Annotated in this window: 64 protein-coding genes and 1 other annotated feature (1 of these 65 running past the window's edge); of the genes, 4 read left to right on the plus strand and 60 right to left on the minus strand. The window is 48.8% G+C overall.

Going from position 1 to position 57,455, the window contains the following annotated elements:
- Positions 1–21: 21 nt before the first annotated feature.
- The 32 genes from NSB25_RS10895 to srtB form a co-directional block, all read right to left on the minus strand.
- A complete protein-coding gene (locus tag NSB25_RS10895) occupies positions 22–519 on the minus strand; it encodes a hypothetical protein (protein ID WP_257479252.1) in 498 nt (165 codons plus the stop codon).
- A 22-nt stretch (positions 520–541) separates the two neighbouring features.
- Entirely contained in the window at positions 542–697 is a 156-nt protein-coding gene (locus tag NSB25_RS10900) for a SymE family type I addiction module toxin (RefSeq protein ID WP_242982405.1), read from the minus strand.
- A 46-nt stretch (positions 698–743) separates the two neighbouring features.
- Positions 744–1,175 carry a hypothetical protein gene (locus NSB25_RS10905; RefSeq protein ID WP_146040033.1) on the minus strand — a complete coding sequence of 144 codons (432 nt, stop codon included), beginning with the start codon at positions 1,173–1,175 and terminating at the stop codon, positions 744–746.
- The gene (locus NSB25_RS10910; RefSeq protein ID WP_103239697.1) at positions 1,144–1,383 is read right to left on the minus strand and encodes a hypothetical protein; all 240 of its coding nucleotides are present in this window, start codon (positions 1,381–1,383) and stop codon (positions 1,144–1,146) included. The genes NSB25_RS10905 and NSB25_RS10910 overlap by 32 nt, the downstream gene beginning before the upstream one ends.
- A 291-nt stretch (positions 1,384–1,674) precedes the next feature.
- Positions 1,675–2,121, minus strand: a complete 447-nt coding sequence (locus NSB25_RS10915; RefSeq protein WP_257479253.1) for a hypothetical protein — start codon at positions 2,119–2,121, stop codon at positions 1,675–1,677.
- A gap of 111 nt (positions 2,122–2,232) precedes the next feature.
- Positions 2,233–2,712 carry a 23S rRNA (pseudouridine(1915)-N(3))-methyltransferase RlmH gene (gene rlmH, locus NSB25_RS10920; RefSeq protein WP_103239698.1) on the minus strand — a complete coding sequence of 160 codons (480 nt, stop codon included), beginning with the start codon at positions 2,710–2,712 and terminating at the stop codon, positions 2,233–2,235.
- 20 nt (positions 2,713–2,732) lie between these two features.
- Positions 2,733–3,431 (minus strand): hypothetical protein, encoded by a 699-nt coding sequence (locus tag NSB25_RS10925; protein ID WP_146040034.1) that lies wholly within the window; start codon positions 3,429–3,431, stop codon positions 2,733–2,735.
- Between the two features lie 126 nt (positions 3,432–3,557).
- The gene (locus NSB25_RS10930) at positions 3,558–3,860 is read right to left on the minus strand and encodes a Dabb family protein (protein WP_103239700.1); all 303 of its coding nucleotides are present in this window, start codon (positions 3,858–3,860) and stop codon (positions 3,558–3,560) included.
- Between the two features lie 161 nt (positions 3,861–4,021).
- The gene (gene gltA / locus NSB25_RS10935; RefSeq protein ID WP_103239701.1) at positions 4,022–5,407 is read right to left on the minus strand and encodes an NADPH-dependent glutamate synthase; all 1,386 of its coding nucleotides are present in this window, start codon (positions 5,405–5,407) and stop codon (positions 4,022–4,024) included.
- Between the two features lie 44 nt (positions 5,408–5,451).
- Positions 5,452–6,330: a sulfide/dihydroorotate dehydrogenase-like FAD/NAD-binding protein gene (locus NSB25_RS10940; protein ID WP_103239702.1), complete on the minus strand. Its 879-nt coding sequence runs from the start codon at positions 6,328–6,330 to the stop codon at positions 5,452–5,454.
- A gap of 11 nt (positions 6,331–6,341) precedes the next feature.
- Complete coding sequence (locus NSB25_RS10945; RefSeq protein ID WP_172455079.1) at positions 6,342–7,814, minus strand: chitobiase/beta-hexosaminidase C-terminal domain-containing protein; 1,473 nt, start codon at positions 7,812–7,814, stop codon at positions 6,342–6,344.
- A 32-nt stretch (positions 7,815–7,846) separates the two neighbouring features.
- Positions 7,847–9,517: a formate--tetrahydrofolate ligase gene (locus NSB25_RS10950; RefSeq protein ID WP_103239863.1), complete on the minus strand. Its 1,671-nt coding sequence runs from the start codon at positions 9,515–9,517 to the stop codon at positions 7,847–7,849.
- A gap of 127 nt (positions 9,518–9,644) precedes the next feature.
- The gene (locus NSB25_RS10955; RefSeq protein ID WP_103239704.1) at positions 9,645–12,437 is read right to left on the minus strand and encodes a DNA translocase FtsK; all 2,793 of its coding nucleotides are present in this window, start codon (positions 12,435–12,437) and stop codon (positions 9,645–9,647) included.
- A gap of 165 nt (positions 12,438–12,602) precedes the next feature.
- On the minus strand, positions 12,603–13,295 hold the full coding sequence (locus NSB25_RS10960) for a ClpP family protease (protein WP_103239705.1): 693 nt from the start codon (positions 13,293–13,295) through the stop codon (positions 12,603–12,605).
- 168 nt (positions 13,296–13,463) lie between these two features.
- Positions 13,464–15,017 (minus strand): hypothetical protein, encoded by a 1,554-nt coding sequence (locus NSB25_RS10965; RefSeq protein ID WP_103239707.1) that lies wholly within the window; start codon positions 15,015–15,017, stop codon positions 13,464–13,466.
- Positions 15,018–15,045: 28 nt separating this feature from the next.
- A complete protein-coding gene (locus NSB25_RS10970) occupies positions 15,046–16,041 on the minus strand; it encodes a glycosyltransferase family 2 protein (RefSeq protein WP_103239708.1) in 996 nt (331 codons plus the stop codon).
- A 40-nt stretch (positions 16,042–16,081) separates the two neighbouring features.
- On the minus strand, positions 16,082–16,810 hold the full coding sequence (locus NSB25_RS10975; protein WP_103239709.1) for a YebC/PmpR family DNA-binding transcriptional regulator: 729 nt from the start codon (positions 16,808–16,810) through the stop codon (positions 16,082–16,084).
- A 57-nt stretch (positions 16,811–16,867) separates the two neighbouring features.
- Positions 16,868–18,229 (minus strand): hemolysin family protein, encoded by a 1,362-nt coding sequence (locus NSB25_RS10980; RefSeq protein ID WP_103239710.1) that lies wholly within the window; start codon positions 18,227–18,229, stop codon positions 16,868–16,870.
- A 127-nt stretch (positions 18,230–18,356) separates the two neighbouring features.
- A complete protein-coding gene (locus NSB25_RS10985) occupies positions 18,357–18,698 on the minus strand; it encodes a type II toxin-antitoxin system PemK/MazF family toxin (RefSeq protein ID WP_103239711.1) in 342 nt (113 codons plus the stop codon).
- A 177-nt stretch (positions 18,699–18,875) separates the two neighbouring features.
- On the minus strand, positions 18,876–20,351 hold the full coding sequence (locus NSB25_RS10990; RefSeq protein WP_103239712.1) for an NAD(P)H-hydrate dehydratase: 1,476 nt from the start codon (positions 20,349–20,351) through the stop codon (positions 18,876–18,878).
- A gap of 109 nt (positions 20,352–20,460) precedes the next feature.
- Positions 20,461–21,090 carry a hypothetical protein gene (locus NSB25_RS10995; protein WP_103239713.1) on the minus strand — a complete coding sequence of 210 codons (630 nt, stop codon included), beginning with the start codon at positions 21,088–21,090 and terminating at the stop codon, positions 20,461–20,463.
- Between the two features lie 48 nt (positions 21,091–21,138).
- Positions 21,139–21,780 carry a redox-sensing transcriptional repressor Rex gene (locus tag NSB25_RS11000; RefSeq protein ID WP_103239864.1) on the minus strand — a complete coding sequence of 214 codons (642 nt, stop codon included), beginning with the start codon at positions 21,778–21,780 and terminating at the stop codon, positions 21,139–21,141.
- 72 nt (positions 21,781–21,852) lie between these two features.
- The gene (locus NSB25_RS11005; protein ID WP_103239714.1) at positions 21,853–23,070 is read right to left on the minus strand and encodes an NADP-dependent isocitrate dehydrogenase; all 1,218 of its coding nucleotides are present in this window, start codon (positions 23,068–23,070) and stop codon (positions 21,853–21,855) included.
- A gap of 22 nt (positions 23,071–23,092) precedes the next feature.
- Positions 23,093–23,788, minus strand: coding sequence for a GntR family transcriptional regulator (locus tag NSB25_RS11010; protein WP_103239715.1), 696 nt, complete (start codon positions 23,786–23,788; stop codon positions 23,093–23,095).
- Between the two features lie 73 nt (positions 23,789–23,861).
- Entirely contained in the window at positions 23,862–25,274 is a 1,413-nt protein-coding gene (locus NSB25_RS11015) for a 2-isopropylmalate synthase (RefSeq protein ID WP_103239865.1), read from the minus strand.
- Positions 25,275–25,440: 166 nt separating this feature from the next.
- Positions 25,441–26,349, minus strand: a complete 909-nt coding sequence (locus tag NSB25_RS11020; protein ID WP_103239716.1) for a S8 family peptidase — start codon at positions 26,347–26,349, stop codon at positions 25,441–25,443.
- A gap of 86 nt (positions 26,350–26,435) precedes the next feature.
- Positions 26,436–27,332, minus strand: coding sequence for a sugar phosphate isomerase/epimerase family protein (locus NSB25_RS11025; RefSeq protein WP_103239717.1), 897 nt, complete (start codon positions 27,330–27,332; stop codon positions 26,436–26,438).
- Between the two features lie 49 nt (positions 27,333–27,381).
- A complete protein-coding gene (locus tag NSB25_RS11030) occupies positions 27,382–29,418 on the minus strand; it encodes a leucine-rich repeat domain-containing protein (protein ID WP_103239718.1) in 2,037 nt (678 codons plus the stop codon).
- Positions 29,419–29,492: 74 nt separating this feature from the next.
- Positions 29,493–34,454 carry a leucine-rich repeat protein gene (locus tag NSB25_RS11035; RefSeq protein WP_103239719.1) on the minus strand — a complete coding sequence of 1,654 codons (4,962 nt, stop codon included), beginning with the start codon at positions 34,452–34,454 and terminating at the stop codon, positions 29,493–29,495.
- A gap of 220 nt (positions 34,455–34,674) precedes the next feature.
- A complete protein-coding gene (locus tag NSB25_RS11040; RefSeq protein ID WP_103239720.1) occupies positions 34,675–34,893 on the minus strand; it encodes a hypothetical protein in 219 nt (72 codons plus the stop codon).
- Positions 34,890–35,840, minus strand: coding sequence for a PD-(D/E)XK nuclease domain-containing protein (locus NSB25_RS11045; protein WP_172455080.1), 951 nt, complete (start codon positions 35,838–35,840; stop codon positions 34,890–34,892). The genes NSB25_RS11040 and NSB25_RS11045 overlap by 4 nt, the downstream gene beginning before the upstream one ends.
- A gap of 36 nt (positions 35,841–35,876) precedes the next feature.
- Positions 35,877–37,145, minus strand: a complete 1,269-nt coding sequence (gene srtB, locus NSB25_RS11050) for a class B sortase (RefSeq protein ID WP_103239722.1) — start codon at positions 37,143–37,145, stop codon at positions 35,877–35,879.
- 268 nt (positions 37,146–37,413) lie between these two features.
- On the opposite strand from srtB, the gene NSB25_RS11055 reads away from it, so the two are divergent.
- The 3 genes from NSB25_RS11055 (at position 37,414) to NSB25_RS11065 (ending at position 38,761) form a co-directional block, all read left to right on the plus strand.
- Positions 37,414–37,731: a hypothetical protein gene (locus NSB25_RS11055; protein ID WP_103239723.1), complete on the plus strand. Its 318-nt coding sequence runs from the start codon at positions 37,414–37,416 to the stop codon at positions 37,729–37,731.
- A gap of 154 nt (positions 37,732–37,885) precedes the next feature.
- Complete coding sequence (locus NSB25_RS11060; RefSeq protein ID WP_103239724.1) at positions 37,886–38,374, plus strand: hypothetical protein; 489 nt, start codon at positions 37,886–37,888, stop codon at positions 38,372–38,374.
- A 72-nt stretch (positions 38,375–38,446) separates the two neighbouring features.
- A complete protein-coding gene (locus NSB25_RS11065; RefSeq protein ID WP_103239725.1) occupies positions 38,447–38,761 on the plus strand; it encodes a hypothetical protein in 315 nt (104 codons plus the stop codon).
- A gap of 171 nt (positions 38,762–38,932) precedes the next feature.
- On the opposite strand, the gene leuS is transcribed toward NSB25_RS11065, so the two are convergent.
- Both leuS and NSB25_RS11075 read right to left on the minus strand, forming a co-directional pair.
- Entirely contained in the window at positions 38,933–41,344 is a 2,412-nt protein-coding gene (gene leuS, locus NSB25_RS11070; RefSeq protein WP_103239726.1) for a leucine--tRNA ligase, read from the minus strand.
- A gap of 127 nt (positions 41,345–41,471) precedes the next feature.
- Positions 41,472–41,704 (minus strand) — a binding site (T-box leader).
- Positions 41,705–41,812: 108 nt separating this feature from the next.
- Entirely contained in the window at positions 41,813–43,906 is a 2,094-nt protein-coding gene (locus NSB25_RS11075; protein ID WP_103239727.1) for an elongation factor G, read from the minus strand.
- Between the two features lie 176 nt (positions 43,907–44,082).
- Here NSB25_RS11075 and NSB25_RS11080 point away from each other — a divergent pair, with 176 nt between their 5' ends.
- Positions 44,083–45,216 carry a prephenate dehydrogenase gene (locus NSB25_RS11080; RefSeq protein WP_242982406.1) on the plus strand — a complete coding sequence of 378 codons (1,134 nt, stop codon included), beginning with the start codon at positions 44,083–44,085 and terminating at the stop codon, positions 45,214–45,216.
- Here the strand turns inward: NSB25_RS11080 and NSB25_RS11085 are convergent.
- From NSB25_RS11085 to NSB25_RS11210, 26 genes are all read right to left on the minus strand, one after another.
- On the minus strand, positions 45,189–45,704 hold the full coding sequence (locus NSB25_RS11085) for a VanZ family protein (RefSeq protein WP_103239728.1): 516 nt from the start codon (positions 45,702–45,704) through the stop codon (positions 45,189–45,191). The two genes, NSB25_RS11080 and NSB25_RS11085, sit on opposite strands and share 28 nt — an antisense overlap.
- Entirely contained in the window at positions 45,694–46,026 is a 333-nt protein-coding gene (locus NSB25_RS11090) for a PilZ domain-containing protein (protein WP_103239729.1), read from the minus strand. Before NSB25_RS11090 ends, NSB25_RS11085 begins: the two co-directional genes overlap by 11 nt.
- 222 nt (positions 46,027–46,248) lie before the next feature.
- A complete protein-coding gene (locus NSB25_RS11095; RefSeq protein ID WP_172455081.1) occupies positions 46,249–46,410 on the minus strand; it encodes a hypothetical protein in 162 nt (53 codons plus the stop codon).
- On the minus strand, positions 46,407–46,673 hold the full coding sequence (locus NSB25_RS11100; protein WP_103239730.1) for a hypothetical protein: 267 nt from the start codon (positions 46,671–46,673) through the stop codon (positions 46,407–46,409). Before NSB25_RS11100 ends, NSB25_RS11095 begins: the two co-directional genes overlap by 4 nt.
- A gap of 2 nt (positions 46,674–46,675) precedes the next feature.
- Positions 46,676–47,413, minus strand: coding sequence for a hypothetical protein (locus tag NSB25_RS11105; protein ID WP_103239731.1), 738 nt, complete (start codon positions 47,411–47,413; stop codon positions 46,676–46,678).
- A 1-nt stretch (position 47,414) separates the two neighbouring features.
- Positions 47,415–47,639, minus strand: a complete 225-nt coding sequence (locus NSB25_RS11110; protein ID WP_103239732.1) for a hypothetical protein — start codon at positions 47,637–47,639, stop codon at positions 47,415–47,417.
- A 13-nt stretch (positions 47,640–47,652) separates the two neighbouring features.
- Entirely contained in the window at positions 47,653–47,847 is a 195-nt protein-coding gene (locus NSB25_RS11115) for a hypothetical protein (RefSeq protein ID WP_103239733.1), read from the minus strand.
- Positions 47,848–47,868: 21 nt separating this feature from the next.
- Positions 47,869–49,224: a phosphoadenosine phosphosulfate reductase domain-containing protein gene (locus tag NSB25_RS11120; protein ID WP_103239734.1), complete on the minus strand. Its 1,356-nt coding sequence runs from the start codon at positions 49,222–49,224 to the stop codon at positions 47,869–47,871.
- The gene (locus NSB25_RS11125) at positions 49,221–49,571 is read right to left on the minus strand and encodes a hypothetical protein (protein WP_103239735.1); all 351 of its coding nucleotides are present in this window, start codon (positions 49,569–49,571) and stop codon (positions 49,221–49,223) included. The genes NSB25_RS11120 and NSB25_RS11125 overlap by 4 nt, the downstream gene beginning before the upstream one ends.
- 62 nt (positions 49,572–49,633) lie before the next feature.
- On the minus strand, positions 49,634–50,116 hold the full coding sequence (locus NSB25_RS11130) for a hypothetical protein (protein ID WP_103239736.1): 483 nt from the start codon (positions 50,114–50,116) through the stop codon (positions 49,634–49,636).
- The gene (locus NSB25_RS11135; protein WP_103239737.1) at positions 50,113–50,382 is read right to left on the minus strand and encodes a hypothetical protein; all 270 of its coding nucleotides are present in this window, start codon (positions 50,380–50,382) and stop codon (positions 50,113–50,115) included. Before NSB25_RS11135 ends, NSB25_RS11130 begins: the two co-directional genes overlap by 4 nt.
- Positions 50,369–51,760 carry a ParB/RepB/Spo0J family partition protein gene (locus NSB25_RS11140; protein WP_103239738.1) on the minus strand — a complete coding sequence of 464 codons (1,392 nt, stop codon included), beginning with the start codon at positions 51,758–51,760 and terminating at the stop codon, positions 50,369–50,371. The genes NSB25_RS11135 and NSB25_RS11140 overlap by 14 nt, the downstream gene beginning before the upstream one ends.
- Positions 51,761–51,775: 15 nt before the next feature.
- Positions 51,776–52,204 (minus strand): single-stranded DNA-binding protein, encoded by a 429-nt coding sequence (locus NSB25_RS11145; protein ID WP_103239739.1) that lies wholly within the window; start codon positions 52,202–52,204, stop codon positions 51,776–51,778.
- Positions 52,205–52,448: 244 nt separating this feature from the next.
- On the minus strand, positions 52,449–53,069 hold the full coding sequence (locus tag NSB25_RS11150; protein ID WP_103239740.1) for a hypothetical protein: 621 nt from the start codon (positions 53,067–53,069) through the stop codon (positions 52,449–52,451).
- A gap of 13 nt (positions 53,070–53,082) precedes the next feature.
- Positions 53,083–53,295, minus strand: a complete 213-nt coding sequence (locus tag NSB25_RS11155) for a hypothetical protein (protein WP_103239741.1) — start codon at positions 53,293–53,295, stop codon at positions 53,083–53,085.
- A complete protein-coding gene (locus tag NSB25_RS11160) occupies positions 53,292–54,215 on the minus strand; it encodes a hypothetical protein (protein ID WP_103239742.1) in 924 nt (307 codons plus the stop codon). Before NSB25_RS11160 ends, NSB25_RS11155 begins: the two co-directional genes overlap by 4 nt.
- 24 nt (positions 54,216–54,239) lie before the next feature.
- A complete protein-coding gene (locus NSB25_RS11165) occupies positions 54,240–54,428 on the minus strand; it encodes a hypothetical protein (RefSeq protein ID WP_103239743.1) in 189 nt (62 codons plus the stop codon).
- Positions 54,421–54,729: a hypothetical protein gene (locus tag NSB25_RS11170; RefSeq protein WP_103239744.1), complete on the minus strand. Its 309-nt coding sequence runs from the start codon at positions 54,727–54,729 to the stop codon at positions 54,421–54,423. The genes NSB25_RS11165 and NSB25_RS11170 overlap by 8 nt, the downstream gene beginning before the upstream one ends.
- Positions 54,726–54,902 (minus strand): hypothetical protein, encoded by a 177-nt coding sequence (locus NSB25_RS11175; protein ID WP_172455082.1) that lies wholly within the window; start codon positions 54,900–54,902, stop codon positions 54,726–54,728. Before NSB25_RS11175 ends, NSB25_RS11170 begins: the two co-directional genes overlap by 4 nt.
- 150 nt (positions 54,903–55,052) lie before the next feature.
- The gene (locus NSB25_RS11180; protein WP_103239745.1) at positions 55,053–55,247 is read right to left on the minus strand and encodes a helix-turn-helix domain-containing protein; all 195 of its coding nucleotides are present in this window, start codon (positions 55,245–55,247) and stop codon (positions 55,053–55,055) included.
- Between the two features lie 11 nt (positions 55,248–55,258).
- Complete coding sequence (locus NSB25_RS11185) at positions 55,259–55,447, minus strand: hypothetical protein (RefSeq protein WP_103239746.1); 189 nt, start codon at positions 55,445–55,447, stop codon at positions 55,259–55,261.
- Positions 55,448–55,458: 11 nt separating this feature from the next.
- The gene (locus tag NSB25_RS11190) at positions 55,459–55,671 is read right to left on the minus strand and encodes a hypothetical protein (RefSeq protein WP_103239747.1); all 213 of its coding nucleotides are present in this window, start codon (positions 55,669–55,671) and stop codon (positions 55,459–55,461) included.
- A gap of 277 nt (positions 55,672–55,948) precedes the next feature.
- Entirely contained in the window at positions 55,949–56,266 is a 318-nt protein-coding gene (locus tag NSB25_RS11195; protein WP_103239748.1) for a hypothetical protein, read from the minus strand.
- On the minus strand, positions 56,263–56,649 hold the full coding sequence (locus NSB25_RS11200) for a defense against restriction DarA-related protein (RefSeq protein ID WP_207656157.1): 387 nt from the start codon (positions 56,647–56,649) through the stop codon (positions 56,263–56,265). The genes NSB25_RS11195 and NSB25_RS11200 overlap by 4 nt, the downstream gene beginning before the upstream one ends.
- A 10-nt stretch (positions 56,650–56,659) precedes the next feature.
- A complete protein-coding gene (locus tag NSB25_RS11205; RefSeq protein ID WP_103239749.1) occupies positions 56,660–56,881 on the minus strand; it encodes a hypothetical protein in 222 nt (73 codons plus the stop codon).
- 14 nt (positions 56,882–56,895) lie between these two features.
- Positions 56,896–57,455, minus strand: the 3' portion of a protein-coding gene (locus NSB25_RS11210; protein WP_242982407.1) for a Rha family transcriptional regulator. Its footprint extends 250 nt past the window's final position; only the last 560 of its 810 coding nucleotides appear in the window; the start codon falls outside the window, past its right edge — the gene reads right to left on this strand; the stop codon is at positions 56,896–56,898.

Below are 57,455 nucleotides of genomic sequence, written 5' to 3' on the forward strand. Positions count from 1 at the left end.
CAGGATATCATAGACCAGTTATTAAGAGGCTATTAAAAAGTTATTCCGATAAACTTGTTTGAAAGATCGTAAATACTGCTTACAGAACGAGTTTATCGGAATAATCCCAAAATCGGAATAATCCAGATTGATAATTAAACGAATCAATTCCCCGGATACAGGAGCGGTCGCAAGAAAGCGGATATCATAGGTGACTGACCCTTCCGTCAGAGAAGTATCTTCATTTCCGGCTCCCTGAATCATAGAAACACGATTGGATTCATCCGGGGCAACTGCCACTTCCCCCACCTGCGGCGTACCTTCAATATATTTTTCCGCAATCTCTTCCACATCACAGTCACGGTATTCTTCCAGGCAGTTCTTCATAATCCATGCCAGAATAATCTTTTCCGAAAGCAGCCGCTTGCAGGCCGCATCATAACTGGCTTTCTCGTCAGCCACACGGATGTTTTTCGCTATGGTGGTATCTGTATTCATGGCCTCACCCCCTGCTTTTACTGGTATTTTATCATATTTCATACGAACAGGCCACAGTATTTTTTCAGTCTTTTAAAATAACCAGTTTATTCTGATAGCACTCCACTGACACACTGCAGCCAATCTCAAAGCCCCACTGCTCCACCCAGTTCCCCTGCAGGATAATCTGCGGCACATTTTTTCCGCTCTTTGCCGTAAATGAATATGCTTTTATCCTCAAGATACTGCCAAACAGGAAGAATCTTCTGCATTATTTAATGATTTCATTATGTGATTTTCTGCAATAAATTGCTTATCCTTTCGGTACAATCCGAAATTCTGAGTTCTTTCCTCCGCCATGAATCAGCTAAAGGAAAATATACTCCATCCTTTACGCTTGTTCCTAAATCCCAGCTTCCACATTCATTTTTATTTGATATAAGCCAGTTTGCAACAAAGCTCAATTTTTCCCGAGCCTGCTGATAATCCGCTAAAGCTTCAACTGCAGCTAAGTAATGACTTGTCTCTTTGGATGCAAATGTTTCCGGTAGTTTACCAAGACATTTATAATAAACATAATAAATACCTTCTGCCCTTGAAATATAATAATCTAATAAAAGTTTTTCCGTTGCTGAGTTTAAAACTCCTTGTAATAACGCCACATGATAAAACATACCAAAGCCTGTTTCAAATCCGCTTTTTGGTTTTCTGCCTGCCACTGACACACAGACACATTCGTTCTAAAACGATTTGAATTGCTTCATCCTCCTTCGTAAACCCAAGAATTCTAAGTCTGCGAATCGCCTGTTCCGTTGTCAGTACTTTTTTATATGTTGGCTGGCTTAATGAATGAAAATTCCCCCACATTCCTTCATCATTTCTACTATCCAGTATTTGACTTGCCCATTTACCTCTTTTGTGATTCATCTCAGTATCATCCCTAATTTATATGTGTTCAAAAAACAACATAATAACTATCGCTGTTCTATCCTGTACAAAAACCTGTCCTTTCACCTTTACTTGTGATATGGTTCTCCATAATAACCTTAAGTGCATAAACTCCTGAGAAAACAGCCCAAATATTACCCCTGTTCTGCCTTCTACAACTGCATACAATTTCGCATTTACTTATGGCATGGTGCTCCATATCATACCCAAGTGCAAAAATCTCGTAATATTATTTCAGACAGAACACAAAAAATGCTCTGTCTGAAATATTTAACTTATTTCTTTCAAGTAAGTTTCTGCAGTTTCTTCTGTCAGACCAAATTTCTCTCGAATCTTACTCAAGATAATTTCATCCGCTATCTGTAACTCTTTTAATGTAGATACCATCGCTACTATCCCTTTCCGAATTCCTTTCTCCTCCACACCCTTACTTAAATTACACATAAGCGACACCTCACTTTCCAAGGCTAAAGTCATTTTGATATGAAAATCTTCCTCCAATATCTGGCACTTGTCCTGTGAACCTGTCTCCGTTGACAGAAGCACATTCAACAATTTCAATAAATCCGTATCTGAATCTCCCTCTTTCCCAAGACAGATCATAACAGCCGCCATCAAATCATAATCCGCTTTTCGTTCCTTTACACTGCCCACCAGATTCTCTTCCGCAATGTAATAACGGGTAATGCTGTTTTCACGGCTCTTTGGCGGATTCATGCAAATCCATATGCTGTATACTTTTTTGATATTCTCATAGTGGGAATTCCATGGGGTTAAAATATAACTCTTATTCTCTTTTATTTCCAAGAACGCATGTCCGTTTCGCCCTCACTTATGATATGGTTCTCCCTGTATAATCCGAAAAGCCCGGTAAATCTGTTCTACAAGAATTACCCGCATAAGCTGGTGGGGAAATGTCATATCCGAAAAACTCAGCGCCATGTCCGCACGTCTGCGCACAGACTCATGCAGGCCCAGGGAGCCGCCGATGACGAAGACGATATGACTGGTTCCCCTTACCGTCAGCCCCTCCATCCATCGGGCGAAGCCCTCCGATGTCAGGCGCTTCCCTTCTATCTCCAAGGTACAGACAAAGGCGTCCTCCCGGATTTTATCCAGAAGGCGCCTTGCCTCTTTTTCCTTTATCTGCTCCTCTAAAGCCGCACCGGCCCCATCGGGCGTTTTTTCATCCGACACTTCCAGGAATTCCAGTCTGCAGTATCTGCTCAACCGCTTTTCATATTCCAGGACAGCATCTCTGTAAAATTTTTCCTTTATCTTACCCACACATGCAATGGAAATCTTCAAATTGGTTCCTCACTTCCAACTTATGTCGTATCCTTATCCGCCCCGAAGACCATCTCATAAACAGTATCGTCAATCAGCTTTTCCAGAAAACCCTGGTCCAGATTCACAAACTGATGATTCAGCCTGGCTTTTATCGCTTCGAAACGTTTAAAATATAGAATTTCCTCTGCCTCGTTTTCACCTGAGCTGATCTGCTGGTCCAGCTCTTCTGCACGAAGATTCTGCCCGCACCATTCCAGCAGGGTAGATTTGACAGAATTTTCCGATTCTGCTCTTTTTTCAAATACCAGGGCGTTTTTCATGGATACGATGCCGGCCACCAGAAACAGAATAAATATGGCAGCCATTACACCGTAAAACAGATATGCATTACTGAAATGCAGAGGAATCACTCCTGTGATTCCAAGCATTAAGCCGACAATTCCCAGACCTCCAATGACCATCAAAACCCATGCGGAGGAACGATTTTCATTAGCCCGTTCAGCATTATCCCGATACAGAGAGCTGTATTGAGATAATCCATGGGGTTTTCCGGACATGATATCTTTTTCCGGCGGATTCTCCAACATGCCGGCCTGATCGTTTTCGTCTTCTCCGGCTTCAGATTCCTCTTCAATTCCGGTTCCAAACACAGTTTTATCCGTAACAGACTGTTCTGCTTCCAGACAGGCAAACTGTTCATCGTCCACCAGTTCACTGCCACAATCAGCACATATCAAAAATCCTTCTCTATACTCGCTTCTGCATTTCGGACACCACGGCATATCTGTCTACCTACTTTCCTCTTTAGAATGAACATAGACCAAAGCACATGACACTACTCGGTTGTAAAGCCGTCTGAACTGTTACATAAACTCATAGTCCATACAGGCCCTGTTACAGGTAACACTTCTCACATATTTTCCTGCCTCCACATGAGCCGGATGGTTTTGATAGGTTGTCAATGCATCCGGCGTTTCAAATGTGGAAATCAATGCAATATCACGGTTGCTGGAAAGAAACTCATTTCTGACAACCTGAATCTCCACCGCCCCAGGCACCAGTTCTTTAATAGGCTCCAAAAGTGCCTTCATTTTCTCTCCGGCCTCTTTCCGCTCACTTTCGGATAATCCTTCTGTAAAATTCCACAATACAATATGTTTTACCATAAGTTCTCCTTTTTTACTTCCCACTCAGGTATTCGTCTATCCCCTTTGCAGCTACTTTGCCGGCGCCCATGGCAACCCATGGGCGAATTACTTCCCGCTCAGGTATTCGTCTATTCCCTTTGCAGCTGCCTTGCCGGCGCCCATGGCAACCCATGGGCGAATTACTTCCCGCTCAGGTATTCGTCTATCCCCTTCGCAGCTGCTTTGCCGGCGCCCATGGCTAAGATTACTGTGGCGGCTCCGGTTACGGCATCTCCTCCGGCGTAAACGCCTTCCTTGCTGGTCTGTCCATTTGCCTCCTCAGCCACAATACATTTCCACTTATTGATTTCCAGTCCTTCTGTGGTAGAAGAAATCAACGGGTTCGGAGAGGTTCCCAGCGACATTATCACGGTATCCAGCTCCATGGTAAACTCGGAACCCGGGATTTCCACCGGGCGTCTGCGACCGGATGCATCCGGCTCACCCAGCTCCATTCTGATACATTTCATACCGGTTACCCAACCTTTTTCATCTGCAAGAATTTCCGTGGGATTGGTCAGCAGGTCGAAGATAATCCCTTCCTCTTTGGCATGATGAACCTCTTCCACTCTGGCCGGCAGCTCTTCCTCACTTCGGCGATAGACAATATGAACCTCCGCTCCCAGACGCAGCGCTGTTCTGGCCGCGTCCATTGCCACGTTGCCGCCGCCTACTACCGCCACCTTCCTGCTGTGCATAATGGGTGTGCCGGAATTCTCGTCAAAAGCTTTCATCAGATTGCTTCTGGTCAGATACTCATTGGCGGAAAATACACCGTTGGAATTCTCTCCCGGAATTCCCATGAATTTCGGCAGGCCGGCTCCCGAACCGATAAACACGGCTTCAAACCCTTCCTCCTGAATCAGCTCGTCAATCGTTACCGATTTCCCCACCACTACATTGGTCTCTATCTTCACCCCAAGAGCTTTCACATTTTCGATTTCTTTTGCCACCACGTCCTGCTTCGGAAGACGGAATTCCGGAATTCCATAAACCAGCACGCCTCCCGGCTCATGCAGTGCTTCAAAGACAGTCACTTCATATCCCATCTTAGCCAGATCTCCGGCACAGGTTAATCCTGCAGGGCCGGAACCGATAACAGCTACTTTTTTCCCTTTCTTCTCTTTGGGACCATTGGGCTTGATTCCATTCTCCCTGGCCCAGTCAGCCACAAAACGCTCCAGCTTTCCGATGGAAATCGGATCCCCCTTGATACCGCGGATACATTTTCCCTCGCATTGTGTCTCCTGAGGACAGACACGACCGCATACGGCAGGAAGTGCACTGGCTTCGCTGATAATCTGATAGGCTTCTTCGATATTTCCTTCCTTTACCTTCTCGATAAAGGCCGGGATGTTTATTGCCACAGGGCAGCCCTTGATACACTGCGCATTTTTGCAGTTGATACATCTTGCGGCCTCAGCCTGTGCCTCTTCCATATTATATCCCAGACATACTTCTTCAAAATTGGCTGCACGCTCCTTTGCGTCCTGTTCCCGCACGGGAACCTTTGTTAAAACGTCCATTTATTCTCAATCCTCCATATTTTCCCGATATCAGCTGCTTTCTGTCAGCCGCAGTTCCCGCATCCGCCGTGGTGAGTCTCTCCTTCTTCCAGCTTCAGCGCAGCTCTTCCTTCCTCAGTCCTGTAAAGCGTCTGCCGTCTCATTGCCTCGTCAAAATTCACCCCATGACCGTCAAACTCCGGGCCATCCACACAGGCGAATTTCACTTTTCCATCCACAGTCACACGGCAGGCCCCGCACATGCCAGTCCCATCTACCATAATGGGATTCAGGCTGACAACCGTGGGAATCCCCAGTTCTTTGGTAAGCAGACAGACAAATTTCATCATGATCATGGGGCCGATGGCAATGCAGACATCATATACCTTTCCCTCTGCCACCAGATCTTTGATGGTCTGGGTCACCATCCCGCTTCTGCCGTAAGATCCGTCGTCTGTTGTTATGTAGAGATTTCCGGCCACGGCTTCCATTTCTTTCTCCAGAATCAACAGATCCTTCGTCTTGCTTCCCACGATTACATCCGCATCCACACCGTTTTCATGGAGCCATTTCACCTGGGGATATACAGGAGCCGTACCCACACCGCCGGCCACAAAAAGGATTTTCTTCTTCTTCAAAGTCTCCGGGCTTTCCTTCACCAGTTCGGAAGGGCATCCCAGAGGCCCCACAAAATCATGAAATCCATCTCCCTCCTGAAGCCTGGCCATCCATTGCGTGGCAGCTCCCACACACTGAAATACAATGGTTACCGTTCCCTTCTCCCGGTCATAGTCACAAATAGTAAGTGGAATTCTCTCGCTCTCCGCGTCTGTACGGACAATGACAAACTGCCCCGGCAGACATTTCCGCGCCACTCTCCCTGCCTCCACGTCCATGAGATAAATATTTGTGGTAAGCTCTGTTTTTTTAACAATTCTGTACATAATCCACCTCTCTATTCCTCTTCCTGGGAATCTTCTATTAATTCTATCTCAATCAAACTCAGACGGCCGTTATTCTCCCGCTGAAGTTTAAATTTTTCCCCCGAATATACATTTACGGCAAAATTATTCCCCGTTCTGGTGACATTGCCGTCCGCCGTTCTATAGCTTTCCGCTATCACATAGAAATCATTTATTTTATTGATATTTCTCACATACAGATACTCATATTGATAAGTATCTCCGGACTCGTCAAAATGTCCTGCTTCATCGAAGATTTTACCGGTATTGATGGAATATTCCACCACAGATGCCACTGCCTGCTCAGGTGTGTAATCTGTATTCAGAATCAGGTAATAGGTTCTCTCTTCAACGGTCCCCGTGACACCGTCCACGATTCTGGCAAATTTAAAGTTCGATTTACCAAGAGGCATGGGAATCGGTCCGGTGTATGCATTGGAAGAGTACGTGGGATCTGTCCCGTCCGTGGTATAATAAATGTCCTCGATATCTTCACTTGTAATCTCGATATACATGGGAAGATTATATTCTCCGCTGAGAGCACTTATTTCCGGCGGCAGAATTTCGTTATTCTCTATATGATATTCCTTTGTCACCACATCGCTGGCAATTCCCTTCTCATTCACAACAAATGCCTTGATGATATAATCGCCGTTTTCCAGAATGACCGGAGCCGTATAGGGTGTACTCTCTTCCGTGGGCTCCGTTCCGTCCATGGTGTAATAAATTTTCCCTTCACTGTCGGTGGTCAGTTTCAATGGCTGAATACTGGTATAGTATCCTTCATTGATGCTGAATTCCGGCACCCTTGCAATGTATCCCTGATAAGCGGAAATCAGCGACTCATTTCCGCTGGCCACCAGCAGTTCGTTGATCGTCTGATAATCTTTCCTGTCACGATAAATCGCTATCAGTTTTCCGTAAGCACCGTCCAGCTGCTCCGCAGTGGCATTCTCGCTTTTCACAATTTCCCGGAGAAGATATTCATACTCCACTTTATTATTTTTCATAAGATAGACATCTGCAAGGCTGAAAACAAGCTCTATATTATCACTGTCCAGTTCCAGAGCACGATTATAGCAGGAAATCGCTTCGTCTAATCTTCCAAGCGAAACATACTGCATGGCCTTATCCACCTGATATTCCTCGGAATAATAACCATACATATACCACGCGACGCCGCCTCCCGCTGCCAGAAGCAGCAGGACAAATGCCAGCAGCACCTTCGGCCAGATCCTTTTTTTCCTTCGGCCGGTATTCTTTATTTCTTCCGGTTCTTCCTGAAATTCCTCAAAAGTATCCTGCTTTCCGTCTGTGTGCAGTTCTTCCAGAATAGTATTGATAGACTGCTCTATGTTCCGCTCCAGCTCCGGTTCAAAATCGGGCACGATATGAATATCTTCACCGCAATGTTCACAGTATAAAGCCCCTTCGGCCATTTCTTCTCCGCAATTGGGACATTTCATATTTGCTCCCGTCCGTCCGCTTTCAGCGGACATCAAAACAATCCGGTTATCACCCCATCATCGCTTACATCAATTCCATAAGCTGCAGGTTTCCGGGACAATCCGGGCATCGTCACCACATCTCCGGTCAGCACCACCACAAATCCTGCTCCCGCAGACACATACACTTCTCTGACTGTCAGTTCAAAGTTCCGGGGTCTCCCTAAAAGTTTGGGATTATCAGAAAAAGAATACTGATTTTTTGCCATGCAGACAGGAAGATGCCCGAATCCCAGCTCTGTCAGTTTCTTCAGCTGTGACCTGGCAGCAGCGGAAAAATTCACGCTCTCCGCCCCGTAGATTTCCGTTGCCACCCTGTGTATTTTATCTGCCAAAGGTAATGTATCCTCATAAAGTACCTGAAAATGACTTTCCTTCTGTTCCAGCGTCTCCAGTACTTTCTGTGCCAATGCAATACCGCCTTCGCCGCCTTTTTCCCACACTTCGGACAAAGCGAACTCACATTGCCTCTCCTCACAGAAGCCGCGCACATACTCTGTCTCCGCCTCTGTATCAGTGACGAAAGCATTCAGCGCCACTACTACAGGCACTCCGTATTTCTGCAGATTTTCAATATGTTTTTCCAGATTCTCAATTCCCTTTTTCAGAGCCTCCAGGTTCTCCCGGTTCAAATCTGCTTTCGCCACTCCTCCATTATACTTCAAAGCGCGGATTGTTGCAACAAGTACTGCGGCATCCGGCTTCAAACCTGCCATGCGGCATTTGATATCAAAAAACTTTTCCGCTCCCAGATCAGCGCCGAATCCTGCCTCCGTGATACAGAAATCCGCCATTTTCAAGGCCGTCCTGGTAGCCCTGACAGAATTGCACCCATGAGCAATATTTGCGAAAGGACCTCCGTGAACAAGCGCCGGCGTATGTTCCAATGTCTGAATCAGATTCGGCTTCAGCGCATCCTTCAAAAGAGCCGCCATGGCGCCTGTGGCCTGCAGGTCTCCGGCCGTCACCGGCTCCCCGGCGTAATTATATGCCACAATAATCCTGGCCAGACGTTTCTTGAGATCCTGCATATCCTCAGCCAGACATAATACCGCCATGATTTCACTGGCCACGGTAATGACAAAATGGTCCTCTCTGACGAATCCATCTGTCCTGTTCCCAAGACCGACCACAATATTCCGCAGTACCCTGTCATTCATGTCCAGACAGCGCTTCCACACAATCTGCCTTGTATCAATCTGCAGCTCATTTCCCTGCTGAATATGATTATCCAGCAAAGCGGCCAGGAGATTGTTGGCGGAAGTAATGGCATGAAAATCTCCGGTAAAATGAAGATTCAGCTCTTCCATGGGCACAACCTGCGCATATCCTCCGCCTGCCGCTCCGCCCTTTATGCCGAAGCATGGTCCCAGAGAAGGCTCCCTCAACGCAATTACCGCTTTTTTCCCCAGTCTGCCGAAAGCCTGTCCCAGCCCGACACTGGTAGTGGTCTTCCCCTCTCCCGCCGGAGTCGGATTGATGGCAGTCACCAGAATCAACTTCCCTTCAGGTCTGTCCCTGAGGCTGTCCAGGAATTCATCCGAAAGCTTTGCCTTATACCTGCCATAAAATTCCAGAGCATCCTCCGGAATTCCAAGCTTTTCCGCCACCTTGCCAACAGGCTCCATCACTGCTTCCTGTGCGATTTCGATATCTGTCTTCATGCATTCTCCTTTTTCACATTTATTTCTGTCCAATCCGCAGCCATTCAGACTCATTACCCGGCATAACTGCTCCTGCGGCAGCCAAACGGCCTGTCTTAATAGTTCCTGGCTGTTACAGCTGTCCGCCTTACAGCATCTCCTCCCGCAGCTGTTCAAACTGTTCGGGACTCATAAGGATTTTCCTGGGCTTCGTCCCTTCTTCCTCCCCTACAACACCATACTGACAGAGCTGATCCATAATTCTTGCAGCTCTGTTAAATCCAACCTGAAGGGCTCTCTGCAGCATACCAATGGAAGCCTTGTCCTTGTCAATGATCAGACGCGCCGCCTTTTCGAAGAACTCGTCCACATCACTGCCCCCGGAAGCTTTGCCGCCTCCCGCAGCAGAATTCCCCATACTGGCAATTTTTTCCTCTACCTCCTCCGCATATGTATTGCCCAGAACCTGATTCTTCAGGAAATCAACCACATCGGACACTTCCTGATCAGATACAAAAGCGCCCTGGACCCGGGCCGGTTTGGAATAGCCCTGGGGATAGAAAAGCATGTCTCCCTTTCCCAGAAGCTTCTCTGCCCCCACCATATCCAGAATCGTCCGGGAGTCCACACCGCTGGATACGGAAAATGCCACACGGCTGGGCATATTTGCCTTTATCAGACCGGTGATGACATCCACGCTGGGACGCTGCGTGGCAATAATCAGATGAATCCCGCAGGCGCGGGCCAGCTGTGCCAGACGACAGATGGATTCCTCCACTTCACCGGGACATACCATCATCAGATCCGCAAGCTCGTCCACAATGATGATAATCTGCGGAAGCCTCTCAGGGGCGTTTTCCTCTCCCTTCTCCCGCATGGATTCCACCTTTTTATTGTAGCCTTTCAAGTCTCTCACATTAAAGTCCGCGAATTTCCGATATCTGTCCTCCATCTCGGACACGCCCCAGTGCAGCGCCGCAGATGCCTTTTTGGGGTCTGTCACAACCGGAATCAATAAATGGGGGATACCGTTATAGATACTCAGCTCCACCACCTTCGGATCCACCATAATCAGCTTGACATCATCCGGATGTGCCTTATACAGAATACTCATGATCAATGTATTGATACAGACGGATTTGCCCGAACCTGTGGCCCCTGCAATGAGCATATGCGGCATTTTGGCAATATCGGATACCACCACTTTTCCCGCAATGTCCTTTCCCACAGCAAAGGCAATATTGGACTGAAAGTCCCGGAATTCTCTTGTCTCCAGCAGATCACGCAGAGACACCGTGGCATTTTCCTTGTTGGGTACCTCGATACCCACAGCTGCCTTCCCGGGAATCGGCGCCTCGATTCTCACGTCAATCGCCGCCAGATTCAGCTTGATGTCATCCGCCAGTCCCACTATTTTCGAGACCTTTACTCCCTGTTCCGGCTGCAGCTCATAGCGGGTTACGCTGGGCCCCTGACTGATATCCGTAATTGTCACTTTCACACCGAACGTGTTCAGCGTCTGCTGAAGCCGCAGTGCCGTCTCCTTCAGTTCACGCTCGGAATCTCCTGTGGCCGCCTTTCCTTTTTGGAGCAGAGTAACAGGCGGGAACGCATAAGGCCTGGGCTCCCGCGGCGCCGGCACAGCACGTTCAACACTCTGTGCCATCTCCGGCTGTCTGTGTTCTTCCGCCTTCAGTCTGCCGGCCTCTTCCATCTTTTGCCCTCCGGCTTCTTCCTCCCCTGCCGCCTCAGGCACCGCATCTATTATCCGTTCCTTATGTATCCGTATAGCCGGCTCCGGCGCCGAAGGTTCCGGTGCCGAAGATTCCGGAACTTCAGCTGCAGGCTCCCGTCCGGGAACAGTCTGCTCTTCCGGGTAATCCGCCTCCCCGTCTACCATTACCTGATGTACCCCCCGGATCCGTACTTTTTCAAATGTAAATTCCGGCTGGACAGGTGCTTCCACGGATATCGGTTCCGGCTCATCTGTAATCTTCCGGGTGCCGGTTCCCGCTTCCGTCAGTTCCTCCCCGGACAACATAATCTCATGTATATCATCCCGGCGCTGTGCCGTATCCCCGGGTCTGGACAAGGCAGTATCCAGCATGACGCCGGACACCTTTCTCTCCATCCGCAGTATTTTTTCGTTTTCCTTTTCTTCCGCCTTCAGCCTGCGTTCTTCTGCCTTCCTGGCACGCTGTTCCTCCTGTACCTGACGCCTTGCCATGGTCTGTTCCCTGCGTCTCTGTGCATTTTCCGCCTGTTCCTGTCTGCGTACCTCCGCCAGCTCTCTTCGCCTCTGGGCCTCCTCCCTGGATAGCTCACGCACACGGCTGCCGCCGCGTTTCATGGTACCCAGCAGTGATTTCTCTGTCAGCAGAATCAGGCTCACCACACAGCAGAGAAGCACTACCAGAACTGCTCCCAGAGTGCCCAGATAATGCTGCAGCAGAAAGCTTAGGCTTCCGGCCAGAATACCGCCGCCGTTTTTCTGCATGCGGCAGTTCTCATAGAGCACTTTGACATCGTACTTTTCCATACTGCCTGCCGCCTTTACCGCCAGATCGCTGACCACGCCTGCCATTACAAAAAGCACCATCCCTGCAGACAGCTTCCGGGCCGCGCTGGGATTTCCTTCGTTTACAAACCAGAATGCCGCGGCCAGAAACAAAAGCACAGGCATCACATAGGCTGTCAGCCCGAATATACCGAACAGCACTCCGCTGACTGCCTCGCCGGCAGGCCCTATTATCCCGAAATTGCAGCAAAACAAAAACACCATGGCAGCAAACAGCACAATCAGCCCTATCTCATGAAAAAGAGCAATTTCCTGTGCCGTCTGTGCGGCGCTTTTCTTCTGTCCGGTCTTCTTTGTCCTGGAAGTACTTTTTGTCGTTCTTTTATTTGAAGATGATGATTTTCTTCCGCTGGAAGCAGCCATCTATGATCAACCTCACTTGTTTCTGATATGATTCTGTAATTGAATCTCGCTGCGCTGTTATACAGAGCATGAAGCCTTTACTTTCTGTCAGCGTTTTTCAATTATATCATTTTTAACCCCGCTTGTCATTATCTATTTTGTTCCGGACAGCTTCCTTCCTGTCTCTTACGATTCCGGAATCATTTCATGCAGCTTTGCGATTGCTCTGTCGATACCTCCCACCTCGTCTATAATCCCATACTTAACGGCTTCTTCCCCTACCAGAATGGTTCCCACATCCTTCGTCAAAATACCTGTCTCAGTCATCAGACTCTCCAGCGTATCCTTGTTAATATTGCAGTGACTGCACACAAAACCCGTAATTCGGTCCTGAATCTGTTTAAAATAGTCAAATGTCTGAGCTACCCCAATGACCATACCGCTCATCCGCACCGGATGAATCACCATGGTTCCCGTGGGCACAATATAGGAATAATCTGTACTGACCGCTATGGGTACACCGATGGAATGACTTCCCCCCAGAACCAGAGATACGGTAGGCTTGCTCAACGAAGCAATCATCTCCGCAATGGCCAGTCCGGCCTCCACATCTCCGCCCATGGTATTCAGAAGAACCAGCACACCCTGTATATCCTTACTGTCTTCGATAGCGGCGAGACTGGGCAGAATATGTTCATATTTTGTGGTCTTGGAATTGTTTGACAGATTTTCATGTCCTTCTATTTCTCCGATAATAGATATCAGATGGATATTTCCCAGCTTACCGCTCTCATCCAGCGTCGCCTGCCCGGTCTCTTCAATTCTTTTGTCCTGATGCTCTTCTCTCTCTATTTTTCTGTCTTCTTTATGCTCGGCCATGCCATTCTCCTTTTCTCAGGAACTTTCCCGTTCTGAATCTGTCTTCCGAACACTTCTGTTCCCTTTACATAATCAGGGAGCGTATCTGATACACTCCCTGATAGCATTGCCGTTTTTATGTGAAATATCCCTGTAACCGTATATTTATCGAAGCATAAATTCTCTGTATCAGATATCAAAATCATCCTCTTCTGCCACTGCAAAATCAAAATCATCCTCCGGGGCAGACCGCAGCGGATAATCCATAACACGCTTTACATGCTTTTTGGGTACCGGAAGCGGATTTTCCAGAAACTGCACTTTATGCTCTGCACTTTCTTTTTTTAATTCCTCCTTCAGCGCCTTCTCCCGCTGAAGCGCATCCTCCTTAGTCTCGTTTTCCGCAGATATTCCCTCTCTTTCTTCTGCCTCCTCAGGAACACTGCTTTCAACCTCACTGTCCGTAAGTTCCTCAATGACCAGGTCATCCTCCAGACTGCTCTGTACAGCGGCTTCCTCCGAAGCCTCAGGAGCATTTTCCGTCCGGAGACACTGAGCGACTCCCACTCCCGCCAAAAGGACCAGCAAAACATATGTGAAAAAAAAGCTCTGCTGCTCTTCCGCGAATATTCCAAAGCATCCCGCCGCCATAACAAAATACAGTGCCGTCACACCCCATGATATTCTCTCTTCCCGCCTGTGACACCAGAAGCTGAAAATGCCGAAAGTCAGAGCGCCCGCCAGCACCCATACTTCCGGGCTCGTACCTGCGGGGCCAAATGTCACCGGCAGCCGAAATCCTTCGGGAGCATACAGCGCAAACCACGCTCCCGCCACGCCACGGAATGCTTTTCCGCTCAGCATCGCATCCAGAAACAGAAAAACCGGAAATCCCACCCCTGCTCCTGTCAGGCATAAAAGGAACGACGCAAGTTTTCTGCCCCTCTCCACCTCTTCTCCCCGCCTGCAGAAAATTACTCCCGCGGCAAAGACCAGAAGAAGTATCCCCGTTATATCCAGATAACAGCAGAATGCCGCCAGAATTCCCGCCAGAAAGAACAATGCCGGTTCCGGCTTCCTTTCGAATTTCCAGGTGATCAGAGAAACGGCAATCATGAAAATCAGAAAATACAGCATTCCCGGTGAAAGTACAAGTGAATTGCGAATCATATACGGGGCATACATAAAAAAGCCGAAAGTCACTGTTGCAGCTATCGCCCCCGCCAGCTTACGCATCACGAAAAAAAGCAGAAGCAATGCTGTCATCTGCAAAATGATCTGAACCCAGATCCCGTTGACAATATGGTTCCCCAAAAGCACGAAAACCTCGTGCAGCAATTTTATGTAAAGATAGGATGCACCGTGTACAATCTGCGGAATCCTCTGTCCGGTCACCACTTTCGCGGCCTCGTAATATTCTGATGACAGCTCTGCATTTCCGATTCCCTGCACCCTGGCAAAAAGGCCTGCAAACAAAAGTGCAGTCACCAGTATGGCTTCGACCAGAATCAGAATCCCGCGTTTTTCCGCTGAAAATGATGTAAGCACAGGCGCCAGAGCCCGAAACTTAAAAACAGCCGCACAGACAATTATTCCATACAACACAGCAAGCGCTATCCCCCAATACGCCGCCAGCCCTGCCTCTGTACAAAGCACAGCACCAACGGCGATCAGGATAACGCCTGCCATAAAACTATACAGTACCCATGTCAGATAACTAAATGCATTTTTATTCCAGCTCATTTCAGCCCTTCCGGTTCATCTGGTATTTTCATTCCTTTTCATTTGCCGCGTCAGACCTTTCCACGTCTGTGTCTGCCGCATCATACAGAACTTTTTCAATATTATACCGGGGCCGCTGCTTTACCTCGATATAAATCTTCCCGATATACTGTCCCACCAGGCCGATGGCAAGTAGCTGCAGCCCTCCCAGAAACCAGATGGACAAAATCAGAGAGGTCCACCCCGGTACCACATGACCGGTAAAGTAGGAAAATAATGCATAAATCAGCGCCAGTATGGAAAAGAAAATAATCAGCAGCCCCAGTCCCAGTATCAGACTGATTGGCTTTACGCTGAAGGAAGAAATTCCGTTAAACGCCAGCGCCAGCATTTTTTTCAGCGGATATTTGGACTCTCCCGCCGCCCTTTCCTTCCGGTCGTAATAGACATTGGCCGTCTGATAGCCAATCAGCGGCATCATTCCGCGCAGAAAGAGATTCGTTTCCTTATATTTTGAAAATTCCTCCACCGCCCGTCTGGACATCAGTCTGAAATCAGCGTGATTATATACCGTCTTCACTCCCATCAGACCCATCAGCTTATAAAAGGCCTGGGCTGTGGTCCTCTTGAAAAAAGTATCCGTTTTCCGCTCTCTTCTGACGCCATAGACAATATCGTTTCCCTCATGGAACCTGTCTATCATCTCTTCAATGACTGCCACGTCGTCCTGCAGGTCCGCATCAATGGAGATCGTTACATCACACATATCCTTCGCTGTAACCAGTCCTGCTGTCAGCGCAAACTGATGTCCCACATTGCCCGCCAGCTTTACGCCGCTTACCTGCGCCGGATATGCCGTATGCTCTTCTTCTATCAGCTCCCATGTGCGGTCTTTGCTGCCGTCATTTACAAACAGAATGAAACTGTCCCCGGCGATTTTCCCTTTTTCAGTCAGGTCCGCCAGAACCCCTCTCAAGGCTTCGGAGGCAAGCTTCAAAACCTCCTCCTCATTATAACATGGCACTACGATTGCCAGCTTATCCATAAAATATTCCTTTCTTCACAGCGGAAGGAAAATGGGACCATTACTCATCCCAGTTATGATATACCGCCTGAACATCGTCATCCTCGTCAAGCAAATCCAGAATTCTCTGCAGAGATTTTACCGCAGTCTCCTCTGTCAGCGCCACATAATTCTGGGGAATCATTGTAACTTCCGCACTCATCATGGGAATTCCCGCCCCTTCCAGAGCCTCCCGCACCGCATCGAAATTATCAGGATCTGTCAGCACTTCATAGCTGTCTTCCTCTTCGTTAAAGTCTTCCGCCCCCGCGTCCAGCGCTGTCATCATCAGATCGTCCGCCTCCAGCTCACATTCCTCTCTGTCAATGATAATCTGCCCTTTCTTGTCGAACATAAAGGAAACGCAGCCGGGAGTCCCTATATTTCCCTGCCCTTTTGTGAAGGCACTTCTGACATTGGCAGCCGTACGGTTTTTATTATCCGTAAGCGCATCCACAATAATTGCAATTCCGTTAGGACCGTATCCCTCATAGGTGATATATTCGTAATTTACATTGCCCACATCTCCCGCGGCTTTCTTGATGCCTCTCTCGATAGTGTCATTGGGCATGTTGTTGGCTTTCGCCTTGGCAATCACAGTGGCAAGCTTGAAATTATTGTTGGGGTCCGGGCCGCCTTCCTTTACCGCAACAGCGATCTCTCTGCCGATAATGGTGAAAATTTTACCCTTCGCCGCATCATTTTTTTCCTTTTTATGCTTTATGTTTGCAAATTTTGAATGTCCTGACATACTTTTTCTCCTTCTTATTTCTCTTATGATTAGCTTACCCTACTGCCCTTAAGTCTCTTAAGACTCCTGGGGCAGAGGCGCCTTTGCTCTGGTGACCAGCACACTTTGAATCATCTTATGTTCAACGGACTGAATTTTAAAGTTATATCCTCCGAAATCCACATCGAACTTCTCATCTGGCTCCGGTATCTTGTCCAGCCTGGAAATCAGAAAGCCGTTTAATGTGTCAAACTCTTCCTCCTCGAAAGAAATCCCAAAGGTCTTTTCCAGTTCTTCCAGGGGCGTTTTCCCTGCCACGATATATTCATTCCCGCCTCTATCTTCAATATACTCACTTATCTCATCATATTCGTCAAGGATATTGCCCACAATCTCCTCCAGAATATCTTCCATGGCCACAAGTCCGTCCGTCTGTCCGTACTCATCCACCACAATGACCATCTGCTGCTTCCCCGCCTGCATCTCCCGGAACAGTTCGTCGATATGCTTTGTCTGAGGAATGAATACCGGATCCCGCATCAGCTCCTCCAGATCCTTCAATGGGCAGGTCAGATTTGCCGCATCCGCATGAAAACGCAGAGCATCCTTCAGATGCAGAATACCAATTATATGATCTATGGTCTCTTCATAGACAGGATAACGACTGTTCTTGCCTTCCATCATAAAAGTAATCGCATCCTGCAGGGACGTCTCCGCGTCGACAGCCACAATATTTTTCCTGTGAGTCATGATATCCTGCGCTTCCTTGTCTCCGAATTCGAAGATATTGGAAATCATCTCCGCCTCGCTGGCCTGAATCAGTCCCTGTTCATGCCCCTCGTTGACCATATTGATGATTTCTTCTGTCACATCGGTCTCGTCCGCCTTCCCGTTTACACCGAATATTCTCAGAATCCCATTGGTGGTCAATGTGACAAACCCGGTAAAAAAAGCCAGAAGCTTCGTGACAAAAAATACGGGGGTAATACAGGCATAAGCCCATTTCTCCGGGGATCTGGCCGCAATCTTTTTGGGAAGCAGGACCCCCAGCGTAAGTGTTATGTACAGAAGAACAAAGGTAGAGAGGACTGCCGCCACAATCAGAATCAGATTTGCCGGCAATTCTTCCATTTTCAGCTGCCGCTCCGTTATAAGCTGAAGGCCATTTGACAAAGTGCGAAGCAGCAGACTCAGGTGAACCGCTCCAATCACTATATTGATTAAAGTAGTAATCAACTGTACCGTATTGATATAGTCTGTAGGATTGCTGATGATTGCTTTCAGTCGGACTGACTTCTTATCCTTATCTTCTTCGGCCCTCCTTTCAATCTCTTTTTCATTCAGGGAGTCAACGGCCGCTCCGAACCCATAGAAAAACATATCAATAAAAAGCAACACTACAAAAAAGAAAATACTGGCAGTAGGCCCACCATCGTCCATTTTAATCCTTTCCTCCGTCAAATTATATTCCGTAATTCACTTTTCATAATACTCTGTGTATTAAAAACTGTTTTGCATATCATAATATACCATCTTCAAAGCCGTTCGTCAAGAACCGGAACACGTACTATGTATCCAGCTCCAGGCTGACCATCAGGGCCCTGTTCACTCTGTTCATGATTTCTCCGTCCAGGTGGCACACTTTATCCTTCAGGCGTTTCTTATCTATGGTTCGAAGCTGTTCCAGCAGAACCACCGAATCCTTATCCATATCATACAATGTGGAATTCAGCTCAATATGGGTAGGCAGTTTGGCCTTATTCATCTTGGAAGTGATAGCTGCGCAGATCACTGTGGGACTGTGCCTGTTGCCCACGTCATTCTGGACAATCAGCACTGGCCTGATTCCTCCCTGTTCCGAACCGATTACCGGTCTAAGATCCGCATAATATACATCTCCTCGTCTCATTTTCCCTCCAAATCCATTCTCCCGGAGAACGCTGTAGATTTCCGCTTTCTCTGTGTATTTGTAGGATAGTTTTACCAGTTTTTCGGATGTTTATACATCCCCATGAAACTACCGGAACAGGAACCATAAATGGTAACTGATATCCCCCTCTCTATCATATGAAAAAGGAGTCTGAATTTAGTACCGCATCTGCGCTGTCAGGTCCCCTGCCATACAGCCGTACTCACCTCGCTTCCCCACCGCCTTCTCACCTGCCCTGCCATGAATATAAGCGCCCACGGCGGCAGCTTCAAAAGCATCCATTCCCTGCCCCAGAAGTGCCGCCGTAATGCCCGCGAGCACATCTCCGCTTCCCGCCGTAGCCATGCCATTGCTGCCGCTTAAATTTACACAGACATCATGTCCTTCCCCACAGATCAGGGTTCTGGCATCCTTGGCCGTAACCACCGCATGAAGCTCCGATGCCAGCGCAATGCCGCAGGAAAGCAGTTCTTCGGCGCAGGCAGACACGGATTGTCCTGTAAGACGGGCAAGCTCACCCACATGCGGGGTTAAAATAACCTTTCTTCCCGCCGCTCCCTGCTCTGCCAGAGCCGCTCTCAGCTCCGGGTGTTCCGCCAGCAGATTCAGTGCGTCCGCATCCGCCAGCAGGGGAAGCCTGCTTCCATATATCACCCCTTCCAGACAGGATAATGCTTCCGCCGATTTTCCCAGTCCCGGTCCCACAGCAATGACATCCGCCCATTCCACACTTCTGTCCAGCTCATTCGGGGTCCCCAGAAGTGCTTCCGGCACCGCCTGCTGCAGAATCGTCCTGTTCCCGGCACAGGTAATCACCTTTACCATGCCTGCCCCTGTCCGATAAGCCGCTCTCGCCGCCAGTATGGCCGCCCCCGCCATATTCAGACTCCCGGCGATCAGCAACACCTTGCCGAAAGTCCCCTTATTTCCTCCCCTCTGGCGCTTTGGCAGAAGTTGCGCAGCCTCCTCGTCATAGGCGTACATCTCCGGTTTTCTGCCATAAAAGCTTCTTTCCGATATGCCGATATCCGCCGTGCTCACCTCCCCGGCGTATTCGCATCCAGGGTAGAATACCAGCCCCCGCTTGCAGAAGCCAAACGTAACCGTCTCATCCGCCCGCACGGCACAGCCCATGACCCTGCCTGTGTCGGAGTGAATACCGCTGGGCACATCAAGAGCCAGTTTCCAGCCCTCCAGGCTGTTGAAAAGCATAACTGCCTCCGCATATTCATGCTTTATTTCTCTGGAAAGTCCCACCCCGAACAACGCGTCTATCAGCGCCCCATAGTCACCCCTTCGGGGCTTATCCGTAAATTCCACCGGGTATTTTTCCAGAATGCTTCTCTGCTGTTTCCACTGGGGAGATGCCTTTTCCCTGTTCCCCACGCACCAGACCTCCACCCGGAAATCTCTCTCTGCCAGAAGTCTGGCCACGGCAAGCCCATCCCCGCCGTTATTTCCCATACCGCACATGACAAGTACATATCCGCCCCGGCCGTCACACCGCGCTTCCGTCAGCTCCGCCGCCGCCAAAGCCGCCCGTTCCATCAGGACACATGCCGGAATTCCGATTTTCTCTATTGTATTTTCATCAAATCGTCTCATCTCGGACGCTGTCACAAGATACCTCATATTCTGTTCCCCACTTCCGTATCTGTCCCGACAGATACGCCTTTCCAGTCTGCGACACCTCTCTTACACCGGGCCACGCAAAAACGGACTCATCGCCGTTTTCCCGCAATCAGTCCGCCTTTTCTCCGGAATCATACTGCATATCAAATATTTCTATCACTTCCGCGCCAAATACATCATGCATATAGGCATAAATGTCACTGTTGCGCTGCTCCATTTCCTGCTTTCTCACCAGCCGCTTCTTCAGTTCCACACGGACTTCCGAAACCCACTCCGCGATCTCCCGAATCCCTTCCTTATTCTCCTGCATGGTGTCATAACAACAGTCCATGGTCGCCAGCATCAGCTGAAAATTCGCCTGGTCAATCTGCCGTGGGATCTCCAGCAGCTGGTCCTGACGCGCTTCCAGACGTTCATTGCACTCCTCCACCAGCTTCTTGTTCTGCTCAATTTTTCTGGCATTCTCCGAATCCTCATCCTGTCCCGCTTCATCCATCAGAGACACAATTTCGTTCATGAGCTTCTTCTTCAGCCGCTTAATATCCTTTACTTCGTTATTCAGCTTTCCCTGCTGCTTTAACAGCGAATTCAGCTGTTCTTCCAGACCGGATACTTCTCTTCTGGCCTCCTCGGTCAGAAGGCGGTACCACTTATTGTCCAGAGTAAGAACCGGGATCTTCTTTCCCTCCAGCGCCCGGATGAACATTTCCCGCTGCTTTCCTTCTCCCCTGCTTTCCATTCTCCCTGACCTCCCCTGCTTTCTCCATTTCCATTCAACTGCCGCGGCTCACTCGCCGTTGGGAGCCGCCTTGCGGATATTGTAGGATAATTTCATAAGGCTGTCGGAGAGATGGACATTTTCCACCTGAATCCCCTCCGGAACATTCAAATCCACATGTGCAAAATTCCAGATTGCATGAATTCCCGTGCGCACCAGCTTCTCGGCCACGGCCACCGCCCCCGATTTGGGAATGGCCAGCACGGCAATATCAATGTCATTCTCCCGGATAAAATGCTCTATCTCATTCATGGGCATGACTTTGACTCCCCGTATCCGGCTGCCGATCAGAGCCGGATTCTCATCAAACATTCCGCGGAAAATAAACCCTCTTTTTTCAAAATTTATGTAATTGCCCAGCGCACGTCCCAGATTGCCGGCACCGATGATGATAAAATTATGCTGTCTGTCCAACCCCAGAATTTTCCCGATTTCATGATACAGATATTCGACGTTATAGCCATATCCCTGCTGTCCGAAGCCGCCGAAATTGTTCAGATCCTGGCGAATCTGGGATGCGGTCACCTTCATCAGTTCGCTCAGGTCCTGAGAGGAAATCCGCTCTACTCCCTCGTCCTTCAGTTCTCCCAGATACCGAAAATACCGGGGCAGGCGTCCGATGACAGCCTGTGAAATTTCCTTTTCCTCCAAGATCACGCCCTCCGATAACATTTCGCAAATATTTCCTCTGTTAATCATAGCAAAATGTCAAATTCATGTCAATCATTTTAGAAGGTACAAATTGTCCAGCGTCGCCCGGATGGCCCGGATAAAGTCCAGACTGTTCAAAATAACCGGATTTTCACAAGTGGAAATCAGAGACAGACTTCTGGTCATTTTCCCATCCTCCACAGTCCTGATGCATGCCTGCTCCAGCTTATCCGCAAACGCGGTCAGCTCTCTGATCCCGTCCAGCTCGCCTCTTTTTCTCAATGCTCCCGTCCATGCAAAAATTGTCGCAATGGAGTTGGTGGAAGTCTCTTCTCCCTTCAGATGTTTGTAATAGTGGCGCTGAACAGTACCGTGAGCGGCCTCATATTCGTAGACACCGTCAGGAGATACCAGCACCGAAGTCATCATGGACAGATCCCCGTAGGCGGTGGCCACCATATCCGACATCACATCCCCGTCATAATTCTTGCAGGCCCAGATAAAACCGCCCTCCGACCGGATAACCCTTGCAACTGCATCGTCAATCAGAGTATAGAAATATTCTATGCCAAGATCCTCAAATTTTGCCTTATACTCGGTATCATAAATCTCCTGGAAAATATCTTTAAAGGTATGGTCATATTTTTTGGAAATGGTATCTTTCGTGGAAAACCACAGATCCTGTCTGGTATCTACCGCATAGGAAAAGCAGGCTCTGGCAAAACTGCCCACAGACTTTTCCGTATTATGGATTCCCTGCAGAATACCGGGTCCTCTGAACTCATGAATCAGCTCCCTTGTCTCGGTACCGTCCTCCGCGGTGAACACCAGTTCCGCCCGGCCCGCTCCCGGCACCTTAATCTCTGCATTTTTATATACATCTCCATAAGCATGACGCGCTATGGTAATGGGTTTCGTCCAGTTGCTCACATACGGGACAATTCCCCTGACCAGAATGGGAGAACGGAATACCGTACCGTCCAGGATAGCCCGAATGGTTCCGTTGGGGCTTTTCCACATCTCCTTCAGCTGGTATTCCTTCATTCTGGCCCCGTTGGGCGTAATGGTGGCACATTTCACAGCCACGCCATACTTCAGCGTCGCATTGGCGGAATCCACCGTCACCTGATCGTTGGTGGCATTGCGGTTCTCCAGTCCCAGATCATAATATTCCGTCTTCAGATCTATGTAGGGGTACAGCAGCTCCTCTTTGATCATCTGCCAGAGGATTCTGGTCATTTCATCCCCGTCCATCTCCACCAGCGGAGTCGTCATCTTAATCCTGTCCATGTGTTCTCCTCTCTTTCCTCTGTTATAATTCTTCTCTCACATAGGCCTCTCTCAGGCCGTTTTTGACCATGTTATCATAGGCATTTATCATGTGCTGATGCGCCAGCTTCTCTGCAAGCTCTCCATCCTTTGCCTTGATTGCCTCCATGATTCCCTTGTGTTCTTCGTTGGATTTCGGTCCTCTGTTCGCATTTGCCAGTGTCTTCTTCCTGACCCTCAGCACATATTGATGGAAATCCTTCAGCTGATGTTCCAGAATTTTGCTGTCACAGGCTTCATACATAATATCATGAAAACGATTGTCCAGTTCTGCCAGCTGCTCCAGATGGCCCTTTCTGGCATGGAATTCCGCCAGATATACATTTTCTTCCATCTCTTCCATCTGCTCTTCGGTAATGTGTTCCGTGGCCCACCGGGCACAAAGTCCTTCCAGCAGAGAGCGAATCATGTAAATGTCCTTTACATCCTTTTCCGTTATCCCTGTGACATAAGCACCTTTATTGGGTACAATCTGAATCAGTCCCTCCAGCTCCAGCTGACGGAACGCCTCTCTCACCGGCGTGCGGCTGACTCCCATTTCTTCCCCGATTGCCACTTCCCGCAGCTCTTCGTATTCCTCGTATCTGCCGCTCAGGATATCTTCCCTGAGTCTGCTGAATACCCGGCCCCTCAGAGAGTATTTGTCGCTTACCTCACTTTTTACATCATAACTGTTCATCTTCCCTTTTCAACCTCCATGCCGCATCCTCCTGACAGTTCAGACAGGCAACCGGACTGCCGCACATTCCCATTCAGGAAATCAAAGTTATTCCCAATTCCTCACAGACATCATTTACACAGGAAACGATTTCCTCATCTGTCATCACCGTGACACGACCTCCTGCATATTCCCGGTCCACCCATTCCTTTATCCTGGCAACCAGCTCGGAATTCTTCTCCACCTGCTTCTCTCCCCGCAGCTTGTAATAAGTGTTGAGCCAATGGGCAATACCTGCCAGTCCGGAGGTGTTGGACACAGCACAGAGCACAGGTCTGTTCAGGAACTTCTCTGTATCAAATATGTTATAGATTTCTTCGTTTTTCAATAATCCATCCGCATGAATACCGGCTCTTGTCACGTTGAAATTCCTGCCCACAAAAGGCGTTCTGGGCGGTATGGAATACCCGATCTCCCTCTCATAATATTCCGCCAGCTCGGTAATCACAGTGGTATCCATTCCGTTCAGATGCCCTTTCAGCTGCGCATACTCAAATACCATGGCTTCCAGAGGCGTATTGCCTGTCCGCTCCCCGATTCCGAATAGAGATGTGTTGACGCCGGAGCAGCCATACAGCCATGCTGTGGTAGAATTTGTCACCGCTTTATAAAAGTCATTATGTCCGTGCCATTCAATCAGCTCATGTGGAACCCCCGCATGCGTGTGAATCGCATAGATAATTCCCGGCACACTTCTGGGAATTACCGCGCCCGGATAGTTTACGCCGTATCCCATAGTGTCGCAGGCCCGAATCTTCACAGAAATTCCGTATTCCTCCATCAGCTTCATCAGTTCCAGACAAAACGGTACTACATAACCATATATATCCGCCCTGGTGATATCCTCGAGATGACATCTGGGGCTGATCCCCTCCTCCAGACATTCTCTGACGACACTCAGATAATGTTCCATGGCCTGGCGCCTGGTCATCTTCAGCTTCAGAAAGATATGATAATCGGAACAGCTGACCAGTATCCCTGTCTCCTTCATGCCGATTTCCTTTACCAGTCTGAAATCTTCCTTACTGGCGCGAATCCAGCTGGTCACCTCCGGAAAGGCATATCCTCTCTCCATACATTTATAGGCGGCATCCCGATCTTTTTTGCTGTACAGAAAAAATTCACTGGCGCGAATCATCCCGTTAGGTCCGCCAAGTCTGTGAAGGTAATCATAAATTGCCACAATCTGTTCCGTAGTATACGGTGCCCTTGACTGTTGGCCATCCCGAAATGTGGTATCGGTAATCCAAACCTCCTGCGGCATATTATGAGGAACAATTCTGTCATTGAAAGGAATCTTCGGAATCTCAGAATAGGGAAACATATTCCGAAACACATTTGGTTTCTGTACATCGTCCAATATGTACATATGCTCCTCTATCTGCAGGAGATGATTATTCTCGTTCATTGTGACCGGCCGATACTGAAATGTCTCGTTAGCTTTCATAGGAATACCCATGCCTTTCTGTAGCCCGCAACTATCCATGCGTATTTTAGGGCGCCGCTTCAAATGATTCTGTCAACAGGGCAATCAATACAGCACTGCGCCCGTATTATTGTATACAATAATACGGGCCATGTCAATATTTTTTGCAAAAAGAAGCTGCTGAAAATCAGTTCAGCAATCGTTCCACATTCACCATTCCCCAGCCCTGCTGATTCCACGGAAGTCCCAGGTCCGTCGCCGTGTACAGCAGTTTCTGTCTGCATTCTTCGTTGCTCATATCAGGATATTTCTGAAGTGCCAGAGCCGCCGCCCCGGACACCACTGGCGTAGCCATGGAAGTCCCGCTTTTCGCAACATATGCGTTCCGATTTCTGCCTCTGCCAAATCCCCCTGCCCCATTCAGATTACAGGAAATAATGTCCGTGCCGGGTGCCACCAGATCCGGCTTACGGACAGGACTTCCGGCAATTCCCCTTCCTGAGTACAGGGAACATCTCGAAGGATTATCCACAGCATAGCTTCCATCATGGCATCCCACCGTCAATACCTTCACCCCTCCCACAGACGAAATTGTCCCTTCCCCGGGACCCTTATTCCCGGCAGCACATACTACCAGAATCCCGTTTCTCCATAACTCTTCAATTTTTTCATGTAAAGCGTTCTCCTTCATCGGTTCCTCCAGACTTCCAATACCCACAGATATATTCAGAATCCTGATCTCATATTTCCGCTTGACCTCCAGGATCCAGTCCATTCCTTCTATCATAATCTCCGTGGATCCGTCCCCTTTTTCGTCCAGGACTTTCCCCACCACCAGTCTGGCTCCCGGCGCTATTCCACGATACCTTCCCGAGGACATTCTGCCGCTTCCGCACAAGATTCCGCACACATGAGTACCATGTCCGTTATTGTCATATATCAGATTTCTATGTCCCACAAAATCTCGAAAACACACCGGTCTGCCCAGCAGGTCCGGGTGCATGCTCATGCCCGTATCCAGCACGGCAACTGTCACGCCCCGGCCATCTGTCCCGACAGGCAGATTTGCCCCTGTCATATTTCTCACTCTCTGCATAATCAAAAAATCCCGGCATATACATTAATTTATTGTATGCTGGGATTGTTCTGATGTTCATAATGCATGATCAGAGCTCTGCTCTCTCATTGCAGCTGATAAAGCCGCTGCCCTGCTTCATACGCCCGCTTCAGGTAATCCTCCGGCTCATCCCCCGCCTGCATGCTCACCTCAAGCACCAGCGGATTTTCATAGGCCGAACGGGATAATACAGGCATCAATTCTTTCCACGGGAAATCGGCATCCTCCGGTATCCGATGGGCATCACCGCAGCCCGGCCGGTCTCCCCAGCCGCGATTGTCATGCAGATGGACAGAGTAGATTCTGTCCTGAAAGGGAACTGCCAGTTTCTCCACAAATTCTCTGCCCCATACCAGATAAGCGTGTCCTGTGTCCAGACAAAGTCCTAGGAACGATTCCGGATAGCGCCTGCATAACCGGGTAAACTGTTCTATCTGTAACTCACCCGGCGCTTCAAACAGATTTTCAATACAAATCCGCACATTCCTTTCCGCACAGAACGGCATCAGCTCATCCAGAGAACGATATACCTGCCCGTAAAATATTTCCTTATAATCCGGGTTCCTCTCAAATTCTTCATAGGGAAGATACATATGCAGCACGATTTCCGTTGCGCCGATAATATGTGCCAGCTCGACCCGATTCTGTATCAATTCTACTCCCGCAATGCGATTGGGCTCCAATGATGAGGTATAGTCCTTCCGATAGTGCCTTTTTATCCGTGCACCCCCTGCCCCGGAGCTTCCCTTGCTTGCATGAAGTGATTTCGCCTTCAAGCCATATTCATCCATCCACTCACGTATCTGCTTCATCTCTGAAACAGCATATATGTACTCTCCGTCCCACTCATAGCACCAGTGTATATGAGAAAATCCGGCTGCCGCAATCTGTTCCAGGCTTCGCTTCCTGTCCTCAATCACCACAAATTCTCTGTCAAAGTCCGTACTGATTCCCAGTTCCATTCTCTTGTCCTCGCTTTCATAATAGTGCCGGCAGCCGGGCTATCGATGTTTATCGTAAATCCATATCCTGTACCCCGCACACTCCGATCACGGATACATTATTCATCCGAAACTGAAATGCCTCCACACCGTTTATGGAAACGCGCTCCACTGAAAGCATCTCCAGCTGCCCATTTCTGTCCAGGGTAACTAATTTCAGATTTTGCCCTTTCAGATTCTCCGGCACAGGAAGCGTTACCGTAAGCGCCTGGCTGCCCAGCTTTGACAAGGGTATTCCGCTCTCATCTGTCAATGTCAAATCATAGATACCTGTATTTTCCGGAAGACCGGCGCTGAAAGCGCGTTGAAACGCTTTCTCCATGGCGCTGATATCCTCCGCCTTATTTACAGTCAGCGTGTAACTTCTGTCAGCACCTTCCAGGGAAGCCGCCTCCGGCAGAACCGCTCCGGAACCAAAAGTCTCCTCCAGCCCAATTACGGTCACACCGGGTGTCTGCGGATCTGTTCTGTTAAAAATTCGATATTCCACATTGGAAAGTCTCGTGGCAGAGGACTCATAAGTATGTTCTGCTTCTCCGGTTCCATAGGTAAGAATGGCATTGCCGAAAGCCTGAAGTCCGATTTTTTCCAACGATGCCGGTAAAACCACCTCTCCCAGGATATTTCCCAGAAAAGCTCTGTCCTTAATCTCCTCCACACAGTTCCCCAGGTCCAGACCGGCCAGGTTACTGCAGCCTTCAAAGGCCCCCTCCCCTATTACCAGCAGGCTGTCCGGAAGCGACACACTCTCTATCTCTGTGTGGTTCTTAAACACTTCTGCCGCAATGACACGCACATCTCCCGGAACTGTTACCTCCGCAGCGTTCCCCCGATAGGCAATCAGCACGCCTCCTTCTGTCAGAAAGTCACCGTCAGCAGCCGCATTTCCGGCCGCGTCCGTGCCCTCCAGGAAATTCTTCACCCACAGAGTGTGTTCAAAAGCTCTGGGCTCCACGCACATCACCGTATCAGGAAGGGTAACCTCTTCCAGAGCATCACAGTGGTAAAACGCACCATATCCGATTTCCTTCACACCCTCCGGCAGCACGACAGAGACAGCAGAACTCCTCGCAAAAGAAAACTGTCCCACTTCCTCTATTCCTTCAGGCAGTGATATATCTCCTAAATCTCCGCAGCGATAATAAGCCTCATCTGCAATGATTCTCCCGTCCACAATTCTGAATTTGGGAACAGTATCTCCCCACTCTATATTTGCAGACGGACTTTCCGTGGGAGCCTCTGCAGCGTCCTGGCGCCTGTCGTTTCCATATACTTTGAGCAGCGTATTATTTACGAAAAGGACTGCTCTGTTCCCCACTACATGTGTAGAACCCAGTACATTTCCCTCTGTCTGCGCAGGCGGCTGTGTGGGAACAGGATTCTCCGGCCCCGGCGCAGGCGTCGGTTCATCCGGTACAGGCGTTTCCGTCCCCTGTCCGGGGTCAGAAGGCTGAGAGTCCGGAGTCTCTTCGTATCCCGGCATCTCCTTCTGCCGCTCATAGAAATCCTTTGCATATTGTTCCGCCACACTGCCGGTCTCCGCATGAATGGTCAGTTTTGTACATCCATTAAAAGCCGTTTCATGAATGTACTGGGTCTCCGGCGGGATCGTGATATCTTTCAGATTCACGCAATCTGAAAAAGCCTGAATCCCGATAGAAGACACGGTAGACGGCACACTTATCTGTACCAGTCCCTTACATCCTGTAAACGAATAATCTCCTACTTCACTCAGTCCCTTGCCCAGAACTACTGTATCCAGATTATCACAGCCCCAGAAAGCATAGGATTCAATTCTTTTAACGGAATTCGGCACTACCACAAGCTCAATATTTTTATTCTCCTCAAAAGCGCTTTTCCCAATCACTTCCACAGTATTGGGAATGGTCACATTTTTTTCCGTACCCCGATATTTTATCAGAGTACTGCCTTCCATTTTAAAATCGGAGGCAGATGTTTCCGCATCTGCCTCCGACACAGGAAGCAACATGATTATCAGTGTCAGCATCATTATCAGGACACCTGTAATACGTTTTTTCCTCTTCATATGCCTTTCCTTTCGGCTTTCGCAACAGTCCGGCCAATGGCTGAACTGTCACTTCTTTTCCTTCGAGAAGCAATTTATGCTCTGACCGCAACTTTCTGCTTCTTTTTAGGACTCTTTCTATTATCCTTCACCATGAACATTACAAAGGACAGACTGGCCAATCCAATGGACAGGAACCATTTGGGATGAATACCATCACCGGTAGTCGGTGTACTGTCGGAAATCGTTCCGTCAGACAAATTGGTAATATCCACATAAATCACATAGGGTGAAAAATGTTCCGCCGTAAAGGTAACACAGGACACGCCGTTAATCGTCGTAAATCTGGGCGTCAGTTTATCCAGTTTGTCATTTACCACGCCTGCCACCTTGTTATTCCCCGCATAAGTAATCAGCGAATCCGGCAAAGGCAATGTAATGCTCACGGACAGCCCTGTGGTATCTGTGATCAGCTTTGTTCCCGTGGAATCATACAGGGAAATATCCATGGGGAAATACTTAATGTTGTCAACACTTCCATACTCCGCCAGCAAAGCCCGCAGAATCGCCTCTGTAGCTGTACTGCTCTCTGTCACCTTTATCGTAAAGTTGTCAGAAGAGCCATTCACCGTTGCGGACACTACTCCCGTATTGGATAATCCGTTCTTGTCAATTACAACGGTATTTCCCTTATTTACAGTACCGGTGCCGCTGCCGGGGCGATTGGTATTGGAACTGTTGCCGGTACCTGTACCTGTGTTGGTACTGGTTTTCGCCTTATAGTTGGCGATGACTGCCACATCATTATTCGGCATTGTAATAATCGCCGAAGACATGGTCTTATCCGTGACCACCGTATTCGCAGGGCTTACCGTCCAGCTGCTGAACTCCTGTCCTCTCGCCGGAGGGTTGGCTGTAATGATAATCTGTGTGCCGGGCGCATAGCTGCCGGAACCGCTTCCTCCCTGTACTGTCAGCGTATGGGTTGCAGTGTTGCTGCTTCCGGTATTGCTGCTTCCCGTTCCGTTATTATTATTGTTGTTGTTATTGCCATTATTGTTGTTGCCATTATTGTTGTTATTGCCATTATTATTGTTATTATTACCGTCGTCTGGATTGTTCGGATTATCAGGATTATCCGGATTGTCAGGCTTATCCGGGTTATCCGGATTGTCCGGATTATCCCCCCCGGAACCCGGCAAATAAGACGCGTAAACCACCTCGTCACTGTTTATATTTGTCGGAAGATCCAGCCACCCGGTAAAGGTATATCCTTCTACCGCCCACTCACTTCCCGAAGGTCCGGTAATATTAGGAGCACTCTCGCCGCCCATTACCGTCATGGTCTGGAAAACCTGCCATTCTCCTCTGATACTGCCCTTCCGTGCCATATATTTTACTATATACTGGCCTTCCTGGCGATACTTTGCGACGGCAGTGTAATCACCTGTAACCTTCGTCAGATCCCCTTCGCAATCCCACTCCACAAAGCGACTGTCATTCATGATCGCAGACAATTCTTCAATATCCGCCGCCAGCACCAGGGCATTGCCCGTATCCGCTATCTCCATGCGGTACACTTCCTTCATGCCGTCCTTGCTGTCCCAGAAGGTAACAGTATGTGTAATATAACCATACTGTGCGGTAAAATGCCAGGTATCCTTCTCCACTTCCAGCTTCCATTCTGTAAAGCGCTGGGGAAGGCCGTTCACTACTATATTCTGCGGAATCTCAGGATAAACCACTTCATTCATTCCCGAAACTCTGTTCTCGGCATATACTTCCTGCTGATTCCCCTCTTCATCCCGATAGGTAAAGTAAACATTGTAAGTGGAAGGGAACTTTGTCTCCTCGGTAATAAAACCCTGTGCATTACCGACCCGATATGCACCCTCTCCGCCTTCTGCATAATACCACCATACTTCTTCAGGTGGATTACTCATATCTACTTTTCCGAAGTGCTTTTGAGATTCACCGGCATTATTGTCCCCATAGAAGGCGTTAGGCGCACACATCAGATTCTTACATCTTACATTAAATGTATCTACCGCACTTCCGACAAAGGCAAAATCTTCAATCATTGCGAGGCTTTCAGGAAACGTCACAGTAGTCAGAGACTCTGTCTCGGCAAAAGCTCCCTTTGGAATTGTAGTAATATTAGTGGCAGATAAATCAATTGTTCTTACCTTGCTGCCTCTGAACGCCTCTTCCTTGATCTCCGTGATTCCCTCTCCCAGATCCAATGTGCTGACATCTTTTGCACTCTTGCCTTCCAGACACTCTATCAGACTGTAAGGATTCCCATTGGCATCCAGTTCATATATGAAGGACTTCTCATCACAGACAAACTTTGGATGGTTGTCAAAGTTCACAAAGCTAAGCTTTTCACACCCGTAAAATGGCACCTTCCCCATGGTGGTGTAATCTGCCGAAATGGTTACCTCCGTAAGGGACGTACAATCCTGAAATGCATAGTCGCCTATCTTCGCAGGCGTACCGGTAGTTCCCTGCAGCAGTTTAATTGCCGTTAAAGTGGTGGAGCCTGCAAACGTTCCGGTACCTTCCTTAATTCCTCTGTCAGGATCACTCTCATCAATCTCACCGCCTTTGATTTCCAGCAGGCTGTAGGCTGTGACTGTCTTGCTTATAGTGGGATCTTTTTCTCCCTTCTCTCTGATCAGACCTTCTTTTACCGACTGTACTCCCTCGGGAATGACCAGATTAACTGTTGCATCCGCAACTTCCTTCTCATTTGGAGTCATACTACCAGGGTAATTAGCAGCAGCATTTTCCATTGCCGCTTCATATACAGTCTTACCGGCAGCATTTACTTCCGCCCCCGGCAGATGCAGATATTTATACGTAGCTGAATTATAGGAACTCAACTCACTCAGCGCCGGGAAGTTCACCAGCTCACTCAGCCCGGTGGCCGGATTATATTTTATCTCAAGGTTCGACGGCCATCCGCTGTAATAGGTAATATAGCTGTCCTTCTGTGCGCCGCTGTTGTAAGTTCCCCCACTGCTCATGGCATACTGGAAGGGGCCGAACGTGGATGAAATCGGACCAGTAAAATGCAGTTCCTTTGCAGGAACTCCGTCTGTATCCTCGACCTGTCCCTTGCAGTCATGGCTGCTTCCTGTAAAATCCTGAGTCCGGAACGCATTTGCGCCAATCGTAATATTATCGCCGGAATCCAGCGTAAAATCTGTAAAGATGACATTCGTCAGATTATGACACCCCTGGAAAGCTCTCTCTCCTATTCCCTCAACTGTGGTGGAAACAAGAACTGTCTCCAATGTACAGCGATTCTGGAATACTCCCGGATCAATAGTTCTGATGGCATAAGGACCTATCTTCGTCGGAATGGTAAGGGATTTTACGTCTCCATTATTAGGTGTATAGCTAAACAGGTTATTTGCTGACGTCACCACAAAAGTATTCGTTGCTGTACTTTCCGGATCCTCCATGGTAAGTTCGTAACGATCCTTCTTGGCATAATTTCCGCCCCGGTCATAGATATAACTAAATGCAAAGCAGTTGTCTTTACACATTTGGTGAAGATCAGACCCCTCCTGGCCTTCAAAATAAAATTCTCCGTTTACCGTGGTTCCTTCACCCAGCATAGCTTTAAACTGCTCATAGGTATAGACACCCGGCTCTTCCACAAAAGACATATCGCTGCTTCTCGCGCACACATATCTCAGAGAGGAACAGCCCTCAAATATGGAAATGGGAACATCTCCATTACATCCATCCGGAAAAGTCACCGACTGCAGAGCACTGCAGCCCTTGAATACATCATATCCTATTTTGCTCAGTCTATTGACGCCATTTCCGGTACTGTCGCTTCCCTCACTACACAGGTCAATCGTCTGAAGCGCGTCACAGCCTTCAAATGCGGAATCGCCTATCTGGGTCACACTCCAGGGCATAGAAAACTCTGTCAAAGATCTGCATTTTTTAAAAGCAAATGCTCCCAGTGCGCTCAGCGGACAGTTAGCATTTAGCGGAATGGACTGTAACTGAATGCACTCTTCAAAGGCCCCTTCCCCTATGACACTCAAACCATTGCCGCCATCATTTCCGCCCTCCGAACCACGAAACTCTACACTATTAATACCTGAACCATAAAAAGCATAATCGCCAATTCCCTTAAACGATTTTCCCAGACTCAAAGTGACAATATTAGAAGTTTTTGCAAAAAGACCTTTATCTTTATTTTGGTCAGTTACTTTTTCCCATTCTTTTTTATCCTCATTATACCATTGATTACAAATATAATTTACTGCTACATTAGTTATTCGTTGAAAATTTATGTGTCCATCTACCGTTTCATATATCGTACTATTCGGGCCGCTTTCCGACGCGACATCATCTCCTGTTGGATGATCGGTGTCATAATAAATTCTATTTGCCTTAAGCCCCTCCCATGCTGCTTTATCATTTAAATAACAGGGAAGATAATCCCCATCCTCAACTAAATACCTTTCGTATACAATATTTTCTTCGGTAATATCTTCAAGTTTTTCAATATACTTTGTCGGCTTATTCGGATCACTTTTTTGAAATCTTTTTTCGACTGCATTCCGGTAAAACAAAAAGTTCCCATTTCTGCCTACTGCTACATATCCTGAACTTTGTCCCTGATTTGAAGTATACTGCCTGTAAGCATCCACTGTATCAGGAATATTTAATACCCCGTTTTGAACATAGCCTTTATTATACCCTACCAGAACTACAGCCCACGGTGCATCCTGACCAGTAGTAGCCTTCTCCTGTATATATGCAAACTGCAGATTTGTATCCTCTGTTGTATATATTTTAGGGTAGCTGCCATTATTATCTTTTTCTAATGTTGGAATAGCATCACTTTGAGGTCGAACAGTATCTGTTCTTGCACGTGGAGCCGCAATCTCCCCTGTTCCCCCGGAAGCCTGCAGATTATCCACAGGAATCGCCGCCACCACAAGAGCAGATATCAGGAACAGCGTTCCCAATGTCCTGCGTATGGTTCTCTTCAGTCTTCTCGCCTTTTTCTTAACTGCTTTACTCATCTCCGTTACTCCTTTGCGGTCTTTTCACTCTGATACTGATTAATTCGGATAATCGCAGACGAAAATATCAGAAGTCGTCTCCACGCTTCTGCCTGCTGCCTGCTCCTTAAATTCTTCTATAAAATATTCACACAGCCTTCTCTGTTGTCACTTGATCAGAGAATAGCCTATATATGTATCGTCATCTTTCCTGCCTTATATTAGCTTTTGATTCCTGTTTTTATTTCCTGTCACTTTCTTTTATTTTACTACATCTTGAATTAATTGCAAGTCTTTTTACAAGATATGCTAAATTCATCATAACTGTGGTTTCCGCTTCAGATTTCTCATGTGATATATCGTCAGCACCACAGCATCCATCTGTTCCCTGTAGGCACCTCACCTCCCTGATAAGATGCCTTTCGTAATAAGAACCTTCTATCAATGCGTTTTCCTTCATTTTTTTAACATAACTCTACATTTTTTCCTGTTACAGGCAATACCATATTTCAAGATGATTTCCAGACCATCCCGGCGCAGCTTTTCCTCATAACTTTTTGTGTCTATCTGCCCCAGGGCATCTTTACAGCCTTTTTCCAGGGTATCATAAGGAGATAAATCTCCTTGAGATAAATCTCCTTGAGATTTTATACTGCTGTCCGGGTATTTCACTTCTATCACAATACCGATACTCTTTTCCTCGATTTCCACAAGAATATCGCTATAGCCGTCGCCCGATTCCACATTGGATCGGATGTACCAGTCTTCCCGGTGGCTCAGCAGCCCCAGGAGGATACCGTGACAGAAGTTTTTCTTCCTGTTTTTACACACATTTGTATCCCGTATGCTGATTATTCTGGAGAGATATGCATTGAACAGGCGCTCCACCGCTTCCGCATCTCCATTGGCAAATGCATCACAGAATGCATCCAGAGTGGTCGTATCCTTTCGTGCTTCCTGCTGGAACCACTCCAAAATCTGATCAATGAAAATCTTCCGTATCTCACGATTCGGTATCGCCAGCTGGTAAGTCTCCCCATCCTCGCTGCCTCGCTGTGTCAGATAGCCGGTGGCTAAAAAAATGCTCCACAGGTTATCAATGGAGGTATAATAATTGCTCACATCCCAGGGGCAATAGACCTCCGCATTGCCAAAACGGTATCCGTCGTACCATTCCCTGATCAGATAAAGCTTGTCGGTACACTCAAATCTCTCTGCAATGCCCTGAATTTCGCTGTGAGTAAAGCCAAATCTTTCATCGGACTGTGTATCCGTAATTGAATATACCTTCAGGTTATTCAATCCGGTGAAGATACTTTCTTTGGAAACCCGCAGGCAGCCTGTCAGTACGGCGAATGCCAGGCTGTTGTTGCTCTTCAGCGCCTGGCTGAAAAGGCTGCGAATCAAGCCTGCCATCTCATCATAATAACCAAAATGCTGATACTACTCCACCTTTTTCGCCACCACCACAAAACGCCCGTCCGTCTCCTGATAATCACAGGTGGAAAGCGTCAGAAGCTGATCTCCGTAGGCGGCCGTCACGCCGGTATCATACAGGGACAGTGCCGCCATCTCCTGCATGTAGGAGTCAAACTCCTGTTCTCCGTTTGCATCAATGAACTGATAATATTTGAACGCAATCTCCGTCTCCTTGTACACTTTGGATCGGAATACATACATCACCTCATAGGTTCCCTTCTCATAGATTGTGTCAAAGCTGATGTAGGGATGCTCTTCACAGAAGGCTTCATCCTTATACTTATCCAGCTGTCCGAACATCTTCCCGCTGCGCATATGATGCCCGTACAGAATGTAATTCGTGCTGGGTTTCAGTACATCGCAGTCTTTATCCATAAAAATAGTACCGTTTTTATCATATTCCTGATTCATGTTATGGTCCAGATAGTACTCATTATCCACGGTCTGCATCACGGGATAATCTATGGACGTACCGTCGATTTTCACCCAGCCAATCAGCTTTCTGTTCTTCAACAGCAGGTTCTTATATTCTTCCAGCACTTCTTTCTCTTTCGCTTCCCCGTCCAGAGTATACAGAGGTCCCTCCGAAGAAGGGGTAACAGCCTCTGCCGAAGATGCCGCCATTTCCTTCATTTCGCTGAGTTTCTGATACGCACTCTCCGTCCGGTATATATAATAAGAATAAATGCCAAAATACCCCAGACAGCAGACCGCCGCAACACTGCACAGTGCCAGAATCAGTTTTCTGCGCTTTTCCAGCTTTTCCAGCTCCTCCTGTACAATGGCATCCGCAATCCCATTCTCTTCGGCCTGACTGCTCTTCTTTTTCTCTGTATCCCGGCCCGTCTGCCCTTCCGGTCTCCCTGCTCTGCCAGGATTAGCATGCATTCTCCGGCTATCCGTATTACTCCTGTCAGCCGTTACTTCTCCCTTTGCCCGTACCTCTTCTCCCGCTGTCTCCTGCCTGGTCCGCACCGGTCTTCTGCGGCCTTCCGCAATGTCTATTTTCTTCAGCTGCTCTTCCACTTCATCCAGGAAATCCCGTCCCAGAAGTGTCCGGAACTTATACTGACCATCACACAGCTTTTTCCGCAGAGCAGTCAAGTCCTCTCTGTCTCCGAAATCTGTCTCTTTCCGCAGCTTATCTGTTATTTCCTTATCTCTTCGGGCATTGGCATAGTCGCTTTCCGTGCGAAACTGCCTGCCTTCCAGCACGTAAATCTTCTTCTCCATAATCATTCCCTGTAAAATTTCGACTTCTTTTCTTATTTTACTATATCCTAAGATTATTTCAAGACTTTTTCAAAGCCAAAATCTGTAACACATTCGCAATGTAACAGTTCAGACAGGGTGCCGAACTGTTGCATTACAGTACATAACGACATGTCGTTCATCCGCAGCATTAAAAATACCTGCCGTGAAAATTCATCTGTCCCCCAGGAAACATTGACATGCAGCCCCGCATACAATAAACCATAAATAAACCTTTGGAGGCAAAAAAATGAGTGACTTAACTGCTACAAATTGTGGCTGCAATGATTCCTGTGGATGTGCAACCCCCCAGAACAATAACGGATGCGGCAGCTGGATCTGGATTATCCTGTTGCTGTTCTGCTGCGGCGGGAACAACAACAGCTGTGGATGCGGCTGTGGTTGCGGCAACGGCGGATTATTCGGCGGCAACAACGGCGGCGGATGCGAATGGCTCATCTGGATTCTGCTGCTCTCCTGCTTCTGTGGCAACGGCAGCATGTTCGGCAATGGATGCGGTTGCGGATGCAGCAACAACAACTGCGGCTGTGGCTGTGGCTGCAATTAAGCATTAGACCGAGCAGGCTCCTGTGGGACTCCACGGGGGCCTGCATTACTGTTACAGGACGTAAAAAGTTCTCCGGTTTTTCACGCACATAACCACCGACTTGTCTACATAGAATGAAAGGGAAACAATTCCCGCCCGGAAAGGAGTGTGCGTCATGGATGAACAGACGTCAAAGACAATAACCGCATTTGATTCTCTCTTTACCACTAACCGGATTCAGATGCTGAAAATACTTCTCCCCTGGCTCGCTCCCGGACAGCAGGGCGGCTTTGCAGTCTACATAAAGCTTCTGGAACTACAGTATACGCTTACGTTTCTGCGCCGCCATTCGGACACTCGTCTTCTCGGGAGCGGGAAACAGTTATCCGCCGATTTCTTTCAGGGAGACAATGATGATACCTTAAAGCTTCTCGACGAGCTGATTCCCTTCAGCAGTCAGGGAGAGCGTTCCAAAATTGAAAACATGAAAAACATGATGGCAAACTTCAGAAAAATGCAGGAAATGATGGATATGATGAAAATGATGCAGGAACTTTTCCCCGAAGGAATGGGCACGGATAATCCAATGGATATGTTCTCCGGAATGTCTGATTCCGGTTTATCCTCTCTGTTCCAGATGTTCGGAGCCGGCCAGGAGGAGTAATCATATGCTATCTGCTATCTTCCCGCTTAACGGTAATCAAATTATATCAGTAAATCAGAAAAGGAGCATTTTATGGAAAATGATACCAGACCTGTCTGGATGACAGATCCCCTTGTGAAAGACATTCCGGAGAAAAAGCTGAAATTTGTGGAGGATCTCTTTGCAAAGGGACACGGAAAAAGCCAAAAGGAAATGATGGCCTTTGCTCTGCCCATGCTGAAAAAGGCCAAACAGGAAAATCTGACATTTACGCCCCAGGAAATGAACGCTGCCATTGCAGCCATCCGGAAGCACAGCAGCAGCGACGAGTTAAAACAGATTGATAAAATTCTGGAAAAAAGCCGGAACGCCGGCTCTGCCTCCGAGCCTCCGAAAACGGATCAATAACTTATTCGGCTGCCTGGAACTGGCCTTGCTCACAAAGGACAGGGGACCCATGAGTCAGTCCCCTGTCCTTTTCCTTCCCGCTCTCATGCATCCCCCAGTACCTCCCTGCATGAAAGGCGGCAGAGTTACTTTGAGCAGCCTGCCTGAATTACAGTGAAAAATTATCGCAGCTTACTTCGCTACAATATTCACAATTCTGCCCGGCACATAGATTTCTTTCACGATATTACCCGTCAGCTTATCTCCCAGAGCTTCTTTTGCCGCCGCAATGACCGCATCCTTCTCCGAATCCTTCGGCACGGAAATGGTCACTCTGATTTTGCCGTTCACCTGTACACCGATTTCCACCATGTTCTCCACGGTTTTTTCTTCCACATAGGAAGGCCATGCCGTCTGATAGATTCTGCCGTCAAAGCCCGCCGTCTGCCACAGCTCCTCGGTAACATGGGGCGCCACCGGGTTCAGCAGTGTCAGAAGCGTTCTGTACTCTCCTTTTGTAACGGCATTTTTCCGGTAAAATTCATTGATCAGAGACATCATGGAGGCGATTGCGGTATTGAATTTCAGATTCTCAAAATCGCCGGATACCTTCTTAATCGTCTGATGCATCTTCGTCTCCAGGTCATCGCTGTATTCATCCCCTTCCACCAGCATATCCTGCAGCTTCCAGACTCTCTCCAGGAAACGGCGGCAGCCTTTCACACCGTCCTCACTCCATGAGGCACTTAAGTCGAACGCACCGATAAACATTTCATAAGTCCGCAGCGTATCAGCCCCGTATTCTCTGACAATGTCATCCGGATTCACCACATTTCCCCTGGATTTGGACATCTTTTCTCCGTTGGACCCCAGAATCATGCCATGGCTGGTTCTCTTCTGATAAGGTTCAGCACAGGGCACTTCCTTTTGGTCATAGAGGAATCTGTGCCAGAATCTGGAATACAGCAGATGCAGCGTGGTATGTTCCATGCCGCCGTTGTACCAGTCCACAGGCATCCAGTACTCCAACGCCTCCTTACTCGCCAGCGCCTTCTCATTTTTCGGATCCGTATAGCGGAGGAAATACCAGGAAGAACCTGCCCACTGAGGCATGGTATCTGTCTCCCGCTTCCCGGGGCCTCCGCAGCAGGGGCAGGTGGTGTTCACCCATTCCGTCATGGAAGCCAACGGCGACTCGCCGTTATCTGTGGGTTCATAGGACTCCACCTCGGGAAGCATCAGCGGAAGCTCGCTTTCATCCAGAGGGACAAAGCCGCATTTCTCACATTTCACAATGGGAATGGGCTCGCCCCAGTAGCGCTGTCTGGAAAATACCCAATCCCGAAGCTTGAAATTGGTCTTGCTACTTCCCAGACCTTTTTCCTCCAGCCAGGCGATGATTTTCTTCTTGGCATCCGCCACAGACAGTCCATCCAGGAAATCGGAATTGACAAGGGTTCCCGTCTCCACATCGGTATAGACCGCTTCCTGCACGCTCACCGGGCTTCCAGCCACCACCTCGATAATGGGGAGGCCGAATTTCTTCGCAAAATCCCAATCTCTGTCATCATGGGCCGGAACTGCCATGATGGCTCCCGTTCCATAGGTCATAAGCACATAATCGGATATCCAGATGGGAATCTCTCTGCCGTTCACCGGGTTGGTGGCCGTGAGACCGTCAATCTGCACACCTGTCTTATCCTTTGCCAGCTCTGTGCGCTCAAAATCGGACTTCTTCGCCGCCTGTTCTCTGTATGCTGCCAGAGCGTCGTAATTCTGAATCTCATCCCTGTACTTCTCAATCAGAGGATGTTCCGGGGACACTACCATATATGTGGCTCCGAAAAGCGTGTCCGGCCTTGTGGTGTAAATGCGGAGCTTCTCTTCCTTTCCCGTTATGGTAAAGTCAACCTCCGCCCCCTGGGACTTGCCGATCCAGTTCTTCTGAGAAACCTTGACACGCTCAATGTAATCCACTGTGTCGAGACCCTGCAGAAGCTTATCCGCATATTCCGTAATCTTCAGCATCCACTGACTCTTGACCCTGCGGACCACCTCCGCTCCGCATCTCTCACAGACACCGTTCACCACCTCTTCATTTGCAAGTCCTACCTTGCAGGAGGTACACCAGTTAATGGGCATTTCCGTCTTGTATGCAAGACCTGCCTTAAACAGTTTCAGGAAAATCCACTGTGTCCATTTATAGTATTCCGGATCCGTGGTATTGATCTCTCTCTCCCAATCAAAGGAATAGCCCAGCGCATGGAGCTGCCCCTTGAAACGCTCCACATTGTTTTTCGTCACAATTTTAGGATGAATGTGATTCTTAATCGCATAATTCTCCGTGGGAAGACCAAATGCATCCCACCCCATGGGATAGAGCACGTTGTATCCCTGCATTCTGCGCTTGCGGGCCACAATGTCCAGCGCCGTATAAGGCCTCGGATGTCCCACATGGAGTCCCTGACCGGAGGGATAGGGGAATTCTACCAGCGCATAGTACTTGGGCCTGGAATAATCGTCGGATGTCCGGAAAGCATGCTCTTCGTCCCAGACAGCCTGCCATCTCTGTTCCACCTCATGATGGTTGTATGGTTTTGCCATAATTTACCTCCTGAATATAGTCGCTGCGCGACGGCTCTAAAGTGTAAAGTCTCTTCGGTGCGCCTCTCATGCACCTTTGTGACTGTACGGTTCCATTGCCTCCCGGGCAGCAAAAAAGCCCTTTCGTTTTAGAGACGAAAGGGCCTGATTCCGTGGTACCACTCTAATTCACAGCCCGGCAGAGCCGAGGTTGTGCACTTTTAAATCGATAACGGGATTAACCGCTCCACCTTACACACGCTTCCTGCGCTTCAGGCAAGGACTCCGAGGCCAGTTGGGGAAATCTCCACTGCCGCCTCACACCCTCCGACGGCTCTCTGAAAGTTCGATATCCTTAATACTCCTCTTCCGCGCCACTGACAATTATAAAACTGAATTTCATTGTAGCGTTTCTTCAGCGGTCTGTCAAGATAAAATTCATCAAGATTTACCTTAATTTTAATCAAATCTCACTTTATCCCGCTATTTTTAATCTTCCGAAGAGTTCTCCGCCACCTTTGCTGCTCTTGCGGCAATCTCCTTCTCCTGTACATCGGAGGGAGCCTGTTCATAGTGGATGAACTCATAGCAATACTCGCCTCTGCCGCCGGTCATGGACCGAAGGTCAGTACAATAGCCATGCAGTGAGCTCTGAGGGATTTCCGCCTCTATAACCTGCTTTCCTCCTGCCATGGGATTCATGCCCAGCACACGGCCGCGTCTCTTGTTCAGATCACCCATGACATCTCCGGTATAAGCATCCGGAACCGTAACTTTCAGAGAGGCAATGGGCTCTAACAGAACAGGATGAGCCTCCATAAAGCCTTTCTTGAAGGCCTGAATCGTTGCCATCTTGAATGCCTGCTCGGAGGAATCCACCGGATGATAGGAACCGTCGTACAGGACAGCCTTCACACCCACCACAGGATACGCCGCCATAGGTCCCTTCAGAACAGATTCCTGCAGTCCCTTGTCAACTGCGGGATAATAGTTCTTGGGAACGGTACCTCCCACGACTTCCTGTGAAAACTCATAGGCCTCCTCCAGGTTCTCAGAGGGGCTGAAGCGCATTTTCACATGTCCGTACTGGCCGTGGCCTCCTGACTGCTTTCTGTACTTGTATTCCACGTCAGACTGCTTCCGGATGGTCTCCTTGTAGGCCACCTTCGGTTTATCCAGCTCCACGTCCACCTTATACTCGTTCAGCAGACGGCTGACAACGATATCCAGATGCTGATCGCCCATGCCGTAAAGCAGCGTCTGTCTGTTCTCAGAATCATTTACCACCTTCAGAGTGAGGTCCTCGTTGGTCATCTTCTGCAGCGCCTGGGAAATCTTATCCACATCTCCCTTATTCTTCGGCTTATAGCGCATACAGGTATAAGGAGTGGAGACTTCCACCTTCCCGTATTTAATCGGAGCTGCTTTTGTGGCAAGGCTGTTGCCTGTCTTCGCATCACTCAGCTTCGCCAGCGCACCGATATCTCCCGCATGAAGTTCCGGCACTTCCATAGGCTTATTGGCCTGAAGGACATAGAGCTTGCCGATCTTCTCCTCCACCTCGGTATCCACATTGTACAGCAGATCGTCCGTCTTCAGCACACCGGAATTCACTTTAATCAGCGAATATTTGCCGATAAAGGGATCCACGATAGTCTTCCAGATCACTGCCGATTTTGCCTTCGAGAAATCATAATCCGCATTGTATATCTCGTTTGTCTTCGTATTAATGCCGGCAAGCTTACGGTTCTCGGGACTGGGCATATATTTTACAATATCATCCAGCAGCGTATAGACACCCTGGCACAATACATTGGAACCCATGGTCATGGGAACAATGCTGCAGTCACATATATTGGTACGCAGAGCAGCTCTGATTTCCGCGTCGGAGAAGGTCTCTCCTCCAAAGTACCGTTCCATCATCTCTTCGCTGGTCTCCGCCACCGCTTCCATCAGGGTGTCGCGGCACATTTCCAGATTCGCCTTATTGTATTCCGGAATCTCGGCATCTACCACCTCTTTTCCCTGCCAGCGGTGTCCGGTCTCGGAGACAACGTTTACATAGCCGACAAACTTCTCATCCTCACGAATCGGCAGATTGAAGGGAGCCATTCTCTTGCCATAGAGATTGGTCATATCTTCCACTACCTGACGGAAAGATGCATTATCCACGTCCATATTGGAGACATAGATAAACCTGGGCAGCTTATATTTCTCACAGAGCTCCCACGCCTTCTGGGTGCCTACTTCAATACCGGACTTGCCGTTCACCACTATAATTGCCGCGCCGGCCGCGCTGACGGCTTCCTCCGCCTCGCCCACAAAATCAAAATAGCCGGGAGTGTCGATCAGATTGATCTTATATCCCTCCCATTCGATGGGAATTACGGATGCGCTGATGGAAAATTTACGCTTCTGTTCCTCTTTGCCATAGTCACTCAGGGTGTTGCCGTCGGGCACTTTCCCCATTCGGGATGTAATTCCGGACAGATACGCAAATGCTTCCGCCAGGCTGGTCTTACCGCTCCCGCCGTGTCCCAGCAGCACCACATTGCGAATCTTGTCAGTTGTGTAAACTTTCATTTGACTTTCCTCCAGTTTTTATGTAATTTGGGTGTTTTGACATGATAATGACAAAAGATTCAATTCCCATGTGTTTATTTTACTAGAATGTGCTTACTTTTACAAGCTATTCTTATCAATTATTGAAATAAGTTGTTCCGCTCACTTTTCTGTTGCTTTTCAGGCAGTAAAGTGTTATGGTGTATAAGAAAAAAGAGGTATATCATATGTGCTGTTTATCCTGCGGTTTCATCGGACTGGGCCTGATTGGCGGGTCCATCGCCAGAGCCCTGAAAGAAAATATTCCCCAAATCAGAATCATTGCTTATGACATCAGTGCGGAGACACTTCGCCTGGCGCTGCACGAGGGCATCGTTGACAGCGCCGCGCCGGCCATCGACGAAAGCTTTTCCGACTGTGATTATATTTTTCTGTGTGCGCCTGTGAAAAGAAACGACGCAAATCTTGCCGCCGTGAAAAAGGTCATGAAGCCCGACTGTCTGCTGACCGACGTAGGCAGTGTAAAATCCGGTATCCACGAAGCCGTTCACCAGGCCGGCCTGGATGAATGCTTTATCGGAGGCCACCCCATGGCCGGAAACGAACGTGTTGGCTTTGTCAATTCCAAAGCATCGCTGCTGGAAAATGCCTTCTATATCCTGACCCCCACCTCTTCCGTCTCCCAAAGGCAGCTGGAGGCCTACAGATCTCTGGTACTTAAAATGCGGGCGATTCCTCTGATTCTGGATTACAGAAAGCATGACTATGTGACAGCCGCAGTCAGCCATCTACCACACATTATCGCTTCCGCGCTGGTAAACCTGGTGCATGACAGAGACTCCGAGGATGGCATCATGAAGATGGTGGCAGCAGGCGGCTTTAAGGATATCACCAGAATCGCCTCCTCCCAGGCCGTCATGTGGCAGCAGATCTGTCTGTCCAACACTTCGAATATTTCCATGTTGCTGGACGACTATATAAAGGCATTGACAGCATTTAAGGAAGATTTGGACGCAAAAAAAGAAACAGCCCTTTATGACCGTTTCGAAGACGCCCGTCTCTACCGGGACTCCTTTATCAATGCTTCCAGCGGTCCCATCAAAAGGTCCTACAGCATCAGCGTGGAAATTGCCGATAAATCCGGCGCCCTGGCTCATATTGTCTCTCTTCTGGCCGGGCGTGGACTCAGCATCAAAAATATCGGTATCACACATAACCGGGAGTCCGATGACGGTGTCCTGAAAATAGAATTTTATGAAGAGCGATCCATGACAGAGGCGGCCGGGCTTCTGAAAGAAAAGGGTTATATCGTTTTCCTCCTCCTTCTCTGATACAGAGTCGCCACACAGACACAGCACAGTACGCCGAAAGCACCCCCGCAGGTATCCAGCAGCACATCGGCCACACTGGCATACCTTCCCGGCACAAAATACTGGTGAAACTCATCGGCGGCGGCAGAGGCAAATACCCAGCCCACCGTCAGCAGCGCCAGAGCTTTCCCGCGTCTCATCCACTGATTCCAGAGACAGTACACCAGCACTCCCATACAGGCATACTCTGAAAAATGTGCCAGCTTTCTGACGGGATGTTCAAAATATTCCGCAAGCCCGGCCATTTTAATGTCACTCCAATGCGCTCCCGAGAGTACATTCATGAATGCGACGCATTTTTCCGTGACCATTCTGCTCAGAGAACCTGACTGCTCACTGTCCTGTGCTGAAAAATGAAAAATAAAATAATACAATATTCCCAAAAGAATAGAAATAATCCCTGTCAAAAGGGACTTCCGCAGAAGCCCCTCCTTTTTCCTAATTGTCATTTACTGTCTGATAAACCTCAATTCTTGCAGAATCCATCTCCGGCATACCGATAAAGATAGCTCCGTATCCGTATGTGCCCCCCTTCAGCTCGATTCTCACAATCTGTAAAAACGCATGAATGACTTCCTTTGTCCAGATGGTCAGATATGCTTCATATACTTCCCCGATCTGCAGAGGTTCCGCACAGTCAAAGCCAATGCCGTTCTTGGACACATCCATAATATTAATCGTTACTTCGTTTCCCTTTTGGCCGTCAAGTCTCTTAATTACAAGCTTGGACGGCATATCTGTTCTCTTCGTTTTTCTTCTATCCTGCTGCATAGTCTCTACCTCTCTTTATCGACGAACCGGCCCCACCGGGATCCTCTGAATAAAGTTATTATATCATTTCTCCACGCATATCTCAAGCACAAAATTTACTCACACCATATGCACTCACACTACAAGCATGGCATCCCCCATGATGCACAGTATCATTAAATTCGCACTTTTGTAATATGCCCCTTGTTATTTCATTCTAACACCGGTCTCTGACGGATGCAATCATTTTTTCTGGCATCCTTTTTTCTCTCCAGGCGGAGGAGGAACTGGTATTTTAGGAATCCCAGGCATTGGTTTTTTGTATTTTCCGGAATCGCAAGGGACATCTTTTCTGCTGCACCATCCGCACGGTGTAATATACGGACATTCTTCTCCCAATCTCATGCCATCTCTCCTGCCTTTCCTCTTTCTTCCAGCGCCAGAGATAATGCCTCTATGATGGAATCCATCCTCTTTGCCCCGATGCCCTTCACTGGCTGCAAGGCATCCCTTATCTCCTGGCTGGTAAGCCCCGGCGTTGCCTCCTGGCCGTCCTTAAAACCGGATTTGTAGACGCTCTCCGCCCATAATGTCATCTGACAGTGATCCATGCGCCGTATGTTCTGGTACTGCTTGCGGTTCAGAATAAAACCTTTGGTTTTTCCCATCTTTACTCCTCCTCACTTTTCCAGACTGTTCCGTCACACTCATAGATTGTATCCATTGGCACCAGGTTCTTTTCATTCAGATACTCGCAGTATGCAAGACACTCCTCCCTGGTGGAGAACAAAAGAGAATTCTGGTTTTCTTGCTTCTCCAGCACATCAAAGGACGTACCTGGCACCACTAAATTCTTTTCTGCAAATACGGTACCAGCATAATCCAGTTTGTAGTACCTTTCCCCCTCTTTTCCGCAAGCGGTATACCAGGCAGCTATTCCTCTGTCTCTATCCGCCAGCTCATACCGCACCATTTTTTCCGGAACCATGACTTTCATCCTGCTTTTGTCGCACTCGCATTCGTCTTTGACTTTGTTTCCGGATGGAAGTGTTACCTCGATTCTCCGGCTCTTATCGCACTTATCGCACTTCGGCCCATATAGATATTCCCAGCTCGGCCTCCAGAAGAATGTCTGGAACCTCTTCATCAGCTCCTCTACCCTCATGCGCTTCGCGTTGTTCTCCGCCTCGCGCATCATCCTATCACATTCCATCTTCTTCCGCTCGTAGTCCCTCTTTACCTGCTCGAAATTGTCCTTGATTCCCTGGAGTTTCCGGTTCTCCGCTTTCAGCCGCTCCATCTCCTCCAGGAACTCACTCTTTATCGACTTTGCCAGGCTCTCTTTGAACTCCTCCACCTGCATCTCAAATTCAGATGGTTCACAGTAAAAATCATCCGGATAATACATGTCACTTCTCCTTTTTCTGCTTATCAAACACTTCCGCCGTTTTACATTCCGCACATCTGTGTACTTCTTTCACGTTGCCATAACCATTCACGCCAATTTCCAGTATCCGGGAAAATTCCCTGCATAGGTAGAATGTCTTTTCATCTGGCCCAACTTTTGCCTCTGCCTTTATAAAGCATGGACACTTCCGGCAGTCATCCGGAACCTCAATCACTATTTTCGCCATAATATACCTCCAATCAATCTAACCGGACTATCTCCAGCGTTTTCATATCTATGTACCCCACTATCTTCTGGTGCGGAGCTTTCCCTTCTGTAAAATAACACTTGCTAAAATCATTGCCGGATCCTTGTATGGAATACCCCTGTGCTCTTAGCTTATCGCATACGGCATTGTGGGCTATTGCTTTCTGCAATATGTGTTCTGGAACCACTCTCTTTCCCTCCTTCCTTAATCAACATGGCCCGCCCTCTGCCCCATGAAAAGCCCCGGCAGGGTACATCCAGTTTTCCTTCACATACACATCATCAGCTGTGAACTCTCCAGTCACCAGGCTATGTATCGCCGCTAAATCTCCATGATACACGCAAGATTCCGCATCTCCCACGAACGTATCCAGATCGCACTTGTTGTCCAGGGTAAATCCCAGAATCTCCTCGTCCTTCTTCAGCAGAGCATAGTCCTCCGGATACAATTCCCGGATGCCTGCAAACAATTTTGGAGTAGAGAAAATGCACATCGCGCAGCTGCACCGGTTCCACCCGGCACGGTAGCAAGGGTGGGGATTTACATTGTGCCTCTTTAACACCTCCCAGACATCCTTCTCCGAATAGTCGATGACCGGCCTCCACTGGTGAACCAGGCGGTGTGCCTTTGCCTCTGCATTTGTCCGGTGTATCTCCATTTCGTTATACTTAGCCCTTCCGGAAGATTCCCCACGCCTTTCACCGGATACCACCAGAACCTTCACATTTGCCCTGGTCTTTTCCAGATTTGATGTCACGCTGTCCTGGACGGCAGCTTTCAGATTTCCACTGCACCATCTCCCCTGGTGGGTGCCTCCCTTTGCCGGGAACATGTGTCGCTTGCCTCCCAGCTCCTCCAGCTGTTTCAACCTCGACAGATTAGACATCACGGTATCAGCCACCATGATTTTCAGATATGCGCTGCACCACCGGCGGCTCAAATCACCAGTCTTTGCAGGGAACTTCATTCTATACCCCAGCTTTTTCAGCTCCTCCTCCATATCATCCGTTGCTTTTTCCTTGATTTCCTGGCACTTGATATAGTTCTGCGACAGCCTGCAGCGTATGACCTCCCCGGTCTCTGGCTCCAGCCACTCCACCGGCTCACTTGCCCCTATTCTGTAAAGCTCTCCGAAAAAACCGTTTACCCTCCACGATAGCCGGAGCGGTACTCCTTCCACCTCTGCGAATGACCGGACATAATTGTGGGTGCATCTCCAGTCCATACGCCTGCATGGATGCCCTCCGTCTATATCGTGGTGCCAGAACTCTATCTTTCCCTTCGGCACTCCCAGCTCCAGCAATTTGCAATAGCAGGCGATACTGTCTTTCCCTCCGGATAATAGAACCGCCACCAGGTCATATTCTTCTAAGGGCAGCAATTCCTCCAGATATATCCGCTTAAAATGGTCTGAATCCTGCCGCCCTGGAACAGACGGCCTTATCCCGATGCCCTGGCCGTAAATCGGCGTGTCCGGCTTTCCCTTGACAACCGGCGTGTCCTTTGTGCAGTCTGCATCCCTTATGAACGTATCATCATCAAATAGGTTCATCTGTCCCTTCATACTACATCAGCTCCCATAAATTTTGATACCTTCTCAATATGGAACCGGAAATACTCCTTGCCAGGAGCCGCGCCCCATTCTTCCCTTCCAGCGCCGATGGAAAGCGTACACATGACTTCTACCTCCGGCGCATCTGCCCCATACCCATTTTGCAGGATGACCGGCAGCGCCTTTTCTGTGCGCTTTTCCCTCAACAGTTCCATCACAGTGTCCGTCTCACTGTCCTGGAATCCCAGCCAGTGGATGATCCGGACCGTCCAGTATGGCTTTATCTGCCGGTACTCCTCCGGCTTTTCCATGGTGAGAATCATGTCAAGCCATTTTTTCTTTATAGGCAATTTCAGCATTACGTCTCCTCCTCCTTCCGCGTTTCCTCATTTTCACAGAACATTTTCTGGAGCAATAGACCTTATCTGTCAGCTCCGTCACAAATACCTTGTGACACTCCGGGCATACCTTTTTCACTCTGCGTCTCCTCCTTCTCTCGCTTCTCCTGCTTATACAATGCCAGCTCGCCCATTTTGAGAGCATTGAACAAATCATAGATTGTTTTCACTTCGTCCTCTCCAGTCAAGCCCAACATAGTCATGCATACATGGTCTCTGTACCGATTGAGCGTATTTCTGGCCCACTCCAGTGTATATACAGTATCCGACTTATTGGAACATTCTTCTATAAGCCTATTTAATTCCTCACTCTCCAGGAAACATATATCATCTGCCACCGGCATAACAACGGTTCCATCCGGCAGCTCCACGATAGCCACAGAGTAATTGCCTGCCCCATTCTCAAACTCCTCGTAGTTACTGCCCCACTGGTGGAATTTCCCGATTTCAAAATTATGATAGGCGCCAGCCTTGTAATATCTGCCTTTGCAGTACCTTTTTCTCATTCTGCATCCTCCTCTCCACCGAATGTCTTTTCCCAGCACTCCGGACACATTCCGCTGATGAACATTTCCCGGATTCCGGGAGGGAGGTCATGCAGCATTTCTTCCGCATGGCCCTCCCCTTCCAGGAATCTGTCCAGTCTGTAATACAAATCGCTGTTCATGTCGATTCTGTATGTCTCATTGCAGAACCGGCACTTCACGGCATATTCATACTCTGCCTTTCCGGGATGCATCGTAAAAATCTTTTTCATCTTAGGCTGATTCATCTTTCGGCTCCTCCTTCTTGAAATAGCACTCATGGGAACCCTCCATCACCTTGTTTTGCTCCTCCTCCGCATAGGAAAAACCATACTTCTCCAGGACTTCCGTAAATTGCGTGATAAGCTCCCCGGTTTCTTTTCTGTACGCTCCATCCCATTCCGTAAAATCTTTATCGTTGGTAGCACAGAAAGCGCCAATCATCAGCTGATGTTCAATGCTCAATTTCTGGAATTTGGCCTGGCACTTCTCCTTTTCTTCGTCCGACATATTCCACCAGTCTTTTGCATCTGATAGGAACGCCATAAGCGTAGTCTTGTTCATATAACCGCAGGCATCCACAATCACGCCCCACAACCCCTTGATGGCATCCTCCGTATCCTTCAGCGGCTCAATCTTCCCGGCAATGGCATTGAGGATGAAACTTTTCCTCTGTGCCGTCATCTCCTTTGCAATAGCCTTGATGGTTTTCTTGTTCCGGTCCTTCTCCTTCTGGATGCGTTCTGCCTCGGTCATCGGCTCTTTCGAGTTATCCTTTTTCCGGATTACGTTCACTGATCTGTATGCCTTGTGGTAGAAGCATCCCTCGAACTTCTTTTTGCTGATTCTCTTAGGTGCTGCCTTTTCAGTGCTAATCCACTCCACGGTTTCCCACTTCCCGGAATACTGGTCCTTCTCATATTCCTTCGGAGCCGCGCCGATTCCTGCCTCCTCCAGCATCTCAATAATCTTCGCCGCCACCTTATCCCGGTGAATCTCCTCTGCGGCGCTCTTCGCTCTCCAGACTAAATCCCTGGAATTAGATGCCTCTTTCAGAATCTTATCCCTTATTTTGATGTCCTCAATCTGCTCCAGCGCATAGAGGTCTGTCAAAGACAGCTGGAAAGCTTCGTCCTTTTCCTTTTTCATCAAAATATCCTGGTTCAGTTTTGCGATATTCAGCCGGTGCCGGACCGTGGTTTTGGAGAATCCGGTCTTTTCCGCGATGCTTTCCTCCGTTTCCCCCAGGTCTAACATCATCTGGAAACCGTTTGCCTGCTCCCAGATAGTGAGGTCTGCCCTCTGCATATTCTCCTCCAGCATGATTGACATCTGCTCACGCTCCGAAAGCCCCCTTGCTATCTTGCAGGGAAACTCCGTCACCCCTGCCTGGGAACCTGCAGCATACCGGCGATGCCCTATGAGGGTGACATATTTCTCCTCCCCTTGCCCTATGGTGGCATCCGGGTCTACATCCACCAGAGGAATCACTGTAAGGTTCTGCATGATTCCATGAATTTTGATAGACTCCACCAGCTCTGACAAATCCCCCAGGTTCTTCCTGGGATTGTTCGGATGCGCCATGATCCGCTCCGCCTTAATGTTTACGATGTTGCTGTTTTCCATGATTTTCCCTCCTTTTTAGTTGAACGGCAGTTCCTCGTCAATGCCGTCCGGAATATTCATAAAGCCATCTCCGGCACTCTGCTCCTGCTGTCTCTGCTGGTTCTGGCTGTTTCCCTCGCTTGCTGCCCTGCTTTCAGCGAACTCCTGCTCCTCAATCACGACATCCGTTGTATAGACCTTCTGGCCCTCTCTGTTGGTGTAGCTGCCGGTCTGGATGCGTCCAGTAATGGCAATCTTGATTCCCTTCCGGAGCCACTTTTCCGCCCACTCTCCAGCTTTTCCGAACGCCACGCAGGAAATGAAATCTGCCGACTGCTCGCCGTCCCTCCTGCCTCTTCGGTCTACCGCCAGCGTGTACCTGGCAACCGCCATACTGGTCTCCCCCTGCGAATACCTTACTTCGGGGTCGCGTGTGAGGCGCCCCATCAGAATAACCTTATTCATTTTCTTCTCCTTCCTGGACAACGGAAAATGTCCTGCATACTTTTCTCACAACCGGCTGCACAATCGTAAACTTCCCATAGTCATTGAATCCCCGGATAAACTCCATAGCCCTCTCCTCTGTCTCAAACCTCCTGGCCTTGCTCAATTTGACCGTGTACTGGAACACACGCGGAAAACCCTTGCTGACATACTTTCTTACATGGTCTCTTCCAGCCTCGATATCGCACCTGGGTAGTTTAGAACCTTAACCATAGATTCCTCCATGCGTCTCAATGACTACCTTCACCAGCTCTACCGGAACATATGGATATGTCGTATCCAGTAATGCGTCCTTATCCTCCGCATAGGGTACCAGCAGCTCCTCCAGTGAAGAAAGGCATCCCAGCTCAACAGCTGTATAATCGCCGTCTTTCCTATGCTCCCTGGGGGTACACTGAAAATCTTCCCCGGCCTGGATGGACATTGAGAATCCATCCTTGCAAACCAGGCGTGGCCTGCATATCCTCTGGCTCCCCTCCTTCCGGTATGTGACTTTCAGAAAGCCCTCCAGGGAACTGCTCGCGGAATCCGCGTCCCATGTCATCCCGGCAAAACAGTTTCCGCAATACATCCAGATTCCCTTCTCCGCCCTGCGGAATGTCGCGTATGTAGCCTGCACCTTTCCGGTGGCTACATTCATCTGGTGGCTGTGCGGCTCCCCTACCTGGAGATAGCCCCTCTCCATGCTCCGGGGAGGCAAAACATCCAGAAAGTAGTCATATACCCCTTCGTCTACCAGGTCTCCGGGCTTGCAGTATTTATCCCAGCTCCCATTGCTGTTGTTTTCAGCGAACTCATGCCATCCGGCCATTGTCTTGATTTCCATGAATCATCCCTCCTTAATCTCCGATGTAGTAACGCTCCTCATACCCATCCTCATAAATTGTCACATCATGGTACGGGTCCATCCTGGTACCGACAATTCTTCCATGCAGCTTTTCATTCGGCGTCAGACTGGGCGTGGGGTCGGGGATAACCTCCCCGTCCACAATCCCCAGGAAAACCGCCACATCGTCCATGCCCTTTGCCCTGGCCTCCTGTTCAGTAATCATGCCGTCTCCTCCTGGAGCTTTTTCAGCTCCTTCATCACGCACTTAAGCGCATACTTCGCATTGTTGGTGAGCTGCCGCTGCCATGCTCCCTGCGAGGGCGCCCATCTGAAACCGTTGCTTTTCAGAATATCCCGGACTTCCGGCTCCGGCTTGCCATCGAATATCAGCTGGAGCCTCATAATCTCGGTATTCTCCACTACCTTGCAGAACTCGCACTCCGTTTCCTGGCTCCCGGCCTCCTTCACCTTTTTCAGACCTTCCATCCGGTCCCTCGTCCTCTTGATGTTGGCGTTATTGTTGGAAAGCAGATAAGGAAGATACGGAACGTCTGCCCAATGATAGCTGGATGCCATTTCCGCTTTCAGCATTTCGATTTCTTCCTGGGTGAGGTTCGGGCATCCATCCAGGGTCTTTTCCTTCCGGTAGTACGCATTGACCGCCTTCATCAGCTCCTGGGTTTCCACCATGCCGTCCAGCTTTTCCTGCAGCAATTCCACGGCGCGCTCGTCTCCGGAGAGGATGGGCTGCTCCATCGTCAGAAGATGCTCAATCTTGTCTGCATAGGAATCCAGGTACACCCATTCCTTGTGCAGGGAATCCCTCCGGCTGTTCTGCTTCTCCTTTTTCCTCACCGGGAAATTTCCGCCGCCGGAAATCATAATGCTGGGGCAGGATGCCTCGTTGCGGTAGTAATCGTTGTAATAGATGGACAGTTTCCGGCTGTAGCGCTCCGCCATGCGCTGTGCCTTTTCCAGAAGGTTAGGTTTCTCCTCCGCGATCCGCTCCACCACGTCATACACCTTATCTACATAGTGCCGGTACTCCGCCGTCGCGCTCCCTTCCTTGTATTCGCTGAAAGAATTGATATGCTTCGCCGTCCTCGCCGTCTGTTCATTGATTGAATAATAGGTTCTTTCCATGTGTTTTGCCCTCCATGCTAAAATTTATGCTGATGCCGGTTCTCCGGCAGTCTCGCCTTTCTTTATCAGCCTTGCGCTGTCTACTATGTTCTGCAATTCCCTGGCCGTCAGCCCTGCGAAATTGTTCATGTCCAGCATCTTTTTGGTGATGCCTTTCGCCGCAAGCTGGTCCTGGAAAAATTTCATGTCTCCAGAATAATCATACTCATACATCCTTTTTCGCCTCCTCGTATGCTTTCAGAATCACTCCCCGGAACTCCCGGAGAAGCCGGTTTTCTTTCTTCACATTTGACAACTCGCGTTTCAATTCCCCGACCTCCTCTATCAACCTTCCGCGCTCCATCACCAGTGAGTACAGAATATCAATCCCTTTTTCTCCCCACACCAGGTAGATATATGACATTTGGAGAGGCGTTTCGATTGCCTCTGTGTTCATATACACCAGCTGAATCTTCCGGAACTCCTCGTCAGAAATCGGACGCTCTATCAAATGTTCAAACTCCAGCTTTATCATGCAGCCTCCCCTCTGGAGAGGATGCCTGCAATAATTGAATACGGACACTCGCAGACCTCCTGGCCTTCCGGGAAATCGAACTCCAGCTCCGCTTTTCCGTCTCCAGCAGACACCACCTTTGCCGGTGTGCCGATGTCTGCAACCTTTACAATCCATCCAGCCTTTACTCTCATAACTGATACCTCCTTGTGAGTTTTCTTTGTAACTTCCTTTTGTATATCAATATTATAACTCACTATAAGGTATTTGTCAATAAAAAAGCCGACATAAATACACTTTAAGGTATTTGTCTTGCAGAGAAAAAGCAGCCTTGCCTCCAGCTGCTATTTCTTATTTATCGTGATTTCATATCCCAGCTTATCCAGAATCTCCGCAAACTTGCTATACTTAATGTCCTGGAATTTCCGGAGCAGCTGGTAGATTGCGCGCCGGTCCGTGTCCATCATTTTTGCCAGATCGGACTGGCTCACGCCGTCCTTTTTAAGAATGTCCTCTATGATTTCTCCTGCTGTTCTCAAACCTTTCCCTCCTATCCGTCTAAATCTGTATCATGTTTTGAGTAGTGCCGAATCAAAGCCCTCAGTCCGCCTGCGTCAATGGTAAGTATCTTTGAATCTCCATACCAATGGCTCAAACGTGCCCCATAATGCTCCTCCGTCTTGCTGGTTTCATGCTCCAGCATTTTCTTCAACCACTCCACTTTATAAGGGTCTCCCATGCCGTCCTCCTTTACATCATCGCCGCCTCTGCCATCATCATCCAGATATTTTCATCCTCCAGGCAGGCACGGCTCGTCACCACAAAATATGCCAGTTCCCTATTCCCCATCGGAAGGCTGTATGTCAGATCGTGTCCGGATGCTCTCATGTAGGAAATGAAATCATCCGTGATGTCTGCCGGCCCCAGCTTCACATCCGGGAAATCATTCAGAATATCTATCACCTGCTCTTCCGCATCCAGCTCCCGGAACCGAGAATTGACCGCCTGGAGAACCTCCCAGGCTTTTCCAGTCTCCTCCGTGTAGTCCTCAATGGCCGTGATCCACCCGGAATAGATGCAGGAATACCGGCTCCCTTTTAATTCCTCAAGCTCCCCCTTTGTAAGAACGCGCAGGCCATCCGCGTCCGAAAGTGCATCATACTCCCTGGTGAGAAGTTTCTTCTCCTGGATAGCCAGCGTCCTTGCCTCCTCAATCTGTTCTGGCCAAACCTTTTGTTTTTCATCGCGCCGACTCCTTCATGTCCTCGATATTCACTCCCAGAGCCTCCAGCTCCTCTCCATCCACCAGAATCCGCTCCAGCTTCTCCTTATAACTATAGAGTTCATCATGCGGATGCCATAGGTACCCGGCGATAAAAGAGGAATCCGGCTTTTTGCTGCCCCATCCTCCGATGTTTTCCCCATAGCACCGCTCCCCTTCTTTAATCATCTCTATTTTGTCTCCGAAGGTTATGACCTTCTGGTCGTTCACGTACACGTCTGCCTCGCCCTGCGTGACGCTCATTCTCCGGCGTTTTACTTCGATTACCAGCTTCATGCCTGCCTCGCCTCCTCCACAAATTTCTCCGCCTCCTCCTGGGAAGGGAACCAGTCGTTGTAAATATCCCTTCGGCTCGTACTGGTTGATGAATTTTCCGGCTGGCATACCGCCTCTATTACATTGGTGATGTTCGCTGCCACCCTCCCCCGGTCATTTACCGATGTGGTGACGCACCAGAATTTCTTCATCCCTCCCATTGTCAGCTCATACGCCTCCATCTGTGCTGCAGACAGCGGCTCCTCGTGCTCAATGTATCCCCAGGCATCGCGCCCGATCTCCTCGCAGAACTGCTTATTGTCAAAATTCACGATTCTCCCGGCTCCCTCCCTGGAAAAAGTCCCAGGGGAAACCGGCCTCTGTGTGCTATAATATTTAACCATCCTTGACCTCCTACCATGCGTATCCATATCCATCATCCGCGAACAATTCCTCCGGAGACTGCCATCTCTGCCGGTCCAGGTAGTATTCGCAGCAGCAACAATCCTCTCCTCCGCAGCCAGCGCACCTATCGGCATCCTCCCTCTCGATTTCAGCCAGGCGCTCTGCCAACCTCCGCTGATCCGCTGTCAGCAATGCGGTAAATTCTCCAGTTCCACTCAATCCCTTTGCCATGCCATATCCTCCTACTAATCAAACAAATTTTTTCTGGCAATTACGTCCTGGCACATCTCCGCCGCCTGTTTATAGAACCTGTCCACGCTGGCTATCACATGCAGATTGCAGGCGGTATCGTCTCCACGCTCTGACTTCATCACCATCAGGTAAGGGTTCAGCGTCACCCCCAGGCTCTCCTGCAGCGTCTTATACAGAAAGTGCAGGACTTTATTCCGCTCCATCTGACATAAGTCCGCCACCTGGTCTATCAGGCCGTTCAGCGTCCTCATGCGCTGGTCCACCACATCGTCCTGGACTGAAAATGGATTCCGAGAAGGAATCCCCACCCTTTGGCCTTTCAGATTCTCCACATCCGCAGAAAGTCCCTTAAATCCCTCCATCACCTGGCTAACCATACCAGCAACTGTATTGATGGTCTCTGTCTGCTGCTTTATAAACTCCTGCAGAGCCAGATTCTGCTGACCCTCCAGCGCACCTTTCATTTCGTGGAAACGGTCAATGTACCGGGCTGTAAACTCCGATCCCTTCTGGCCAGTCAGTTTGTGGGCGATGAACTCGCAGCCCTTTTTTG

It is taken from the genome of Acetatifactor muris, from assembly GCF_024623325.1.
In the GTDB taxonomy this organism is placed as follows: Bacteria; Bacillota; Clostridia; order Lachnospirales; family Lachnospiraceae; genus Acetatifactor; species Acetatifactor muris.

Bases quoted from the DNA above. Each gene is read 5' to 3' on its own strand.
- NSB25_RS10895 (WP_257479252.1), bottom strand. From the start codon at position 519: ATGAAATATGATAAAATACCAGTAAAAGCAGGGGGTGAGGCCATGAAT.
- NSB25_RS10910 (WP_103239697.1), bottom strand. From the start codon at position 1,383: ATGAATCACAAAAGAGGTAAATGGGCAAGTCAAATACTGGATAGTAGA.
- NSB25_RS10915 (WP_257479253.1), bottom strand. From the start codon at position 2,121: ATGAATCCGCCAAAGAGCCGTGAAAACAGCATTACCCGTTATTACATT.
- NSB25_RS10930 (WP_103239700.1), bottom strand. From the start codon at position 3,860: ATGGTAAAACATATTGTATTGTGGAATTTTACAGAAGGATTATCCGAA.
- gltA (WP_103239701.1), bottom strand. From the start codon at position 5,407: ATGGACGTTTTAACAAAGGTTCCCGTGCGGGAACAGGACGCAAAGGAG.
- NSB25_RS10940 (WP_103239702.1), bottom strand. From the start codon at position 6,330: ATGTACAGAATTGTTAAAAAAACAGAGCTTACCACAAATATTTATCTC.
- NSB25_RS10945 (WP_172455079.1), bottom strand. From the start codon at position 7,814: ATGAAATGTCCCAATTGCGGAGAAGAAATGGCCGAAGGGGCTTTATAC.
- NSB25_RS10950 (WP_103239863.1), bottom strand. From the start codon at position 9,517: ATGAAGACAGATATCGAAATCGCACAGGAAGCAGTGATGGAGCCTGTT.
- NSB25_RS10955 (WP_103239704.1), bottom strand. From the start codon at position 12,437: ATGGCTGCTTCCAGCGGAAGAAAATCATCATCTTCAAATAAAAGAACG.
- NSB25_RS10960 (WP_103239705.1), bottom strand. From the start codon at position 13,295: ATGGCCGAGCATAAAGAAGACAGAAAAATAGAGAGAGAAGAGCATCAG.
- NSB25_RS10965 (WP_103239707.1), bottom strand. From the start codon at position 15,017: ATGAGCTGGAATAAAAATGCATTTAGTTATCTGACATGGGTACTGTAT.
- NSB25_RS10970 (WP_103239708.1), bottom strand. From the start codon at position 16,041: ATGGATAAGCTGGCAATCGTAGTGCCATGTTATAATGAGGAGGAGGTT.
- NSB25_RS10975 (WP_103239709.1), bottom strand. From the start codon at position 16,810: ATGTCAGGACATTCAAAATTTGCAAACATAAAGCATAAAAAGGAAAAA.
- NSB25_RS10980 (WP_103239710.1), bottom strand. From the start codon at position 18,229: ATGGACGATGGTGGGCCTACTGCCAGTATTTTCTTTTTTGTAGTGTTG.
- NSB25_RS10985 (WP_103239711.1), bottom strand. From the start codon at position 18,698: ATGAGACGAGGAGATGTATATTATGCGGATCTTAGACCGGTAATCGGT.
- NSB25_RS10990 (WP_103239712.1), bottom strand. From the start codon at position 20,351: ATGAGGTATCTTGTGACAGCGTCCGAGATGAGACGATTTGATGAAAAT.
- NSB25_RS10995 (WP_103239713.1), bottom strand. From the start codon at position 21,090: ATGGAAAGCAGGGGAGAAGGAAAGCAGCGGGAAATGTTCATCCGGGCG.
- NSB25_RS11005 (WP_103239714.1), bottom strand. From the start codon at position 23,070: ATGGACAGGATTAAGATGACGACTCCGCTGGTGGAGATGGACGGGGAT.
- NSB25_RS11010 (WP_103239715.1), bottom strand. From the start codon at position 23,788: ATGAACAGTTATGATGTAAAAAGTGAGGTAAGCGACAAATACTCTCTG.
- NSB25_RS11015 (WP_103239865.1), bottom strand. From the start codon at position 25,274: ATGAAAGCTAACGAGACATTTCAGTATCGGCCGGTCACAATGAACGAG.
- NSB25_RS11020 (WP_103239716.1), bottom strand. From the start codon at position 26,349: ATGCAGAGAGTGAGAAATATGACAGGGGCAAATCTGCCTGTCGGGACA.
- NSB25_RS11025 (WP_103239717.1), bottom strand. From the start codon at position 27,332: ATGGAACTGGGAATCAGTACGGACTTTGACAGAGAATTTGTGGTGATT.
- NSB25_RS11030 (WP_103239718.1), bottom strand. From the start codon at position 29,418: ATGAAGAGGAAAAAACGTATTACAGGTGTCCTGATAATGATGCTGACA.
- NSB25_RS11035 (WP_103239719.1), bottom strand. From the start codon at position 34,454: ATGAGTAAAGCAGTTAAGAAAAAGGCGAGAAGACTGAAGAGAACCATA.
- NSB25_RS11040 (WP_103239720.1), bottom strand. From the start codon at position 34,893: ATGAAGGAAAACGCATTGATAGAAGGTTCTTATTACGAAAGGCATCTT.
- srtB (WP_103239722.1), bottom strand. From the start codon at position 37,145: ATGGAGAAGAAGATTTACGTGCTGGAAGGCAGGCAGTTTCGCACGGAA.
- NSB25_RS11055 (WP_103239723.1), top strand. From the start codon at position 37,414: ATGAGTGACTTAACTGCTACAAATTGTGGCTGCAATGATTCCTGTGGA.
- NSB25_RS11060 (WP_103239724.1), top strand. From the start codon at position 37,886: ATGGATGAACAGACGTCAAAGACAATAACCGCATTTGATTCTCTCTTT.
- NSB25_RS11065 (WP_103239725.1), top strand. From the start codon at position 38,447: ATGGAAAATGATACCAGACCTGTCTGGATGACAGATCCCCTTGTGAAA.
- leuS (WP_103239726.1), bottom strand. From the start codon at position 41,344: ATGGCAAAACCATACAACCATCATGAGGTGGAACAGAGATGGCAGGCT.
- NSB25_RS11075 (WP_103239727.1), bottom strand. From the start codon at position 43,906: ATGAAAGTTTACACAACTGACAAGATTCGCAATGTGGTGCTGCTGGGA.
- NSB25_RS11080 (WP_242982406.1), top strand. From the start codon at position 44,083: ATGGTGTATAAGAAAAAAGAGGTATATCATATGTGCTGTTTATCCTGC.
- NSB25_RS11085 (WP_103239728.1), bottom strand. From the start codon at position 45,704: ATGACAATTAGGAAAAAGGAGGGGCTTCTGCGGAAGTCCCTTTTGACA.
- NSB25_RS11090 (WP_103239729.1), bottom strand. From the start codon at position 46,026: ATGCAGCAGGATAGAAGAAAAACGAAGAGAACAGATATGCCGTCCAAG.
- NSB25_RS11095 (WP_172455081.1), bottom strand. From the start codon at position 46,410: ATGAGATTGGGAGAAGAATGTCCGTATATTACACCGTGCGGATGGTGC.
- NSB25_RS11100 (WP_103239730.1), bottom strand. From the start codon at position 46,673: ATGGGAAAAACCAAAGGTTTTATTCTGAACCGCAAGCAGTACCAGAAC.
- NSB25_RS11105 (WP_103239731.1), bottom strand. From the start codon at position 47,413: ATGTATTATCCGGATGATTTTTACTGTGAACCATCTGAATTTGAGATG.
- NSB25_RS11110 (WP_103239732.1), bottom strand. From the start codon at position 47,639: ATGGCGAAAATAGTGATTGAGGTTCCGGATGACTGCCGGAAGTGTCCA.
- NSB25_RS11120 (WP_103239734.1), bottom strand. From the start codon at position 49,224: ATGAAGGGACAGATGAACCTATTTGATGATGATACGTTCATAAGGGAT.
- NSB25_RS11125 (WP_103239735.1), bottom strand. From the start codon at position 49,571: ATGCTGAAATTGCCTATAAAGAAAAAATGGCTTGACATGATTCTCACC.
- NSB25_RS11130 (WP_103239736.1), bottom strand. From the start codon at position 50,116: ATGAGAAAAAGGTACTGCAAAGGCAGATATTACAAGGCTGGCGCCTAT.
- NSB25_RS11135 (WP_103239737.1), bottom strand. From the start codon at position 50,382: ATGAATCAGCCTAAGATGAAAAAGATTTTTACGATGCATCCCGGAAAG.
- NSB25_RS11140 (WP_103239738.1), bottom strand. From the start codon at position 51,760: ATGGAAAACAGCAACATCGTAAACATTAAGGCGGAGCGGATCATGGCG.
- NSB25_RS11145 (WP_103239739.1), bottom strand. From the start codon at position 52,204: ATGAATAAGGTTATTCTGATGGGGCGCCTCACACGCGACCCCGAAGTA.
- NSB25_RS11150 (WP_103239740.1), bottom strand. From the start codon at position 53,069: ATGGAAATCAAGACAATGGCCGGATGGCATGAGTTCGCTGAAAACAAC.
- NSB25_RS11155 (WP_103239741.1), bottom strand. From the start codon at position 53,295: ATGATTACTGAACAGGAGGCCAGGGCAAAGGGCATGGACGATGTGGCG.
- NSB25_RS11160 (WP_103239742.1), bottom strand. From the start codon at position 54,215: ATGGAAAGAACCTATTATTCAATCAATGAACAGACGGCGAGGACGGCG.
- NSB25_RS11165 (WP_103239743.1), bottom strand. From the start codon at position 54,428: ATGTATGAGTATGATTATTCTGGAGACATGAAATTTTTCCAGGACCAG.
- NSB25_RS11170 (WP_103239744.1), bottom strand. From the start codon at position 54,729: ATGATAAAGCTGGAGTTTGAACATTTGATAGAGCGTCCGATTTCTGAC.
- NSB25_RS11175 (WP_172455082.1), bottom strand. From the start codon at position 54,902: ATGAGAGTAAAGGCTGGATGGATTGTAAAGGTTGCAGACATCGGCACA.
- NSB25_RS11185 (WP_103239746.1), bottom strand. From the start codon at position 55,447: ATGGGAGACCCTTATAAAGTGGAGTGGTTGAAGAAAATGCTGGAGCAT.
- NSB25_RS11195 (WP_103239748.1), bottom strand. From the start codon at position 56,266: ATGAAGCTGGTAATCGAAGTAAAACGCCGGAGAATGAGCGTCACGCAG.
- NSB25_RS11200 (WP_207656157.1), bottom strand. From the start codon at position 56,649: ATGGTTAAATATTATAGCACACAGAGGCCGGTTTCCCCTGGGACTTTT.
- NSB25_RS11205 (WP_103239749.1), bottom strand. From the start codon at position 56,881: ATGGCAAAGGGATTGAGTGGAACTGGAGAATTTACCGCATTGCTGACA.